Here is a 57,671-nt window from a genome sequence, read left to right as displayed (position 1 = left end):
TTTTTTGTTGCCGCTATTGACCATTTAATTCCCGCCTCATAATATCCCTAAAAAGAAACATTATCTCATATATGAAATGAACACCGAGAAACGTCTAGCCGCGCATTTACTTAAACTGCGTCAACAGCACAAGATGTCACTGGACACACTGGCAACAAGCAGTGGGATCAGCAAAGCCACCCTGTCACGCATGGAAAATGCCAGCACCAGCCCAACCGCTAGCCAGTTAAACAGCCTGTGCAATATCTATGGCATCACCTTGTCACAATTGATGTATGACGCTGAGTCCGGCGGTATTAGCTTGTTTCGGGCCGCGCAGATGCCGGAGTGGACCGACCCACAAAGCGGCTATCAGCGCCGTTTGCTGTCTCCGCCGGCCAGCGGCTTCAATATTGAACTGCTGGAGATCAAATTACCGGCTGGGGCCCTTGTGCAATTTGCTAAACCGCCGCTTCCAGGGCTGGAACAGCATCTGGTGATGCAGCAAGGTTGCCTGCAGCTGACACTAGATACGCAACATTTTGAATTGCACAGTGGCGATGCCATACGTTTTAAATTGTTCGGCACCAGTCAGTTCCATAATCCGGGTAAGCACACCGCCCAGTATTTGTTAGCCGTAGGAAATCCCTGATGAAAATAACTAACGCCGACCTTAGCCATCCCCAGGTTATCGGGCTGTTGCAAATACACCTGGCTGGCATGTATGAAAACTCACCGCCCGAACAGGTATTCGCCCTGGATTTATCCGCGTTTAAGCAGCCCGGGATCCAACTTTATTGCGCCTGGTTTGAGGATACCGCTTGCGGCATCGGTGCACTGAAAACCCTGAATACTGACGAAGGTGAAATTAAATCCATGCGTACCCACCCCGATTGCCTTAAACAAGGGGTAGCAAGCAGGTTGCTGGAACATATCATCCAGCAGGCCAAAATAAGAGGTATAGGTCGACTGATGCTGGAAACCGGTTCAGGCGAGGCATTTGTCCCCGCCATTCGCCTCTACCAACGCTACGGCTTTATAAGTGGCCCAGCCTTTGGTGATTACGAAAAAAGTCCGTTTAATCAGTTTTTCCATCTGAAACTGCAGTAACCAACCGCACATTATGAAAAACAGGCGGAACCTTTAGCCCTTCAGTATCTTCGGCAATTCATTGCCCGTTACTGTAGTCAAAGACTTATCAAAGACCGTATTGACTTGTTAGGTATTCGGCCTTCACTTGATGGCAACTGTATAAACTTTTGGCCCGGGAGCGCACGCTTGATGGATTAGTCGAAAGCTGAATCAAGCGCTGACGATGTTCCGTAGATGATGTGTATTTCATCACATCATCATATCCAATATCGAAGATCACATATGAGCTGTCCGGTTCAAGATAGCTGGCAAGATGGCGTTCATCTGCCTCACCGATAAGAATCAGGCGGTCATATTTTTTCTGGCCACCGGAGCCAAATATGTTTTTCCATGACCAACGTTTTGTGGTGCTGGTTTGCTTCCTATTGGCAAAATTAAGTTTTGAAATCTTTACTTCAATCAGTAAGCCGGATTTAGTTTCAATGTCGTGTGGCGCATTGAATTCCGTCACCGTGCCCGATATCAAACCCGACACCAGCGACTCCCCGCGAATACCGGAGGCGATATTGGGATGGCTTTCAAAAAATGCCAGTTTCTTTCTTAGCAGTGAATTCTCAGCTTCTAATCGATGAATTGTCTCTGTTAATTCTATGATTTGATTGTCCATCACTATAACCACCTAAGGCTGAAACCAGTCATCTAATGCTTCTACATGCTTCCTTGGGGAATAACTCGCACGCGGTTACAACTATGGCAACAGGTTTCTACCTTTGTAGCCATAAGGAGCAGTCCATAAAAGCTCATGCGCGAGAGTGCAAGGGTAGAACGCGCAGCGCTACGAAGGCGAACTAAGCTAAACCTTCTACACAGGAAAACCCGGCAACTTGCCCGCTTCAATGCCAGCCTTATGCCACTGGGTTTGTTCCGCACAGAAAATCTGCGCATCCACCACTTTAGATGGCTCTGCGTTTAAGCTGCCGGCAGGTACGATCAGGAACTTGCCACTTTTAGAAACGAAAGGCAAAGGCGACCCACAGTCAGTACAGAATACCTTCGCGAATGAGCGACTGGGGTGTTCATAACGTTTGGTTTTCTCTGCCCCTTTTAGCCACTGGATATTATTCGGCGCTGTAAACAGGTTTGATGCATGCGCTGAACCTGTCAACTTTCTGCACTGTTCACAATGACAAAAGAAAAACTTCTTAAAATTATCTTCCAGCTTGAAAGCAACACTGCCGCAGCAGCAACCGCCTGTGATTTCTCTAACCATTATCCACTTAGCTCCTTTGTCTGGCGCATCAAACTAATACCGCCTACCTCTGTACTAAAACCAAACTTTTCATAATAGCTTGCCATTTCTGGCAAACAGTAAAGCTCGAAATGCCTTACCTGTTTGAGGTCTTCGTGGGCCTGGATCGCCTGCATTAGTTTTGCACCTAATCCGCCAGCTCTTTTCGACGCACAAACAATGACATCGAAAATAATGGCTTTAAACACATAGTCACTTAGAACCCGGGCAAAGCCGACCAGATTATTGTCATGGTCAACTAAGCCTACGCACAATTGTGAGCCAACCACGCATTGGGTGGTTTGCTCTATAGTTCGTTCCTTTGCCCACCAGGCTTGCATGTACAAGCTATGCACCTGAGCGATTTGCTCCTGCGAGAACGCATAAATTAGTCTCATATCACTCCTGTCCTTGCTGCTCAATATGCCTGCGCAACGCAGGGAAAAACAGCCTAAAACACTCATCAAACTCCAAGTAATGGCGCTCAATATCTTCCAGGCTGCCAGCAAATTCATGACTAAAACGAATGCGCCCGGCAATACGATCCAGAGCGAAGCCTACCCCATCAAGCTGCGCATAGCTGGCAAACCAGTGCTGATTGATCATACTGCCCACCACCTTTTGCATCCGTTCTGGCATAAGGGGCATGCGCTTATCCAGGCGCTGATAGGCCAGTTCACAAAAGTGCGCAAAATCCAGTTCACTGTAATGGTGCCAGTGGCGAATCAGAAAGTGGTCAAACAATACGTCCAGGGCAATACCGGCAAAACGGCGGCGTTTGCTACTAAATAGGGCTTTGGCAGCACGAACTTGGGGATGGCTGTCGGTAAATCGGTCCACCCTTCGGTGGTTATCCAGCCCGGCCAATATGGGCGCTGAGAACTGGCGGATATCTACCCCTCGGCAAAAGTCCCCAAGCAGATTGCCCATATGCGAGTCGGCAGTTGGCTTGGCCAAAAATAAGTGTGCAAGATAGTTCATAGCCTTCAGTGTAAAGAGCAACCCACTTAGCGTCTAATACCAAGCAAAGGTGTTTTTTGCACAATCCAATCTAAGACACCGGCAATTCCCTGTCTGTCACCTTGACTTTCCACCTGTTGGCGTATTCCTGCCACACTTCCCCGCCGCCAGTATTGACAAGGGGCCCGGTGGCAAACACCATTGCCGCTCTTCGTCTTTTGATAACAACGAGAAAATAACCTCATGAGAATGTCCTTACTTGCTCTGGCTCTCGCCAGCAGCACCGTATTTGCCAATGAAGGCATGTGGATGCCTAAGCAGTTGCCAGAAATCGCCCCGCAATTAAAAGCCGCCGGCCTGGCCCTTGACCCAGCGACCCTGACCAAACTGACCGAGTTCCCTATGGCGGCAGTTGTCAGTCTGGGGGGGTGTTCTGCCTCTTTCGTCTCGCCCCAGGGATTGGTGGCCACTAATCACCATTGTGCTTATGGCAGCATTGCTCACAACGCCACACCTGAGAATGACATTCTGACTAACGGCTTTTTAGCCGACACCCTGGACGCTGAATTACCAGCGCGTCCAGGTAGCCGCATTTTTGTTACCAAAGCGGTAGAAGAAGTAACGGATAAAGTTATTGATGCCAAAACCGCCAAACTGAGCGGTAAAAAGCGTGTCGATGCCATCGAAGCTAACCAGAAAGCCTTAGTTGCCGAATGCGAGAAAGACGAGGGTCACCGTTGTACCGTGGCTGCTTTCTACGGCAGTCTTGAGTACTACATGATTAAGCAACTTGAGATCAAAGACGTACGCCTGGTACATGCGCCGCCGTCTGGCGTAGGTAAGTTTGGCGGTGACACTGACAACTGGATGTGGCCCCGTCATACCGGTGATTATAGCTTCTACCGTGCTTATGTAAGCCCGCAAGGTAAGTCTGCCGATTTTAGTAAAGACAACGTACCTTATACACCAGACTTCCACCTGACTATTGCCAAAGAAGGCGTGAAAGAAGGTGACTTCGTCATGGCCCTGGGTTACCCCGGCCGTACCAACCGCCACCGTTTGCCCAGTGAAGTGGCTGAAACTTTCGAGTGGAGCTACCCCACTGTTGTGCAAGACTACCGCGATGCGTTGGATATTATTGCCCGTGAAACCGCCGACAACAAAGATGCTGAGCTGAAATATGCCAGTCGCGTTGCTGGCTTGAACAACTATATGAAAAACCGCCAGGGCATGCTGGACAGCTTCGCCGACAGCGATTTTCTGGCACGCAAAAAAGCCGAACATGCTGAGCTGACCGCTTGGGTGAACAGCAGCCGTGACAATAAGAAAGCCTATGCAAAAGATTTAGCCGCCATCGAAAAGCTGCTGGGTCAACGTCAGGCTCAGGATCGCAAAGACCACCTGCTGGACGCTGCTGCACCTCGCCTGCTGGGCACGGCTCGCGCCTTGTACCGCTTAGCCGAGGAAAGCACTAAGCCTAATACCGAGCGTAAAGCCGGCTTCCAGGAACGCGACCTGCCGAAGTTCAAGTCTTTCGTATCCGCCATGGAGCGTAGCTTTGATGTAGGTGTAGAAAAGGCGCTGGATCTGCACGATCTGAAAAAATACGCCGCTCAGCCTAAAAAGCAGCGTAATGCGGCTTTTGATAAAGCCATGGGTATCAAAGACAAAATGAGCGATGCGGAGCTTGTCGCACTGATTGACAGTTGGTACAGCAACACCCAACTGACCTCACTGGAAACCCGTCAGGCGCTGCTAGAAAGCACCCCAGAGCAATTTGCCAAGTCAGACGACTTCTTTGTTAAAGCGGCGGTAGCACTATACAAAGGTGACCTGAAACGCGAAGCCGATGAAGAAGAACTGGGCGGCAAGATTCAGCAAGCTTATGCCAGCTACATGCGCGCCAAAATTGCCTTTATGCACGACCAGGGCAAGGCCGTGTACCCAGATGCCAACAGCACCCTGCGCGTGACATTTGGTAACGTAAAAGGCCGCGCTCACGGCACCGAAGACGGCAATGCCTGGGCACCCTTCACTACCTTACGTGGCATTACTCAAAAAGCCACCGGCGAAGGTGAGTTCAATGCCCCTCAGAAGCAGTTGGATGCCATCAAGGCCAAGCAGTACAGTGATTACAAAGTTGATAGTCTAAACTCTGTACCTGTGAACTTCCTGGCTACCCTGGATATTACCGGCGGTAACTCAGGCTCAGCGGTATTAAACAGTAAGGCCGAACTGGTTGGTCTGGCCTTTGACGGCACGCTGGACTCTATTATTTCTGACTGGGATTTCAACCCGGCCAATACCCGCTCAATCCAGGTAGACCACCGCTTTATGCTGTGGCAGATGGAACTGGACGGCGCCGATAACCTGTTAAAGGAAGTGGGCGTTAAATAACCTAAAAGGGGAGCATCGGCTCCCCTTTTTCATGCTTGTTACTGTCCGCTCAGGCGTTTACCGAAAGAGATTGCATAAGCGGGTGAGCGCATTTTCAGTACTGGGTCGTCACTTGGCGTAAAACCACGAGATAGCTGATTGGGATCAAAATTGATTGCCGTACAGCTATCGCCCCCGGCACTGTTTAAACGAACCTTGCCAAGCAACACCTGCGGCCTGTCAGTCGGCCAGGGGCTTGACGGGTCAATATCACTGTCTGTTGGCTCGCCGAGGCTTGCCACCAAAGAATAGCTCACCTCACCTGTGGCAATTTGCTCAGCCAGCTTGGCGGCCAGAAAATCCGCAGGCTTCGCCTTGGCCTCTTCAGCTTCCAGAGTTTTAACACCCGCCTCGGGTATTAACTGCCAGCGAAACTTGATCTGAGACTCGTCCTTAGGCTGAAAAAAGAAGGTGTGCAGTCCAAAAAATTCGGTATTGGCGTAAGAGGCCGGTGTTTTGGCACTCTTCAACCAGGCGTAGTGGCCCTGAACACTGGGATGCATGGCCACATAGTCCGCCATGCGCTTAGGATAGCGCTGGCCTTGTTCATCGGGTAGCAAGGTGGAGAGAAAGCCAAAGAAAGTCTGCGGATCTTTACCCGCGAATACCGGGAAGTTATTGCCAGTAAAGGTGTGTTTACTGCCATCCGCTAAGCTTATCTGCATGCCCATGCCGCGGGTTCCGGGCGCACGCTCATCGGCAGCCGGATTTCCGCCACCAACAGAAAACCGCAAGCTAACAGGTAAGCTGCCCTGACTTAGTAAAGGCGCCGATACAAAGAGGCCACTGTCTGCTGGCTCAAACACCCCTGCGGCACATACACCGCGGGCGTGCGCTTTGCGTAAACCGGGTTGTTTGCCGCTCATCTTTTCAAACAATTGAATAAAATCAATTGCTTGCACTTGCGCACCCGCCAGGCCTGAAAAGCTCAGCAGTATTAAGGAACCGGGTAATAAAAAATGCTTGGTCAATGTCATTGCTGCTTCCAGTATCATTCTGTCAGCTTGCATAGACCGTGCATGGGGGCAGGAACTTTCCGTACTTCAGTAAAATATAGGCAGTTGCCGGCGAATAATAGCTCCGGCAACATCTCTCACCAGAGAAATCAGGCGTTTTGCATCAGCCAAGCGTAAGCCGTGGTAAAGGCACTTTCCTGGAATTGCTTCAGGCCGGTTTCGGCAAAGTCCACCGATACCGGATTATGTTTGAGTGACTCTTTCATCTCGGTACTGCCGTACACAATAGTCTCTACACCTTCAATCAGCTCAATGGCCGCTTCCAGCTTAAAACCAATGGCGCCACCGGCAAACTTACCTTTCATGGGGCGCTGGCGAATAATCACCTTGTCCACCTTGTAGTCCTGCAACAGCTTGGCCAGGGTGCTCTGGAACTGGCGCAGGCCCTCGGCAGTGTTGTCACTTAAGGTCAAACGGCGGGCCCGGCAATCGGGAATATGGAACAGCCCGTTGGTTAATGACAACAGACATAAATTCGCCTCGTTGCTCTTTAATTCAATACCACAGACTTTCATTATCTATCCCCGTCAATTACAAAAGCGCAATTATAACGTTAAAAGCCTGCCTGCCGGGAATCGCTTTTCAAGTTTTATTGTCGGCGTACCATAGTGAGAAAATTTGTATCGCGAATTTTGGCGGTTTAACCGCGCCAGGCGCCAATTCGCACTCACCTGTGCTCGCACCAACCTTCGTAATTTGCCATAGTAGCCACACTCCTTTGCCACAAGTAAGCACAATGAAGTCATATTCCCTTATCGCCCTGACCCTCAGCGCACTGCTAAGCCAAGCCGCACAGGCAGATTTAACCACCAGCGAAAGCAAACTCGTCAGTCACATTGACCAAAGTAACCCGCAGGCACTGGCCTTGCTTGAGCAGGTGGTGAATATCAATAGCGGCACCATGAACTTTGCCGGGGTTAAGCAGGTGGCCGAGGTGCTGATCCCGGAATTTGAGAAGCTGGGCTTGCAGGCTCGCTTTGACAGTGGTGAAGCATTTAACCGTGCCGGGCATCTGATAGCAGAAATTCATGGTGGCAAAGGGCCTAAGCTTTTGTTGATTGGCCATCTGGATACGGTATTTGAACCGGACAGCCCATTTCAGCGCTTTGAGCGTATCGACGAGCAGACCGCCAAGGGCCCCGGCATTGCCGATATGAAAGGCGGCAATATCATTATTCTGCAAGCCCTTAAGGCATTGCACGAAGCCGGTGAACTGGCTGATATGAATGTGATGGTGATCATGACCGGCGATGAAGAGTTAAGCGGCAAGCCGCTGTCTTTATCCAAAAAAGCCTTGGTTGACGCCGCTGAATGGGCGGATATTTCCCTGGGGTTTGAAAACGGCGACGGTAACCCGAAAACTGCCAATGTTTCCAGACGCGGCTCGGTAGACTGGAGCCTTGAAGTCAAAGGTGTGCCGTCCCATTCCTCACAGATCTTTCAGGACAGAGTGGGCGCCGGTGCCATTTATGAGGCAGCCCGTATTCTGAACAGCTTTTATGAAGAGTTGCGTAGTGAAGACCTGCTAACCTTTAACCCCGGCCGCATTATGGGCGGCACCACAGTTAAACATGATCCCATCAGCAACAGCGGCAGCACCTTTGGTAAAAACAATGTGGTGGCAGAAAGCGCCATTGTTACCGGTGATATTCGAGCAGTGTCTTTGGAGCAGCTACAACGGGTACAGGAAAAAATGCGTGCCATCGTAGCCAGAAGCCTGCCGCAAACCAGCGGGAATATTGAGTTTGGCGACGGCTACCCACCAATGGGCCCCAGTGACGGCAACCGCAAATTACTCAGCCTGTACAGCCAGGCCAGTGAAGACCTCGGCCAGGGTAAGGTTGAGGCGGTTAACCCACTAAACGCCGGGGCAGCAGATGTATCCTTTACCGCGGCCTTTGTGGATATGGCCATTGACGGCCTGGGAATGAGCGGTACCGCCGGCCATACCGTCGAGGAGACCGGCCGACTAGACTCGTTGCCCAAGCAGGCAAAACGCGCCGCCCTGCTAATGTACCGGCTGAAACATCAAAACTAAGCTGATACCGAGTATTTACACAAACAGGTTCCTGCACTCACTCAGTCCCCCAAAAAGAACGGCTCTGTGTGCAACCTGTTTGTGTCCTACCCTAACCTTTGGGGCTTATGGTCCTCAGGCTCATAAAAAAATAAAACATGCCGCTAGCGGGGCTACCCGCTAAATTATTAACGGCTCAGTTCCACAATGTCCTGTTGCATATCAGTGATCTCTGCCACCAGCACGGACCGACCGTCATAGTCGTCGATATACAAGCTTGGAGTAGCCAGACTTTGCTGGCTCAACAGTTGTAGCTGTGCGGTGTCATAGTGAATAAGTCGATTCTGATTATCCACGGCCAGCAACTGACCACGGCGCCAGGCAAAACGCTTTTTAATATCGCTAAGCAGCAATATTGGCGACTCTTCATTCTGATGCAGCCAAAGTTTGCCGCCGTTATCCAGGCTTAACAACTGCCCCTGGCTATCCAGCGCAGCCCAGGAACTGGGTGCAACTTGCCATTGGCGCCACTGATTGTCTTCGGGGTGCCAGGCAATCATCTGTTGTTGCCACTCACGTTGGCTGGAAAACAGGATCTCGCCCTGCTCGGTCCACTGAAACAACTGGATAGCAGCGAAAGGCGCAATCAGTTCTTGCTGTTGCCCGTGCATATCTAGCAACAGCAAACGGTCAATATGATTCACCAGCAGTTGCTGACCAGATGGTGACCAGCTAAGTCCGGCTATTGGGCCATGGGTGAACTGGCTCAATTGCCAGGTACGCTGTCCATCCATCAACCAGACCTGTTCCTGACCTGAGCGATTGGATACATAGGCGATCAATTCTCCCTGGGGCTGAAAACGGGCTTCCTTATCGGCAAAGGTAGACTCCCATTTTTCCGGCAAAGAGCGTGGTGTTTGACCGTCGCTGTCGAAACTATGCAGATAAAAATGCCAGTCCTGCATACCATAAGCTGCCAACAGCTTGTCCTGATGTGGTGCGTATACCAGAGAATAGATTGCTTTGGCGGTCGCCAGGCTAATTGGGGTCACCCGGCCGCTGAAGTCCACTTCAAACTGATGGTGGGTGTTATATACCAGTAATTTGGGCTGGCTGGGGTGAAAGCTCAGCTCCAGCAAATCGAATTGAGAGAGTGCCATCGGCCATTGCAGCTCCGCGCTGGAGGTTACCTCGCCGTCACTACTTAACAAGGTAAGTTGGTCTTTACCATCTTGGGTTTTACCCAGCAGTGCCAGTTTATCCAGCCCTGCAGAGTATGCCAGGTTGTAAAGTCGCTGCCCGTCGGGAGCAAACAAAAGTTGCTCAAGGTTGTCTCGTACATGGTAGCTGATAAGCTGCCATTGCCCCTGATGCGGCTTCTTAAGCAGGGCGATATTGCCGTTATTCATCCATTGTGGCCCATATAATCTGCCGTCATCGCAGCTCATACGGGTTTGCGCGTCCTGGGCAGTCGTTAGGGCTGCTGCCACGTCCAAGATTTTCAGTTCCCAGCATTCCGGTACATCAGCTTTGCCACACAAGCTTTTGCCGACAAATGTCAGCCGATCGCCCCCTGGCGCAAAGCTATGCTGCTGAAAATAGCCCGCCTCTTTGGTCAAACGGGTTTCCTGCTGGCTGTGCAAGTCCTTACTCCAAAGATGGTTTTCGCACTGCCCTTCAAAACGATGAAACACCACAAAACGGCCATCCGGCGAATAGCTGGCAAAACTCTCCTTGCCTGTTGTCGTGGTCAGATAATGCATGTGGCCATAGCTATGCTGCCCCTCGGGCTTCAGATAAAACCCGGCCACCATCAAAGTAAGTAGCACCAACCCGGCAACCACCAGGTAAGGGATAGATAATCCACCGCGTTTAACTGCAAGGCTTGCGGGTGGCATGGGCGCAGCAAACTCCGCCGCCATTTCCAGGCTATAGCCCTGCTTGGCGTGGGTTCTAATGATATTTTGCTCGCGGCTGTCATCGCCGAGGGCCTTACGAAGCTGGGCAATACAGCGCTGCAAGGTATTGGGAGTAACAATAGTATCTGGCCACACCCCTTGCAGGAGCTCATCCATAGACACCACTCGCCCCTGCGCCCTAACCAATTCGGCCAATACCGCCATCGCTTTGGGCTGCATGGTTTGCACTACCCCGGCCAGGATAATCTGATTGCGGGTCAGATCAATTTGCGCCTGCCCCAGGCGGAATTGTTTACTCATATAGGGTTATTGTTGTTGTCCGGCACGCAAGAATAGTAACACAGACAGACCTTATCAGTGCCGCAGATTAATATCCGGAAACACAAATCGTGACAAACCTAACCTATTGAATAATAAGACCATCAGCGAAAAATCAGGGATAAATCAAGGCATGCACATGCCAGCTGTTCGGTCTTGTTTTAGCTTGGACAGGGTCAATTACCCCGATTAAGGATCACGAAAAATGTGTAAGTTCCCGCCTTTGTTCGCCCTGTTATGGGCGGCATTTTTTTCTTGTTGGAGCCACGCCGACGTCACACCTCAAGACGAAATCAGTCTGACTATCGAGTCCAGTCATCTGAAGCGCACGATGCGCGCCGATATTTACTTGCCCAAAGACTATCATCTGGATGCGGATTTTATCCGCTATCCGGTTATTTATACCCTGGACACCTGGACCCTGGCAGACATGGTCGTAGGTGTCACCCGCCATCTTGGCACCACCGCTTCCATGCCCAAATCCATTGTGGTCGCCGTGCATACTGATGACGGCGTAGCAATCTCGCCGCAGTTGTACAAAAGTCAAAGCGGCCTGCCTGGCGCGCCCGAGGACAAAACATTTTGGGGAGAGGATGCCGAGCAGTTCCACGGCTATCTGGAACAAGAGTTGCTGCCACAGGTAGACAAGAAGGTACGCAGCAATGATTTCCGTCTGCTGATTGGTATGTCACCCACGGCTGCCTTTGCTGCGGATAGCTTAGTCAAGAATCTGGATTTATTTGACGGCCACTTTCTGTTTGCTGCGGCCAGTGTAATTGGCATGGGCTATGACCCCAAAAGCAGTCTGATAGACAGCCTGATTGAGCAACTGGCCAAACGGCCGGAGCATAAAGGTTATTTGTATGTCGCTTCTGCCACCACAGACGCATCAGAAGCGCCAACCCAACCCGACACCTTAAAAACACTTACTGCCAGGCTAGCGCAATTTCCCCATTACCAGGTACGCGCCGAACAAATTGATAATTTCGGCCACTACCCTATGGCTTCACAAGCGTTGCTGTCTGCATTGGATCTGGTTTTTCCCCGCCAGGATTTTGATATCGGTCTTAACTTTAATGCGATGCGCGCTAATACCGAAGCAGGCCCCATGCTCGAGCAAATAGACAGTTATTACGCGTATTTGAGCAAACAGCTAGGTTTTAAAATATGGCCCAATGCCGATATTCCACGTAACAGCGATAGTCTGCGTGCCGCTGCCATGATGCTGCGCCAGGCTGAGCGATACGAAGAAGCCCTGGCACTGGGTCAGCGCTGGGTGCAATTGCAGCCTAAATCAGCCAAAGCACTGGCAGCATTGGCGACCACTTACCAGGCCGCCGGACAACTGGACCAGGCTAAGCGTCTGCTGACTAAAGCCATTCCCCTGGCGAAGGGCAACAACGATCCCTTACTAGCTCATTATCAGCAAATGGCCCAGCAACTGGGTATGGCCAGTGACGCGCCATAGTGGCGGTTAGTGCGCCCTGAACAACAAACGGAGAGCAGAATATGCAGAAATGCTTTAGCTGGATGTTACTGATTTTGACCTGCTGTGCTGTTAGCGCACAAGCAACACCAACCACAGAGCAAGTTCAGGCCTTGATATCAGCCTCAGAGAAGGCCAGGCAACGGCATGCCACACAGGAGGATATCGAGCATTTTTTAGGCTTTTTCGCCGAGGATCTTATAGATACTCATGTTTCTTTCAATCGGTCCTTTACCGGAAAGGTCCATTTAAGAAAGGGTATTCCCGAAAAAGCCAAAGCTATGGTGTCGCTCAGCGAAGAGCTGGAAAGTGCAGTGCTTGGCACCCATACCGCAGTAGCCGTCGTCAGGGAAGCGTCCAAATACTATAAGCATGAGCAGCTTAAACACTTTAAAGGCCGCACCATCTTAGTGCTGGAATTCAATAAGGACGGCTTGATCCAGCATATGCGTCGCTACCTGGACTAGAAACAGACGGCCCAAAACACTACAGCCCCATTGATAATAAAGGACAACCTATGCGTTATTTTCTGTTACTACTGACACTATGCTTAGGCCAAACGGCCCAAGCCGAACCGGCCAACCAGTCGGCCTTAAGCCTGGAACAGCAGCAGGTGCTCGACCTGACCCACAAGGTGCTAAATGCGCAGCGTATTGCCTACAGCAACTTGTCCTCCCTGGCAGCCATTGATGCCCTGTTTGCCTTATACACGGATGACTATGTATACCAGCACGAAGGCTATGGGGGGCGGTATTCCAGAGAACTCCTTTACAACAATTCGGTCAGCTTCTTTAAGCAAGGGCGCTATCAGGATGACGATCCGGACAGCTATCAATTGGTCAGTCTGCTACCGGGCAAGCAAGCCGCTGCCGTGCAGCGCTTGTACCAGGGCAAAAACGGCCAGGAATTGCGTCTTACACTGTTTGAATTTAAGGGAGATAAGGTAAGTCGCATAGTGGAGTACTGGTAAGGGGTATCTGCGTTAACACTAGCCTTAAACCTCAGTAAAAAGCCCCCATGCAGGGGGCTTTTCAGTGGCTAATCAGTTAAAAGTGAATCACCGAGCGAATGCTTTTGCCTTCGTGCATCAAATCGAATGCCTGATTAATGTCATCCAACCCCATGGTATGGGTGATAAAGTCATTTAATTTAAATTCCCCAGCCAGATAGCGTTCCACGTAGTCAGGCAGTTCGCTGCGTCCTTTTACCCCACCAAAGGCGGTGCCGCGCCAAACCCGGCCGGTTACCAGTTGGAAAGGTCGGGTGGAGATTTCCTGTCCGGCACCGGCTACGCCAATAATCACTGACTCACCCCAGCCCTTGTGACAACATTCCAAGGCTGACCGCATCACGTTCACATTGCCGATGCATTCAAAGGAATAATCCACACCGCCGTCTGTCAGCTCAACAATCACATCCTGAATCGGCTTGTCATAGTCCTTGGGGTTAATGCAGTCGGTGGCGCCAAGCTGTTTCGCCAGGGCAAACTTACTCTCATTAATATCTATGGCCAGAATACGACCGGCCTTGGCCATACTGGCGCCAATCACAGCGCTAAGTCCAATGCCACCTAAACCAAAAATTGCTACGGTGTCACCGGGCTGCACTTTGGCCGTGTTCATCACCGCGCCCATGCCGGTGGTGACACCACAACCCAGCAGACACACTTCTTCTAAAGGGGCTTTGGGGTTGATTTTGGCCAGGGCAATTTCAGGTAACACGGTATATTCAGAGAAAGTAGAACAGCCCATGTAGTGGAAAATCGGCTGGCCATTGATGGAAAAACGTGAGGTGCCATCCGGCATCAGCCCCTTACCCTGGGTGGCGCGGATTTTCTGGCACAAATTGGTTTTACCCGACAAACAGAATTTACATTCACCACACTCGGGCGTGTACAGCGGGATAACATGGTCGCCGACACTCAGGCCAGTTACTCCCTCTCCCACAGACTCAACAATGCCGCCGCCTTCATGACCTAAAATAGCCGGAAAAATCCCCTCGGGATCCTCACCCGACAGGGTAAAAGCATCGGTATGGCAGACGCCAGAGGCAATCACTTTAATCCGCACTTCACCGGCTTTAGGCGGAGCAACGTCCACTTGTTCAATTTTCAGGGGCTCACCCGAGGCCCAGGCAACCGCAGCGCGGCAACGTATGCTTTGTGCACTCATCGCTTATTCCTCATAACATGATATGAAGGCGATCCTACATTACCTACCATACAGTGATAATATCCACTCAATAAAATCACTATTACACACACGTAACAATGAGCTATATCCCTGCTTGGAATGGCATCGCCGAGTTTGTCTGCATAGTGGAAACCGGCAGCTTTACCGCTGCCGCCCAACGTTTGCAGGTGTCTACCGCCCAAATCAGCCGTCAGGTTAATCAGTTGGAACAGCGTCTGGGCGTACAATTGCTGCACCGCACAACGCGTAAGGTGCGGGTGTCTGAAACCGGCCAGCGCTACTATCAGCAGTGCCGTCAACTGATGGACGGTTTAGAGGACGCCGAGCAAACACTGCAAGAGTTGCAGACCACACCTAAAGGCAAGATCCGTCTCACCGCACCCATTACATACGGCGAACGGATTCTGATGCCACTGCTGATTGATTTTCAGGAGAGTTACCCGCAGCTCAGTCTGGAAGTGGAACTGACCAATGCCCGTTTGGATATTGTCGATAGCGGCCTGGATCTGGCTATCCGCCTGGGCCGGTTGGAAGACAGCCGCTTGCGTTTTCGTAAACTGGCCAGCCGCAACGTGTACACCTGTGCTTCACCCGCTTATATCCAGACTTATGGCCAGCCCAGCACATTAAACCAACTAAAACGCCATAATTGTTTGCTCGGCTCACTGGGCTACTGGCGTTTTAAGGACAACGGCCAGGAACGCAACATCACAGTGAATGGCAGCTTGCGCTGTAATAGCGGCGTTTCCCTGTTATATGCCGCCGAAAAGGCCCTCGGCATTGTTCAATTACCCGAAGAATATGTGCTGGCGAAGATTCAACAAGGGCAACTGGTGGAAGTGTTGGCACCATACAGGCCCGATAGTGAAGGCATATGGGGGCTTTATCCGGCGAGTCGCTGGACCGCCCCCGGCGTTAGTCTGCTGCTGGATTATTTGCAATTACACCTGCCGCAAAGCCTTGAACAGAATCAGAGTCAAGGCGATAGCTGATTAAGCACCGCCAATCAACACACTAAAGATGTAAATGCAGCCAGGCTCCTTCGGTTTCGCCGTGGTTGGTCTGGTTATCATAGTGTTTGTTGGCTTTCTTCAGCTCGGCCATCAGGGCATTTGCCTGCTTGTTGACGTCTTTTTCCAATGCCCGGCAGTTGTCCCGTGGGCCTATGGCATTGAGTTTTTGATCCATCAACGCAGCGGTATCTTTGGCCAGTTTGCCATGCCGTTCTTCATGCAGAGCAAGATTAGGATACCAGGCATCCCAGACTTGTTTTACCTCATCACTGGCGGACGCCAGCTTGGGCATGGTGTACGTCAGAGTTAAGGTAATCTCGACCTTGGTCAAAGCACAGTGCTTTTCGCGCTTATCCCACCAATACTGCCAACCGATATGGTATTTGGTATGGCCGTGGAATGTCTCGCCATCTTCTCGAATGGGCGATGCCTTGTTAAGCGCATCTAACAGGCGGCCCTTCTCCGTTGCCGACACATTATAGTAACGGTAATTCTCAATCACTTTGGCGTCGGCAGCGCAGAATAAAGGTAAAAACAGCAGGGCTGAACAGCACTTTTTCATAGTATCGTCCTTGTAACAGCGCAGACTACAGGCTCTGTGGAGGGTATTCCCTACATCCGTTATCTGCATCAAGGGGCACAAGCATAGTACTTAAGCCCTGCTTAAAGCAACTGCTCACACAGAGCTGGCACTTAACGGGTGGCACAGTGTCAGGGCTTGATCTGCATAGGCTCAAGTCCAACCAACTGCCCTTTGGCAAAGTCTTTGATAAACAGCTCCCAAATACCGTTGTTATCGGTATCCAGGGTGACAAACCAGTTAGGTTGGCCGTGTCCGGCTTTGGCCAGGGTTTTGCCCTTACCGGCCAGCCCTGTGCGCGAGTGACCGGCGCTGAATTTAAGCGTCTGGCTGTCGGCTAAGTAAAGCAGATCCTGCCGACTGGCTTGGATAAAAGAAGCGGCCATAAACCAGGTACCAAACTGCATGCCCTGCATATTCAACGCAAATTCCGTGGCCTGGGTGGCTTGGCTGGCATGCCGGAACTGCCCTTCCTCGTTTTGTATATAGATATGGATTTGCATGGTCAGCCCCGCCCCTGTCATCACAGATAAAAGGCTGCCCATTCCAAGCTCTGTACCCAAGGTGTAAACATCCGCTTTACCATCGCCGCTAAAATCGGTAAAGCCGATATCCAGCAGCTCACCTTTTATCTCAATAGTGCCAGAAGCCTGGCGCGAAAAGGCAAGTTGCCCTTCAGCTTGTTGCCGCCCCGGGTACACCCGCAAACGCTGCCCCTTATCCTTGCCAGCTTTACTTTGGAAAAGCACCAGATCAGGGATGCCATCACCACTAACATCCATAAGATCAACAAGCCGGGTTTGATTTTCGGGCCCCGACACATAATCAGACAGCTCTGCCAACAGGCTAAGGACAAAGCCTGCCTGGTTGTTTGCGCCCGTCACCGTTGCCGACAGGGCCCAGACTTTGTCGGCGTAAGCAAACAGCAGCTCAGCCAAGCCGTCGCCATTGATATCGATTTGCCTGAACAGATGAGGCAGCGACAATGTCACTGTTGGGCTTTCAAAACTCACTGCAGTAAAACCGCGATGCCGGGGTAATGCCAGACTTTGCAGAGTAAAACTACCGTCCGGCTGCTGAATAGCCAGCTTGATCCCTGCCGCGTCCGGCAGCAAAAGATCACTTAAACCGTCATGGTTCAGGTCAAACACAAAGTCGATATGCTGCATGGCCGCAAAGCCTGCTGGCCTTTGCAGCCCCTGATACAAATGCGCAATATTAACCAGCGGCTCTGGCTGTAAAGAGCCCGCTGCTTGCAGCCAATCCACACCCCGCTCGGAAACAAAAACCGGTACCAAACGCCCACCTATGTTTGCCATAGCCATGGCATGCAGCCCTTGTGCGTCCAGACTATTGCTAACAACATAGTCCTCAGCAGAAGGCGCCATCAGTACCAGCTTGTCCTGCTGCGGCAATAACAACAGCGAGCCGCCTTGCGGCTGCGGCCATAACTGCGGTTTAGCCTCACTCAGCAGATTCGCCTGGGCAACTGCCGTCAGCCACACACCACTTATGAAGATAATTCGAAGCAGCTTCATACTTTTCTCCTAAGGCTGTGTGAGTAATTGACGCACAGATTGCTGAAACTGACGCCTGGCCACAAGAATCCCCCCGGCGGCAATACCCAGCGCAATAGACAAAGCTTCAAGGGCCAACAGCCAAACATTGGCCCTATAAGGCAAGCCAAGCTCATGGGTATAAAAAGCCTGCATGCACAAATACACCGTTGCCATAGCCGCGCAGGCTGGCAGCAAGGTAATCACCGACCACTCATAGATCATCAGAACATTCTGCTCACGCTTACCCAAGCCAAAACTCAGTAGCAGGGCATTACGTACCTTATCCTGGCCAAGATGAACCTGAATGGCGGCAGCCATCAACAGGTTACTCAGCAGGGCAATAAACAGGCTGATGGTCAGCACCAGGCCCAGCAGAACATTCAGATAAAGACGGGTTTGGGCTAGCAGGGATTCAACAGGGATTAGGCGCATGCCAGGATGGCGTTGCCAAAGCTCGCCAAGCTTTGCCAGCCCCTGAGCATCCAGATCGACATCCCCCATATACCAGACCTGGCTGTCAGCAATTGGCGTTTGTGCATAACGCACAAACCAGAATGTCACCGGGCTGCTGCCACGCACAAAGCTATGGGTCGCCACCACCTGTAACTGCGCCTGCTGGTTACCCAGTTGCATACTCAGCGTATCGCCAAGACGCAGTTGCAGATCCTCAAAGACCTCGGCTTCCACTGAGACCGGCCAAGCCTCGCCCTGTGTTGATAACGCCGAGGGCCAAGCTCCTTGTTCAATTCGGTTATTAGCCGCCAACTCGGTGCGCCAATGCAGGCGAATAGGTCTGGCCATACTGCTCAGCGATTCGCTGGGTTGTAGCCCGGTATCGGCAAGTGTCAGGCCGTTAATTTCGGTAAGCTGGGCATACTGAAAGGCATAAAAGGGGTTGGAACTGCCGCCCTGCTCCTCAACAAAGGTTTGCAGCGCCTGCTTTTGCTGCTCATCCACCTGACTGACAACCAAGTTTCCCTGGTCGCGGTACGTGAGCTGTTCCAGTACCGCGGTCACATCCTGGCTGATACGCACGCACATCAGCAGTAGGGTTAAACTCAGGCCCAGAGCAACAATCTGCGCACCTTTGACCAAAATGCGCTTTTGCATCAGGTATAAGGCAAAGCCAAATAGCTGCGCACGACTATGCAGGCCCCATTTACCCAGACTCAGCACCAGCCAGGTCAATAGGATAAGTAAGCCCAGACAAAGGGCCAGGGTGCCCAGCAGTAACATCGTTAGCCGCCAGTTATCTGAATACCACCATATCAATCCTGCCACCGCGCATAAAGGCAGCCCCCAGCTTAGTGCGTTTAGGCGGTTAGGCCGTTGCTCTTGTCGTAGCAAGGTACTGATCGGGGTATGAACAACCTTAAACCAGGCCCCCAGACTCAGACAAACAAAGATCCCCGTCCCCAACAACGTCGCGTTTAGCAGCCCACTCACCTGCCAATCAAGACGAATGGCAATATCAAACTGCTGCAGCACAAGTTCTATCAGCTCAGCGCACAGCATGGCTGCAAGTAACGCCGGCAATAGGCTTAGGCATAGCATATACAGCCCGCCGCCGAGCGCCACCAGCCAGGTATGGCGCCGAGGCATACCGTTGGCCGCACACAAGGTGGTGAAATAGGTGATGGGCAACAAGGTGCTTTGATGACTAAGCGCCAGGGTAATAGCGGCAATCACCACCAGCAGTACGGTAACCAGCCCCATAAACTTCTCCACCCGTTGCCAGGCAGCGGCGAGCGGATGATTGCCTAAGGCTTTGCTGACGAGTGTGAGATCGCGGTGTGGACTGACAAGCTGTGAAATGGCAGCCAATTGCGTGGCATCGTGTGCCAGCAGATAGCGGTGATGTTTAACCTTAAGCGACTGCGCCTTAACCAGCTCAGTCAGGCTTTGCTCATGCAGCATAGCCCGCATATCGGTGGAGTGGCCTTCCATCAGTCGATCCGGCTCGCCTAAAAGTAGCGCCGAAAATTGCAGTCTTAAGCTGCCCAGTGCCAGATGATCGCCCAGACGAATAGACAAGGTTGCGGCCAAACGCGGCTCCAGCCAGATCTCACCCGGTTTTGGCCCATGTTGTACCGCTGTGGCGACTAACGAGGTGCTTTCACTTACCTTAATTTGTCCCTGCAATGGATACTGACTGTCTACGGCTTTAAGCTGCACAAACTGGCTGGCAACTGCAGATGCTTCGTTTGGCTGATGAGTCAGGGTTAGCTGATAAGTGCGGGTTTCGCTGAGTGCCGACACCTGGTTTTTCAACGCTTTTAAACTATCGTCCGGCAATGGTCGGTGGCCCTGCAGCACCGAATCGGCCCCTAACAACTGTTGCAGGTTACTGTGTAAAAACTGCTGAACCCCACTGCCAAGCAACGTGATAAAGCTTAAATAGAAAAACAGCAGGCCTAAAGTCAGCAGCTGAATCAGATTAGTTCGCTGCCTGGTTTGCAGCCACAGATAGCTGAATGTCAGCGCCAATACCGCGCGCTTCTCAGCCAATAGAGAAGACGTTACTGACATAAGCTCAACCTGCCCTGCTGAAGGTGATACACCACATCTAACTGCTGTGCCAGGGCCTTATTGTGGGTAATTAGCACTAAGCTGGCCCTGGACTCACGGCAACATGTCAGCATCAGGCGGCTTATTTCATCTGCGGTGTGCTCATCCAGATTGCCGGTCGGCTCGTCGGCAAAGACTATACCTGGCTGGCATACCATGGCCCGCGCAATCGCCACCCGCTGCTGCTCGCCGCCGCTGAGTTTATTTACGGCCAGATTGTAACGCTCATGTAGCCCCACCTTATCCAGCCAGTCAGCGGCTTTAGCTAACGCCTGGCGATCGCCGCGCAACTTAAGTGGCAACGCCACATTGTTGATGGCATCCAGCTCAGGCAATAAATGAAACTGCTGGAACACAAAGCCACTGTAACGCGGCAGTGCCTCTACAGGCAGGTGCTGATTATGCAAGTGAAGCGCTAGCTGCCCTTGCTGAATTGGCTCAAGCCCCGCCAGCACACTAAGCAAGGTAGTTTTACCACTGCCGGAAGCACCGACTATGGCCACCTGCTGACCGCCTTGCACCTGCAAGTCCAGTTTGTCCAATAACCGCACCTTGCGATCCTTGGCCACCGGAATCTGATGAGTTAAATCACGTAGCGATATTCCGACCGTCATATGGCATTCCATCTGTAAAAATGACGGCCAGATTAATCTTTACGATGTGAAACCACTGTGAAAGCGCGCGGCGTTAAATAGCTATAAATGGGCAATCTCTGTTGGCAGATATTCGAAATATCTTAATCTTGTCCAGCACGTAATCTGGCCGCCAGATAGGGAGATGCCAGCGTAACCAGCAACACAATGGGCCAGAGATTACCGTCTTTAAATGTGTAAGGTTCCAGCAACTGCTGCCAGCTATGTCCCTGAATGATATAGCCCAGCACAAACTCAAAGCACAAGGTTAAAACCAGCCAAAACATCCCCACTGCCCAATAGCGACGAGGGGAGCCTCGGCCCAACCAGGGTAAAGTCAGGTAAGTGACCACAAAGATACACAGGCATAGCAGTAAACCGCTCAGCATAAACGCCGCGCTTTTTATAAACAGGCTTAACAACACCGCTTCACGAAAAATGCCGTTGGCAATGGCCAGCAGCAATATTGCCACCCAAACCAGTAGCGCTTTTACAATGCATGAGATGGACATAAAGGGCTCCCGGCAGTCACTTGCCAAAAACAGTAAGAGATTAAACTGCCTTCAGAGTAACAGAAAGGAAAGGTATCGCAGATATCGTCTTGCAGTTTTAGCTATTCAGCGACGTGATGCCTTGTTAACTAGTTTGAACACAAACCTCTGCATCAATCAAAAGACCTTAAAGGGCTATCTGACGATGACCTGGGCCATACGTCAGATAAGCAACAACTAATAAATACCGGGGATAAAGGTGGCAATTTGCTGTTTGTACTTGCGGTAAGTATTACCAAACTGCTTTAGCAGATCCCGCTCTTCAAAGTGCAGGCCAATCACAATGTACAGCGTAAACAGTGTGGCTAATACAAGGCGGGTGACCGACATGGTTGGTACCGACCAAAGCAGTATCAGCATGCCCAGCATCATAGGATGGCGGCTGTAGCGGTACATGTATTTATTGGTAAAGGCCAGCGGCGTGTATGGACGCTGTTGAAAATACAAGTACACCTGACGCAATCCCATCAACTCAAAGTGATTGGTGATAAAAGTCGACAACAGCAGATAGCAAATACCAATCACATACAGGCTATAAATACTGCCCATTGCCACCTGATTCTGTACCTGCCAGATAACTCCGGGCAAGCTTTGCCAGAAGTACATGGCAATGGCGGTAACCAACCCAGACATCAGCATGTACGTAGCGCGCTCAGCCGCTTCTGGAATAAACTGAGTTAGCCAGCGTTTAAACTTGGCTCTGGCCATCAGCGAATGTTGCACGCCGAATAAGGTAATTAGACCGATGTCGACTAATAATGAGATCAATACTGAATCTGACTGCCATGGGCTCAGGCCAACAGGCGCAAATGCGCCTGCCCCAAGAATCAGCCAGAACAGTCCAAAGCAGCCCACAGCGTAACCAACAAAACCGTATACAAGTACCGCTAAACGCTTGCTCAGGTCGATAGCCTCATCAGCTATAGGTGCATTACTGGTGAGTTCATTGATGCTTTTCATGCGCTTTTCCTCTTTAATCGGCGCTCACTCAGCGCTTTTGCACCACAATTTCCAGGTATTCAGACGGCACCACCATGCCCTTGCCCTGACCGCGATCAAAACGGGCAATCAACTGATGGATATCCTGTTCAAGCTGCGCGGCCTTGGCTTCATCCAACGCGCCAAAGGCTTTATGCACAGGGCCGTAATAGGTGCGGAACAAATCGATCCAGTGCTGTGGCGAGCAAAAACGGAAGTTGAATTCACGGGTGCGATAGGTGATCTCACTGGCCTGCGGACCGAATTGCTCATCAATAAAGGCGCGGGTTCCCCAAAGCGCGGGCGACTTCACGCCAGCAGGCGGCGCCACGTAACTGCCAATCAATTTAAACAACTGTCCGACAAAGCCTTCTGGTGTCCAGTTGGCCAGGCCGATTTTGCCGCCGGGTTTACACACTCGCATCAACTCAGCGGCACTTTGGCATTGGTTTGGTGTAAACATGACACCGAAGGTCGATACCACATTGTCAAAGCAGTTGTTATCAAAAGGTAAGTCTTCGGCGTCAGCAAACTGGTAGCTAATATCCAGCCCTTCTGCCTCGGCGCGTTTCTTTGATTGCTCCAGCAAGGCTTCAACATAGTCGGTAGAAGTGACCAGACAGAAACGACGGGCTGCCGCGAGTGTCACATTGCCGTTGCCAGCGGCTACATCCAGTACAGTTTCACCGGATTTCACATCCATGGCTTCGCATAGTTGCTCGCCGCTGATTTGCAGGGTTACGCCAATACGCCCGTAGTCGCCAGAACCCCAGGTGGCGCGTTGCTTTTCTTTCACCGCTGAGTAGTTAATCTCATTGGTGGTTTGTGGTTGAGTGACAGATAACATAAATATTCTCCTGATGTTGGGTAAGACAGAATCGTCTCGACAGGAGCAATGATAGGGGCCGACCAAATGGGTCGCTTGAAGATACCCTGAATGTTTTATGAGGATTCTGTGGAGGTGACTATAGTCAGGCCTTGCATGCCATCGACACGTGTTTCCGAGTAAAAAGATGCGCCCTTTAGTGAAAGGGGGAGACATCATTCTGACAGCCGATTCGGCCAGTTCTTTGCAAGCCCCCGTGACCAGACCAGAAGAATGCCTCTGCAAGCATCTTAACCGTCTGCATTTGAAATCAACAAAACTTTAACATACAGTGACTTATCCTATGTGGTAGGACAAGTTACAACCATACATTCCGGTAGTGAATGTCATACTTTTGCCTGTTTAGGAACAAGCCCATTTATGAAGTTATCAATCCGCACTCAGTTAACTCTTGTAGCCATTTTACCTGCCTTGATTATCACCATCATCATAGTGGCGGCAGCGCTTACCGATATGGGCAAGATGATCCGTGAGCAAGCTAAACAATCTGCCAGCTATGTACAGTTGAATACTGTCTCTGAAACCTCAGAAGCCGTTCTGGAGGAAACCTTTACTAACTTTGGCCTGCAGGCAAAAGACAGTCTGTCATCAAAAGCCATACCGGTTATCTTAGTACTTATGACACTTTTGATTGCTTGCGGCTTCTTCCTGGTGCGCAAAATCATGAAGAATGTTGATGGTTTGATTAGTCAAATATCAACCATGGCAGATCCTAATACCGCGCTGAATTACCGGCTCAGCATGGATTTAAGTAATGAACTGGGTATTTTGGCTAAATCATTAAACAAGATGATGGCGGATATGGAAGGGGTGATGAATGAGATCCGCTCTTCCAGCGCTGAGGTTACCGGTAATGCAGATGAAGTGGCAGGCTGCACATCGTCAACGATGCAAAGCATAAATCATGTTAATGACAATATGAACAACGTGGCCGCAGCCATTAACCAACTGCAAGCCTCAGCCAAAGAGATAGCGCAAAACATTCAGGCGGCAAGTGCCGAAATTCAGGATGCCAGCGAACAAAGCAGCCAAATGAACAGCGACTACCAAATCATGATGAGCAACACCGAGAAACTCAATACGCGTATGGCTGAATCAGCAAAAGAAGTAGTAGAGCTAGGTTCTCAGGTTGAGAAAATCAATAGTATTTTGACCACAATACAGGGCATTGCTGAGCAAACCAATTTGCTGGCACTGAATGCGGCCATTGAAGCGGCCCGGGCCGGAGAGCAAGGGCGAGGATTTGCCGTCGTTGCAGATGAGGTTCGCAATTTGGCGGGCAGAACCCAACAAAGTACCCAAGAAATTGAGGCGATGATCTTGGCGCTCAAATCGGCGTCAGCCTCTGCGGTGCGGAATATGGAAGCATCGGAAACCGAAGTCGGTAATATGGTCGGTATGCTGAATACCAATACGCAGCAACTCGAAACCTTAACTGGCAAATTAAAACGCGTAACTGATTCAAACTTACAGATCGCGGCGGCAACGGAAGAACAGAGCGCGGTGATCAATGATATCAATCACAATATTCACCGGGTTACCGACTTATCCCTTGAAGCCCAGCGGCAAGCCAACACCAATAATGAGATTGTGAAAGGCTTACACGGTATCGCCAAGCACTTAGATAGCACAGTGAATAGCTTTAAAGTCAACAGATAGGCGCTCCTCAGCGAGGAGCGACCTTGAGCCAAACACGTTCCGGCGTCAATAACCTATTAGGGGACTCCAATGTGGATCCCCTAAGAACTCTCAGCGTGCTTACAGTACTTTTGGCGCAAGCAGAACCAGTATAAATCGGAACCACCGATTATAACGCACGGCAACCATAGCTTTTTGCTTTATTTTCAAGCATATTGAGCCTGACAAGACAGTACAGAGGTCATTGTCTATTGGCATTTATTGTGGTTTTTGCTTGGAAGTATTGGCAAATCCTTGACTCAGAAAATGTAATAACACGCTTCCCGCAGCATCCACTAACAACATGATTTAATTGTGTTATTTTTTAATATCACAGCAAAGTCTTGTGTATCCCAGTTAAGCTAAAATGATTTAACCAGTTACAGAACGGACGTGAAATTATTTAAAAATTGAGGTTGTTATGGAGCATCGAAAGCTCTACAGCATCACGTTAGTTTTGCTGTTAGTTATTACCTTTGTTGCAATATTTCTGCAGTTTTTCTTACTGGAAAGAACCTTAGTACTTCGCCCCGGCGATACAAACCACGTAAGCGCCATCTCTGACCAAAGTAACGGCGGAAGCTCCGTTGCCAGGGTAATCGAAAAAGACGGCAAGTGGCTATTAGCCTGCCATATCATTGCCTCCGACTACAGCTGGCCCTTTTGTGAACTCTCTGTTGGCTTTTATCAGGAGCGAGGCGTTGAGGGTGAAGGTGCTGATCTTTCCACTTTCTCTTCCGTTCATATAGAAGCTCGCTACCTCAATGGAGGACATGACAGCCTTCGTTTTCAACTGCGAAACTTTAACCCTGAGTATGGCAGCGTTGATGATGAGGCAACCTGGAAGTATGTGGGCATTGAGTATTGGCCAGAGCGTTCACCAGAAGCGAATGATATTCCTCTAAAAAGCCTGCAAGTTGCGACTTGGTGGATGGTGGAACAAAAGCTGCCGATAAAATACGCGGTGCCTGAATTTGATAATGTCATGATGTTAGAGCTGGCAACAGGCAACAACATTCAACCCGGTGAGTATCTGATTGAGGTGGAGTACATTCAGTTTAATGGTAAGTACTTTACCAACAGTCAGATTTTGTTCTTCCTCATATCGCTGTGGGTCAGCTCAGCTGCTTGCTTTTTGTTTTACAGTCTAAGATGGTCACACAAACAACTGAGTGAGACGGAAAGACGAGCCGAAGATTTACGGCAACTCAACCAACTGTTGAACGTCAAAACCAAAGAGCTCAAAAACCAGGCCGAGAGAGATCCCTTAACAGGCGCCCTGAATCGCGCTGGAATAGAAAAAATATTCACTAAAGAACTTGAGGTACTGTCGCTCATGTTCATTGATATCGACCACTTCAAGTCTATTAATGACAACTATGGCCACGCTGTAGGTGATGAGATTCTCAAGGAATTTTCAAAACTCATTAGTCAAAATTGCCGCTTCACTGACTTTTTGGCCCGATGGGGCGGAGAAGAGTTTTTGTTAGTTTGTCCCAATACTTCGTTATCAGACGCCTATGATCTGGCCCAGGCTCTGCGTCAGCTTATCAGCGAACACCGGTGGACCAACAATATTCGCTTAACGTCAAGCTTTGGCGTCGCCCAGTTAGGCGATGAAAGCCCAACGGCGTTTATAGAGCGAGCAGATAAGGCCTTGTACGATGCCAAAGTACGCGGCCGGGATCAGGTCGTAATCTCGGAAAGCTAACGAATGACTTGACCGCCTGATTAATAAAATCTGAGCAAATACGGTAGTGTCAGAGAAGATTCGCTGCAATCAGATTCCAGCATCAGGCTATTTTAGGCATTCAGTTCCGATATTCTTGCCCCCTGATACTTGTCCAGCGGGCAACCTTTTTGCAGCACCTGAAACCTCAATGGGGTTTCATCTTTCTAAGCTCTTTTCAGTTTATTACCCTCGTTGATCCAGCTTTCCTCTATTTAAAGCCTTCAAAAGCCTTGTATACCGAACCATAGCGTTCCCCCTCGACATTGCTGTGGGGCAAAAATCATCAACATAGTAATAATTTATTTTTCACAATGAATTTACACTGTGATAGATTATTCTGGATGCTCATTTCTAATTTTGCTTTGTCAGTCAGCACTTAGAGTCACAATTTGTCGAAAGTAGCTCTAAAGATGGCGATAGCAGCGAGTTAGAAACGAAGGCCTGAGCAGGTGAGAAACAACCGGAAGGCTTCATTTAAGTGCGTAGCAAAGAGCATCCCAATACCGCGTTTTGCAGTCCTGTGTGACTTCAACTGAAGTTCGTAGCGAATGGACATGAAAATAGTGGCTACATCTAACTTGAAGGAAAAGGTATGAAGGCTATCCAATTATCCAAAACCGCCATAGCAGTCAGCACAGCGTTAGTGATGACGGCGAGTATGCCAATGGCAGCATTCGCTGCTCAGGAAGCACAGAACACTTCTGCAGAAAGCGAAAAAGAAGGTGTTGAAATTATTCAAGTCACCGGCATTCGCTCATCGCTTCGCGAGAACCTAAATAATAAGCGCTTTTCTAACTCCATTGTTGACTCAATCAACACCGAAGATATCGCCAAAAACCCCGATAAAAACATGGCCGAGGCGCTGCAGCGCATACCCGGTGTACAGATTGAGCGTCAGTTTGGTGAAGGCTCTAAGATTTCCATTCGCGGTACGTCCCCCTCGTTAACTAACACCTTAGTTAACGGTCAGTCGGCAAAATCAGCGTCTTACCTGCCAGGTCAGGCCGAGAGTAATGCTTTTGATTTTTCTAATATTCCCGCAGAGCGTGTAGCAAAAATTGAAGTACATAAATCTGCCCGTGCTGACTTAGACGCAGGGGGCATTGGTGGTACGGTTATACTGCTTACTAAAAAGCCGCTGGAGCAGAAAGATGGTTATGGCTATTTGAATATTGAAGGGGAATACAATGACTCTTCAGAGAAGTCCTCTCCGCAGATTTCTACAGCCTATAACTTTGTCACTGAAGACCAAAAGTTTGGTGCCTCAATAGCGGTCAGCCTTCAGCAACGTAATGCTTTCCGTTCGGGGTTTGAATCTGGTGGCATGGGCGCGGGTACCGGATTCCAGCAAACCAACCCCATCGACTGCCCCACCGAAGCCTGCGATAGCAGTGACATTAAGCTAAGACATATGAATGGTCATAACTTGATCATCACCCGACATATGGCATTAAACGGCTATACCTATGGCGACCTTGAAGCGGTAGCCGGCAATGGCGACTCCTATTGGCCGACTTACGACCCGGCGAACTCCGGAGTGTGGAATAACCATACCAATAACTGGGGCCAATTGGATGAAGTGATGGACCCCACCTACATCGATCCAAACTGGGGTTTGTTCTGGGGCAGCCGTCGAACAGGCGGCCTGGGTCAGACTGCGCCAAGACACTTGGGTAATATGCTCTACTCTCCGGCCTTTTCTACCGATGAGAGCCGCCTGGATACCACAGTCAACTTCCAATGGGCACCGTCTGATTCGTTAAGCTTTAACCTGGAGTTAAACCGCAACAGCTCGGATCGCGACAACAAGAACGATAACTTGTATGCGCAAACCTTCCGCATCAGCCAGATGTTGTACAGTAACGGCGTGGCAGGCATCGATCCGCGCCTGGTGATGGATCCGGTCAGCGATATCGTGTTGTCGGCCACAGCCCCTATAGATGGCGTTAACTTAGTGGGCGAGGCCGGTATGGTATGGGACGGCAATAACTATACTAAAGGCGATACCCGCTGGGGCGAGATGCTGCGCCGAGATTCCAATGATCGCAGCGGCACCGAGACCGAACAGGACAGAATCCACCTGACCATGGATTACGCCAAAGATGATTTTATCGTCAAACTGCAAGCTGGCCGCACCACCGCAGACAGTACGGTGTTAGATCGCGCAACCACTCTGGCCACCCGCTATGGCGACTATGAAACCCCTTACTCGGGTGACAAAACCACCCTTAAGATCCCCACTTATGAAGGGGTAAACCTGGGCTATGGCTACAACCCCGAAACAGGCAAGGTTTACTGGGGTTTACATGCTGATCCCTCATTAACAGGAGCGGCCTTCGACGCGGCCCAGCTGCGCGCAGAAAACTTTCTGCTAGCGCCCACTAACGAGTTCTATTTGTTGACCGGTGGCCTGCGCAATACCGCCCGTTATCGTGAAAACACCGAGGACTTTTTCCAGGGCGATTTTACCTGGCAACTGGATAACGATTTCTACATCGACAGCGTAAAATTTGGTGCCAAGTACCGTAATATCCAACGTACGGAACACTTCTATACCGAGAACGCCACCTTCCATGGCTATGCCAACGAAGTCAGTAAATTCCCGTTAATCCTCGCAGACCAACTCGTCGGTGGCACAGTATCCGGCCTGGATACAGCTGGTCACGATGTGCCGGATGAATATTTTGATATTGACCAGGGTAAGCGCGATGCCCTGCTTAATGATCACTTCCTGTTACTGCACTCTGAAGGCGCACCGAACAAAGGTGCCTGTGAAGACGCAATCGAAGCATCTGGCTCCAGCAACTACTATGGTTGTCGTTCTGGCCTAACCGAATCGGCTGGTGACTTCTATGATGTTACCGAAGAACTGCTGGCGTACTACGCCATGGTGAACTTTAGCGGTGAAAAATTCCGCGGCAACGTTGGTGTACGGGTAGTGGATACGGAGCGTGAGTCTATTGGCAGAGAAGTGGCCAAAGATGAAAACGGTCAGTTGATGTCATACCCGAGCGATCCCAGCGATGCTGGTTATGTGGCTGAGCTGGCGGGTTTCAATAAATATGTGCCTTTGGTGCAAACAAGTAACACCAAAGACTACCTGCCGAGCTTTAACATTTCGTACAACTTAACAGACGATTTGATTTTACGCGCCGCAGCGTCGAAAAATATTTCTCACCCCAGCCTGACGCAATTAAGGAGTAACTTCTATCTGGTAACGGAAAGATACCGTTTATACACCGATGGACGCCAGCAGGATCTAACCCCGGAAGGTAATGCAGAACGTATTCCCATGGCTTCACAGCGTCGGGGCTCTGTGGGTAACCCCAATTTAGGATCGTACACCTCGGTGAATAGTGAAGTGGGCCTGGAATGGTACTTCGCTGAGTCATCCATCTTTGCCATTACTGCTTTCCAGAAAGACATCAAAAACATGGTTCGCTCAACATCCAAGGTGCAGAATCTGGACTATCTGGGTGAAGAAGGCCGCACCGACAACAATGGCTACTCTATTTTTGGCGACTATGTGGTCAGCTCCTACTTCAATACAGGCGAACAGAAAGTCGAAGGTGTGGAAGTTCAGCTTCAACATGACCTGGGTAACGGCTTTGGTGGTCTGATTAACTACACCTATACCGATGTACCAGACCAGAAGTTCTCTACCTCGACCTTTGCCTATGAAATCGCCGATATGACAGATATCGAAACTCATCAAAGCGATCCTTCGCAACGAGAGTATTTTGAAGTAACCGGCTTTAGTGCCAGAACCACGACCCAGACTGAGCCCATGTTTGGTCAGTCGAAAGACACCTTGAATGCGTCGATTTACTATGAAGATGACGATTTCTCGGCCCGTCTTTCCTACAACTACCGTAGCGAGTTTGCTAACCAGAGCAACAGTGAAGGTATTCGTTATACCGATGCCCGTGCTCAGTTAGACTTTAAAGCCACCTATAAGATCATGGACAACCTGGTAGCCAGCTTTGCGGTTACCAACATCACCGATGAAAACGTGGTTCATTATCTGGATAGCTCGCAGATCGTAAACGATCCAGTTATCAACAAAATGAAGTGGATTGATGAAGTGGATGAAAATGGTGCCGCCACCGGTAACCGCGTGGTTGCCACCGACGATGATGGCAACCCAATAGTCGAGTCATCCATAACAGGCGATGCCGCGTTTGAGATACTGTCGCAAGCCAGCGGTGTTTCAGTTGCCGAGCTGAAGCCCTATTACGAAAATCACCTGGATAAAATGGTGGTGAACGAATGGACCAACGGGCGCCGCTTCTATATGGGCATTAACTGGACCTTCTAATCAGGTCTCGTACAGGCTTATTGGCTTAGCCGATAAGCCCATTTAACGCGAAAAAGCACACTTCATAGCTCTGCTGTTTAGTGTGCTTTTTTTTGCGCTAAAACCTCACTGGCACAGCAAACTTCCTCTTCATTGCAAGGCACGGTAGAGTAAACAGAACCAAGTTAAGCGTGCCATAAGTGATCACATCTTAAGGGCTAGGCTTTAAGGCTAGCTAGGCCAACCCCCGAGAAACATAGATGTTTCACTAAGCTGACCCCTTTGGCTTGTCATTGACGGACAGTTTACCACTAGCATCCCCGCAAAACTGGCGAAGGTTCTGCTCTTCCAGTGCCAGACAGTCAGCAAAACGCCGTCCTCGTTCATCTTTGAATCGTCTTTCAGTGACAAGCACATGATGAATGCGATCCACACGCAAATGCCTAAAGTCTTCTGCACTTTCACACCAGATGGTCAGCAGCCAAGCAGAATCAAACACCGTCAATCCCAGCGGCCGCGCCAGTCTCGTAGACACCTTATCGGCAAGGCTGGTATAGCCTATTTCTATCACCCGGCGCTGACGGATAGCGTCTCGTAATACCCCAAAAAACGCCTGGTAAGGCATTGCGGTGGGACCCGCTTCCAGCGCTGAATCCAAGAACTCCAGACGAGCGGCTTCACCAACGGCTGAAGCAATTTTGGACGCAGCGCGGCGCGCCGCTTCCGACATGTCGGCGTCAGTGCGCACAGCAACCATACGAAGGCCCAATGCAAGTGCAGACAACTCGTCTTGATCCAAACGCAATGACGGCATAAACAAACCAGGTTCGAGAATGTACCCAACGCCACCTTCGCCGCGTATAGGCGCCCCTAATGCCTGCAAATCGGCGATATCCCGGTACAGCGTTCGAACTGACACCCCCATGTCTGCCGCCAGGGTGCGTGCAGACACCGCGGTCCGCCGCAGCCGTAATTCGTCAAGAAGCTGGAAAAGCCGGAACAACCGCATCACAACACTGCCATTTTCTGACACAGCAACGATGCAAACTCTGCATTCCGACCAACTTCGGAGACAACATGCATTTTCATAACGTACTGATAACGGCCTTCACATTCACATTGATGGCTAGTGTAACCCAAGCACAGGAGATTAAAATGACTGACCAAAAACAGCTGGTTCACGCCAGCATCGAACGCATGACCAAGGCATTTGCTCAAGGTGACCTTGACACAATTCTATCCAGTTACACGGCTGAAGCCGTTATTGCGGTAGATCCTAGTCAGCCAGTGACAGGCAGTGCAGCACTGCGAGCCATGTTTAGCGAATACATAAAGGCTGGGGTCGCCTTTACCTACGGTAATCATGAAGTGGTTGTTAGTGGCAACACCGCATTGCATTTGATGAAATGGACAGCGCCTCAACCTGACGGCAGTAGCGCCAGTGCCCTCTCCGTTGCAGTGCTACATCGTCAGCCAGATGGCCAATGGAAAATGGTTATCGACCATCCTTTTGGCGACAATGTTATGCAGTCTCAATAAGGCCTCATCGGGGCTGTATTTAGTTCAAATTCAGCCCCTCAATTGCCTTAGCCTGTTACGCCGCGGTTCAAGGCGAACCAGCAACATCAGGGAGGCAGTGTCTGCCCTGATTCGCCCCCTTGATTACATCACCACTTCCAACAACGACATCCCCTGGTATCTCACGGCCTGCTTAGCCACCACCTGCGCGTATATGCTGCTTAATGCCAAACGCCGTGTCCCCGACCCAAACAGCCCAGTGGCAGAGCTTTAGCGCCATTAGATCGAAGCACTAGCAACTCAAGGGGTTGCCCTGCCCCGTATCATGTTGCAATGCATCTCACCGGCCTTTGAGCCTCTCCCTCGGCCTATACTTGTCACCGTGCGGGCACTCCCAGAAACGCGGCTTTTGACGCAAGCAATAAGCGTCTTCAGTCGGCTTTTATGCATATTGAGGCTGACAAGCGCGACTTTTTTCGGCAGGATAAGGGACATTCATGGGGTTTCTGCTCTGAACGTTTTGCCGAATGAGCAGATCAGCAAATGCCATGATTGTTCTCATCAAATTAAACTACCCCACTGATTTATCTATTTTATTTGTGGGATAGGTCAGACACTGGCCCCAGTTATTTGAATGTGCAGCCACTAAGTGGCAACTCGCACAACACATCATTTTTACTTGGAATTTCTACGCAAGGAAGAGCATGAAGAACATAACTACATTGTTATTTTTATCACTATTTACAAGCAACGTAATTGCATCTGATGCCATGCTTAGCAGTCAAACGGAAAAAGACACAGATGATGATAAAGTGTTTGACGTGTTTGATAGTGCACCAGAGCAAAAAGTGAAAACAATGTCGATTGAAGACTTGCCGATAATTCAGCTATCGCGTGTTTCTGGCAACTTCAATAATAAACTTGAAAAAGGTCGCTACCGAATAAATGACACAATAACCATTACAGGTATGGGATTAAACCAGGTTAAAAACCCAGTCGTTGTTATTCACAACAAACAAGTTACTTACAATATTGAGAAAGTAGACTTAATTAAAGGCGGCATATCATTTAAGTTAAATATACCTGAATCAAAATATAAAATATTTGTTTACACTAATGGCCAAAGTACTAATGAAATCTTTTTAGAGCCCTTAAGTGAAAAAGCCCCTCTGATTTTCGGCGACACCTCGGTTATTTTAGTCAAGGGTGAAGAATATGGTTTAAGTGGAACAGGTTTTGACGCAGATACAACAGTTCAGTTTGGTGACGAAACCATTAAACCCATATCGATATCAAGCGATTCACTTTCATTCAAGGTGCCAAAATCAACCAAAGTGCGCGATTTTCAGGTACGTAACAAATTTGCATTAAGCAATAGCATCCGCGTATTCAAGTATAAATAAAGCGTTTATAACAACATGACCAAGGGGTCAGTGTCTGGCCCCTTGAGCCTAGTTTGATAGGCGCTATCTATGCCGCCAAGGTTGAGCTATTGGTGGCGATTTTCCTGTATCCCATAGCCTTCACCCTGGTATGTGAAAAGTTAGCGCAAAGCAAAATCGTATCGGCCACTGAATTAATGCTGCTCGCCTACATTGTCGGTTAGGTAATAGGGCCGCTGTTAGCCGCTTACATCACCACCTAAAACAACGCCATCCCTTGGTATCTCACAGCCTGCTTAGCCACCACCTGCGTGTATATGCTGCTTACTGCCAAAAGCCGCGTTCCCGACCAAGACAGCCCAGTGGCTGAGCTTTAGCGCCACTGGCCGGAAGCACTAGCAACTTAAGGGGCAGCCCTTGCCCCGTTTGAAAATTTTGGTTTAATTTGGAACTGACTTTTTGTCCGCTGAGGGCCATCCCCCTTAATCTATCCGTTAGTTATGCTGACATTATTTTGCTTCAGAGCTAAGGGATATAGGTCCCAGGCTCAGCAAGCTGGCTGAGTAGAGCTCGCTTGGCAAAGCGGTCTAGGCAAACTAACCAGTAGGTTAGTTAATTTACTGCTAAGCGTTTTCAGAATGACTCTTTTGAAAGCAGCTTAAAGAACAATTTAGGTATATCGGTGTTATCAATTTGCCCGAACAATTTTTCTGACTGAGGCCCAAATGCAAATACTTCGACATCAACTCCAGTATGCCCACCAGTCGTCCATCCGGTATTTGTGCGGTTATCCAATATCGACTTTATAACATTTTCGCGATGTTCTTCATTTTCATTTAGGACTTCATTGAGGTTTTGTATTTCGGAGGTAGTCAACACAAAGCCTAACTGTGAAGAGACATACTCAACCGGGTTAGGATGACTCAACATATTTTTTGAAATCAAATACGGGGATGACTTGACGCCTCTGAGATAGGCAGGCTCCCAGATATACTTTCCATTTGCTCCTATGCTCAATCCGCCAGTATCATGGTCGGCGGTCAATACAACAAGCGTATCACCTGCTTTGACTGCATATTCGAACAATGACTCTAATGCCCTAGCTAAGTCATCCATTTCTACCATTGCAGAAACAATGTCATTTTTATGGCCAGCCCAATCCACTTGGCTAGCTTCAATGAGTAAGAAATATCCATTCGGGTTTTCAAGATGTCTTATCGCTTCAAATGATAACATTCTCAATCGATGTGGGTCTGAGTCATCTAGCGCGTAAGGTAAACCTACTTTTGCAAACAACCCCAAAACTTTCTCAGAAACATCAAGGGCAACTAGTGACTGATAGGATTCGACATAGCTATAACCCTTTTCAACAAATTGCTTTGTAAGGTTGTTATCCTTTCGCTTGAAGTATTGCGTCCCTCCACCCAATATAACATCGGCAACAGGTTCAGAATTTGTGCCACCATTTATGTAGGTATCCGCAATAGCATCATAATTTGAACGATGTTCGTCATGTGTGAGGTAGGCAGCTGGTGTTGCATGATTAATTTGAGATGTAACCACCACACCTGTGCGCATTCCAACTTCTTTCGCTCGTTGTAATACTGACTTCACGCTATTTTTATCGACATCCACTCCAATTGCGCCGTTATAGGTTTTAACACCTGATGCAAGAGCTGTAGCCGCAGCTGCCGAGTCTGTTACATATCCTGAAATTGGCGCGGGGTAGGTCGAAGCATTTCCAACAAGAATTTTATCGAAAATGACTGGCTCAATAGCTGGCGTGCTGGGATCATCTGCATAGTTTCTATATGCACTCGTGTAGGCAGGGCCCATTCCGTCTGCAACAATCATAATGATATTTTTGGGATATCTATTATCTTTCACCAAGGCAATGGATGAAAAAGAAGATAAAGATAAAGCGATAACAGAAAATAAATAAAAAGATTTCATAAATCACCTACAAAAAATTAATCAATATAGCGAAGAATTGCTAAATATGGACGATGATCAGATACATATGGGTAATCAAGGACTGAAGCCTCTTCTACTTTCCAACTGTCTTTGGGAAACGCCATAATGTAATCAATTTTCCTATTAGGGCTCACTGCTGGAAAAGTTAGGTCTTTACCTTTTATATCAACAACTAAAAACCTTTCCCAAAATGCTCTAACTACATCACTAGTTGGAAGAGCATTTAAATCTCCAGCGAAAATTGCAGGCATGTCCGACGTTTCAATAATAGAAATAATCGTTTCTGAAGATTCAACCTGTGCAGCTTTAATCCATGCATCAAAGTGAGCGCTGTAGGTGGTTAATCTACCCGTCTTAATCCAAGCGGCATTCCTAGGCTCTCGCCCTTCTGGTAAGGTGATATCACCATGAGAGTCTACTTTGAATTTTGAAAGCACTGCATTCCCATAAGACCCATTATCATATTTCATTGCTTCAGAAAAGTGCACATTCATGTTGGTTGCATTGGCAATCTTTGAGGCAATATCAATGCCCCCACTTCGCAATGTATTCACATCAACTTCCTGTAACATCACATAGTCTGGATTCACTGCGGCAATAACTTTGATGATTGGAATAACATCTACATTACCATTATCTGTCCTGCCGGCACGGATATTAAAGGTCATTACCTTAATTGGTTGATGCAGAATTGAAGCAACGTCTTTATCACCATCTTTAAATTCGGGAGATATGCTTAGGCAACCTGAAGCAAACAGTATAATTAAAAATAAAAACTTAAAATTTTTCATAGTGTTTTTGTCACTTTTGACAACCCTACTGGAACATCGGGATTTAGTCCCATTGCGACCGAAGCCCGGGCAATATCAAGATAAAAATTTTGCAGTATTAATAAAGGAATCAATCGGCTATAAGGCTGCTTACCGTCTTCATACAGTCGAAAAATCTTGCCCCCCATGCTTACTACCTTTTGGAGATGTTCCTTATGGAAAATTGCCGTTTCATCTAACACCATGCAGTCCAATACCACTGTGTTTTGATTTACGATAGCAATGGGACCATGCAAAAACTCTGCGCTACTATAAGCCTCGGCCTGAATTCCACAGACCTCTTTGAGCTTTAGTGCGATTTCCTTTGCTATCGGAAAGCCCAAACCTCTGGAAAGAACTATTAATTTTTGAACACCTTTCAGATCTTGCGCTAATATCTTTTGCTCTGCATTTGCAACGTTGGCAAGCATCGCTGGTAAATCTCGAAGCGCAATGGTTAGCTTTTCGTCAGCCTGCCAAGAGGCAACCAGATGCATAAGCACTGAAAGTGTAGCTGTGAAACTTTTGGTAGCAGCTACCGACACCTCCTTTCCCGCATGCATAGGGATGACATCATCCGCATAATCACAAACCTGTCCATCCAGTTCATTAACAATGGCTATGCAATATGCACCGCTTGACTTAGCCATTTTTATTTGCTCAACCAAATCTGGGCTTTTGCCGGATTGAGATATAAGAATGACCAATGCATGCTCTAATTTGATATCTCTTTTATAGGCACTCACAATAGAAAGGGCTGATGAAAAAGTAGGAATTCCTGTTTCTATTTCAAATAGATACTTTGCAAATAATCCTGCATTGTCAGAAGAACCTCGCCCAATCAACATGATCATCTTTGGTTCAAATAAAGATATTTTTTTACCAATCTCTCTAATTAATATATTATTATTATTAATTTGATTTGATATAACTTCTGGTGAAGATAATGCCTCTTTCTCCATCATAGATTGATTCATAAATTACACCTCAACAGTAGGATTAAAGTTAATTCTGGAGTAATAAATCGCTCCCATTTCAGGACTGGAAAGAGGACTAGAAATTAACTTTGATACATTATCTGGAAGCCAGGATATAATGGAATGACTCAATCCTCCGATAATGGAAATACGAGGAGGATTTAGAGCGTTTAGTTTTGTTATTAACTCAGCAATATAATTAACGCCCTCCATGACTATTTTCAATGCAATTGGATCTCGTAGTTGAGCGCACTCAAAGACAGTATGTGCGAGCGCCGCGAAATAGGACGCATCCTTTCCTGCTACTTTTCCGACTAACTCATCACTTGAACTTACACCAAGTGTGTTGAAAAGAGATGCAGTCAATTTCGTCTGCTCTAAGAAGCTGTCATTTGATAATAAAGCGGTTTGAACTGCTTGCAGTCCAAACCAAGCACCACTCCCCACGTCCCCCTGAGGAAACCCATGAGCTCCAATAGTAAGTTGTTGCCTTTTGGTAAAGCAGAAGCCACAAGAGCCGGTACCGACTATTACTACCGCTCCATAACCCCCACCATGTGCACCTAAACATGCAGAAACTAAATCAGTGGTTAGGGAAATACTTTTGAATGGGTGCATCCAATCCATCATCTGGTTGTAAAGCTCAGGCAAATTTACACCTGCCAATCCCATTGAGATTGGGATATGTCTCAATGAAACCTCACTCAATCCAGAATCTTTAAGTGCACCAAGTGAAGCTTCAATTATAGATCTTTTAGCTTGTTCAACACCGTAGACTGGGTTTCCTGGACCAGACAACCCTGTACCGAGGACTTTGTCAGCCTGCACTAAAATCGCTTTACATTTTGTCCCGCCGCCGTCCAAACCAATACGTAAATTGTCATTAAAATTCATATTGAAATCTTTTCTTAAATAGAATTACTTACTTGAAATAATGATGGCTTCAGCGACATTCCTCTCGCCATTACTGTCTGACGGTATTCCTGTTAACTTCCCGTCTAAGTACATGGTGCTAGAACCACCACCATCAAGATTGATTGCCTTTTGTATTCCCAATGAATGAAAGAACTGAGCCAGTTCTGGTACGGATATACCATCGGAATAAAGGGGATTGCGGCCATAAACTACCGCGAAATAAGCATTGCCTTCGGAGTCAATTCCAACAGCTGTTCGGGGATGCCGAGTTAGCAACCAACCTTTATAAAAATTGGCCCGCTTCGTACTTTCTGGGGACAGCGTCAACCCATCCCGCTCGTCAACACTTGATTCAGCGCTAATAATATCAACAGTATTCCAACCTTCTTTCTTAAATCGTGAATATTGAATCACGCCATCTTGTATAAGTGTTGGACCACCGTTTATTAAATAAGTATTTTCGTCAATTGGAACTTTTTTTCCATGACTGTAGACATTCCAAGAATATTCAACTTTTCCGCGTAGATTATCTATTACTTCTACGTATCTTTTACCTATAGCTGCCAGCAAATAATAACCGGTAGGCAAAATTCCATCGATAGCATCATTCGACGACAGAACCATACCGTTTTCATCAATAATTGCATAAGCCGAGCTGGTACTGATGACAACATCCACTTCGCCAAAATCACGATCATAGATCACTAAGTCATTGTTAATAGAACATACAGAGTCATGAGATACAAAAGTGAATTCACCTTCATTTAGACCGCAATTAAAAATACTACCTAGCTGCCTGTTAATTCCAAGCAAATTAATTTTTTTTCCAGCATTAATAATAAAGGCTTCAGTCGTTACTTCCTCTAGTACATTGAAACTTATGCGACTGCCATTATGAATCAGAAGAGCAGGCCTACCTCTTACAGCCTCGCTAACCAAGCGGCCACCGATGACTGAGATTCCAGCCGGATCGCCCAAGTAACCCTGCTCATTATTGATGACAAAGTAACCTCCGTTGATTGCGGCAACTGGGGTTGTATTTTTAGAATCGAGACTTTTTACATGATTAGATATTTTATCTAATCCAAGAACATGACCTTTTGATAAGTTTGTTACCACACTTCCATCAAATTCTTTTGGGTCCAGCTTAAGTACACTAATATTCACTAAACCTGGGGCACACTGGCTTTGAGATTCGGATTTTAGGCCAAGTTCAACGCCTCGCTTTGACATTTCGTTCTGAAAAATAATGAGATCTTCTTGGGACTTGGAGTAGAACGTAAAGTAGGTACCAATTTCATTACCTAGCACATCCTCTTGCACATTCTCCGTTACATTTAATTTCTCATGTGGGAAAAAATTTTCGAATACTGCTCTTACGGCATTTAAATCACCACCTAAATACAATGGTGATAAAAGAATATCTCTTTTAGACTCTTCCCCTAATATATAGTTTGTAAAATCTAGACCATTCCCGACAGACTTCGTACTTTCTGCAGTGATAACAGCACGTCCGCACAATTCAATTTTATGTGAAATTTCAGTTGAACAGGACACATAGCTAAACATTGATAGCGATAGCAAAATTAAACTTGAAAATTTCATCAGGCGCTCATTTTTTGCATGAAGAGATAAAAGTGAGAGCTCTTGAAGAGCTCTCACCTGAAGTAATTAGAACTTGTAACGAACACCAAGCACTAATCTGCGATCTATCTGAGTTAGATCGTATGGGGTGTTACTGACAGAGCGATTTATTTCCTGCTCGGACAGAACATTTAAGGCTTGCATTTGAAGTTGTAATGACTCCGTCACTTCATAGTTAGCAGATAAATCTAATTGACCATACGCATCCTGCCATTGCGGAATACCAGCAGTCGAAGCAAACGAAACCAAATAGCTATCACGCCATGTGTACGACATTCTGGCATTGAAGCCAGGCACATCGTAGTAGAAAGCCAAGTTGTAACTTGACTCAGATAAACCTGGTAACCCAGAGTTCCTAACATCTCCCTCTTCGGAATACTGAGCATCACTACTAATAGCGGTGTAGTTCGCGAGTAAACCAAAATCATCCAAAGATTCAGATACAAACCCCAGTCTTGTTTGAAGAGCCAATTCTATACCTGTAATGGTTGCAGATACGCCATTTGTTGGCTGTGAGAAGATAATTGGTCCAGTAACAATTTGACCATCACTCTGACGCGGAAAATCACGCAATTCAGTCACTGAGGATGTATCAATGAACCCATCTAAATCCTTGTAGAATACATTTACAGCCGCAACGGATTCATTAGTAAAATACCACTCAAACCCGATATCATAGTTGTCTGCAGTAAAGGGTTTTAGGTCTGGGTTACCACGAGAACCTTTACCACCGCCCTCGTCAATACCGTTAAAGCTCTCGTAAGTGGCAAGTTCAGCCAGTGCTGGTCGCGTTAAGCTTTTGAAGTATGCGCTTCGAATGATCATGTCATCATTCAATTGATATCTAACGTTAATATTAGGCAAGGCTTCCTGATAATCACTCTTCAGCGTAACGGGCAAGTAAGCTGAAGGATCAGAAGCATTCGTAGTAGTCTGAGAGCCAATGCTTTGATCCGTTTTAACAAATCTTAGCCCTGAGCTAATCGTAATATCCTCACTCACTTCAATACTAGCTTGAACATAAGCCGCGACCGTTTTCTCTGTTAACTCATACGAATTAATAAGATTAAATGGAATATTTTCATACAAGGTAGTTCCAGCAATTCCAGAACCGTCTACATTGAAGAACGTCGATATAATGCGCTGGGGGTCGCCACCAATTAGCGTTGAGGGTGCGAAACTTACTCCATCTAACTCAAATCGAGTAAGGGGATAATACACATCAGCCAACGTCGGGATATCAGTGAGACGATTCAGAGGTGTAACACCATCAGCTAAGGTGTTATTTGCTCTTAAGTCAAATCTCCAGCGCTCCTGCTCAAGCTTGCGGTCCGTATACCGAAGACCATAATTCAGTCTTAAAATGTCGCCGTTGTTGTAGTCAAAATCGAGCTTTACGGTAGTGTTAGAGTCTGATTGTTCATAAGGTCTGCGAATAAAGACGTTCAATACAAATTCTTCAGGATTACTCGCAAAATCAGTACCAGGAGTTGACCACTCTAAATAGTCATCGTGCATCACATAACTGACATCGGCAGGGACGAACGTACCGTTTTCTTCCATTCTTCTGAAAGAAAAGAGATCATTGCTATCTGATTTATCGCGGCTGAAGTAGCCAACGTAAGGAGAGAAAGTCAGGCTATCTGACAGGTGCCATTTAGCGCTCAAGGTAAACTGTTTAACTTTTTCATCGATTAATGATTGGCGTGCGCCTACACGCTGTTGCACACCGGTAAGAGTTGCTTGAGTAGCAACGCCATTTTCGATAACAACATCTTTAACCGCTGTAATGTTACTTTCAGAGGGAGCATCAAGTACTGTCGTGCGGTTATCCGAATCAATAGTGCCAATTAGACTTCTAAAAATCACTTCTAGATTCTTATTCACGGCCCACTGCGCAGTTAACGTTGCACCAAGAGTTTCTCTCTCTTCAAACGTATGGTTAAAACTCTCAATCCGCGGATATAGGGCGCTATATTCTTCCGCAGTTGGCCCTCCGGGTTGGCCTACCGCAGGACCGCGCCAGACTGCTGACAAAGGTGTGTGACTGCTCCCTGTGACTGCATTAGATTGCATGTCGGTGTTTGCATAAACGACAGCTGCATTTATACCAAACTTATCGTCCCAGTTTTTATTGAATACCAGACTTGCTTTGGGGCTGTTTGTGCCTGTGTTATCACTGTAATTGTTAAACGCAGAAAGATTTAAAACAGTTTCTTCAATGGATAGTGGTGTAGGTGTGTAAAGAGAAACGCTACCCGCGATACCGCCTTCCACCTGATCGGCTGTGACTGATTTAGAAATTTCAATTTTGTTGAATAGTTCTGCTGGAAAAATTTCAAATGAAAAACCACGGGTGCCATCTGTACCACCCGCTAACATCCCATTCACTTCTGTTGAAGTAAACTCTGGACCTAGTCCACGTAAGTTAATCGCAGACCCTTCCCCAGTTGGGTTTCTATTGATTGTTACTCCAGGAACACGCTGTATTGCTTCAGAAAGATTGGCCTCTGGAAACTTACCAATATCCTCAGCCGTAATAACATCTACTACTTTGTTTGAAAAACGTTTTTCATTCAAAGACTTCGTTAAGCTCGCACGAACACCTGTCACCTGAATTTTTTCAACGTTACTTTCGTCAACTTGCACCTGAGCCATAGCAGTTGAACCAAACTGACTTATCAGGCCAAGTGCTATTGAACAATAAAGCCTGTTCATTTTCCTTTTTTTGCAAAATTTTCCAGCTTTCATTTCAGTCCCCTTTAAGGTGGTTTATGTCTTAATTAAGTACCATCGCAGAATTTAATCTAGGTTAATGACATAAATGTGTCAATTATTAATTACCGCAACGGAATTTAATGTGTACTAAATGGTTGAAGCTAAAAGAAATGTTTATTAACAAAAAAATTACAATACGTAGACTGTTACTTAGCTCTGCACGAAACAAATAGGGGGAAAGGTCAAGGTTATCAAGCAACCTTAAGGGCAACGTCGATGACATCTGCTGCGAGATGAACACATCTTTAGGATGATTCCAACAAGAGGCATAGCTAGAACCTGAGCTAGCAATCAATAAAGTCATGCATCATAGTGAACAGGTGGCGAGTAAACAGACCAGTCTTAGTAAAACCACATCTTACTGTTAGTCGCCTGTACAGGTGAGAAACTCTGATAACGCCTAAGGGCGAAGGTTTGGTCACAACAGTAAGCTTACCTATCGCCTTACGCAGAAGAAGTTTTATAAGCTCGGACAAAGAAGCTGACTCGTTCACGACTACCAACGGACAGTCGGCTATCCTTGACGGCAACTTAACCTTAACTTTTGAGTTTGGTTACAAATGGGAGGATTACCCAGAGTTTTCCTACAACACCATGTTCTTCTAGTGCAAAAGACCGCCGCCACTTTGGTCTTATCAAGTCAGGCAAATCAGTGCTAAACACATATAGAAAGCATGAATGACTAGCATAGAAATAAACGACTTAACCGGGATTGGTTCATGACACTACAAGAAGCATGAAAATCGAGTTGTGGGTCGATCATTACAATCAAGCTCGCCTACACAGCTCACCCAACTGCATGCTATCTGTTGAATTTGGAAAGCTGGCTGCATGGGCTTAAAAGATCATCGATAGATTGAGACTATCTAAGAGAAAGAGCATCAAGGAAAAAATTAACGTCAATGTACTAACGATTAAAGAAATAAAATGCAGGAGTCGCTGTTACCCCACGTTCCAATATTTCATCTTCATCTATTACTTTAATCCTAGGCGTGGGAGCATAAACATCGCCGTATGAGGGACCCGTTATTACAGCATTTTCCGCAAGATGTTGCTGAAGAGTTTTAGGTAGTCGTCCAGTGAAAATAATAGCTTCTGGATCCAATAGGGATTGTATTGCTTTAAGAGGAAATTTGAGTGATTCAATACACGCTGTAAGCCATGACTGTATATTAGTATCCCCCTCAATATATCTCGTTTCCACTTTTTCCATTTCTATGGATTCGTTCCAACGACTTTCTAAATATCGAGTGAGTGAGCCGATTGTAGGTCTAATGGCATTTGGCCCACTATTGACAATAGCCGCTATTTCGCCCGCATTACCAAACGCACCATCAACAATTTTGCCCTCGAAAACAAATCCTCCACCAATATCAAGCGTAAATAGAATCAGAAAAAAACTCTGTAAAGTTGCCCCCTCGGGTGACAGAGCAAAGCCAATAGACGCAGCGTTACCATCATTCTCAACATAACAAGGCAAATTGTAGTTGCGTGCAAACACCGACTGAAAGTCAATCTTTGCCCATCCCTGCGGATCTTGTTGAGAGCAAATCCTACCAGATACATTTGTAAAAAATCCTGATACGGATATACCAATTCCCATGACTTTGAAATTTTCATCTAGCTCATTGAACAGATTGTCGAGCATTTCTAGGGCCTTTGAAACAGCAAGTTCAGCCGATTGAAAATGGCCTTGCTCAACTTTTCTTTGTATAGAGCGACGATTTAGATCTTCGGCTACAACCACCACTCTATCATGCTCAAATACAACGCCTACAGTTGCAAGCACGCCCTCATTTATCCTTAGATAAGTTGCAGGTTGTCCTCTCATTCCCGATATTTTTGAATGCTCAGATATGAGGTTAAGTGAGATAAGTTGTTTGGTAAGTCTGGTAAGAGTCTGGTTTGATAACCCTGTGAATTTAGCTATCTCAGCACGGGTTGCGCGTTGATTTTTGTATATATGCTCAATGACCTTTTTGTGACTGCTGTTCAGCTGACTCTCTATACTGGAAATGTCCCTTGAAAAATCTTTATTGGCCATAATTTCCCTCATCCAAAAGAGCCAAGCAAGTTACGAGTGTATACATAATTATCCAACCCGAAGCAAATGTAACAATAATAGCTAGATATCGCATTAACATTGCCAATCCTTTGAACCAGCAATGAGCGCAAGGCCGATATTTTTGCATTTGTTAGGGCGACCACTCAATGTGTCGATATCTCAGTCTGAAAACTTCAAAAATCGACTGGCCGCATTAGAAGCCCAAATAGTGAGCGAAGGTATCATCCTGCCTACTCTGGCTCTCAAAATACCTTCAACGTTGTTTACATGAAAGGTACAGAACACAATATTAGCCGGACTCCGCTAAAACCTACAGAAAGTCGCCTTTGTCAACTTCTACTTCACCAATCGACTATTACCTCATTAGATACAATGACATACAGAGACCGTGAGTATTCGGCAAGGTGGAATTAAACAGGTTCTTTCAAAAAATGCTTTACTGCTCATTGTAAGAAAGTTCTTGATGACCGGCTTGATTATTACTACGAAGAAGGAAGCCATCAGAAAAAAGCCCTCTATAATTAAGAGGGCTTTTAATTCTCAACTTTTCCCTACTGGAGCCAAGTACTCTACGAGTACCCGACATTTTAAAAGAAAAACTTGAGCTTGGGTCATCACCGATAAGTATCAGTAGCAGGGCAAGAACACACCAGATTACGGTCACCGAATACGTCGTCGATACGGTTTACGCTTGGCCAGAACTTGTTACGGCGCACGGCGTCTACCGGGTAGGCCGCTTCGGTGCGGCTGTATGCACGGTTCCACTCGTCGTCACAAATATCCGCCAGGGTGTGCGGGGCATTGTGCAGCGGGTTGTCGGTGTCGTTCCACTCGCCGCTTTCTACCTTGGCTATTTCTTCACGGATGCTGATCATGGCATCACAGAAGCGATCCAGCTCGGCCTTGGCTTCGGATTCGGTGGGCTCGATCATCAGTGTACCGGCTACCGGGAAGCTCATGGTCGGGGCGTGGAAACCATAGTCGTTCAAACGCTTGGCGACGTCCATTTCGGTAACGCCTGAGGCTTCTTTCAGCGGGCGCATATCGATAATACATTCGTGCGCCACACGGTCGTTACGGCCTTTGTACAGCACCGGATAATGGCCAGACAAACGCTTGGCTACGTAGTTAGCATTCAGAATTGCCATAGCCGTGGCTTTCGCCAGCCCTTCGCCGCCCATCAGCTTAATATACATATAGCTGATTGGCAGGATAGAAGCGCTGCCCCAAGGCGCGGCAGATACAGCACCATTAGTGGGCTGCGTACCGCTGATTTCCATTACCGGGTGGCTAGGCAGGAAAGGCGCCAGGTGCGATTTCACACCGATTGGGCCCATACCGGGGCCGCCGCCGCCGTGTGGAATACAGAAGGTTTTGTGCAGGTTCAGGTGCGATACGTCAGAACCAATAAAGCCGGGGCTGGTCAGGCCAACCTGGGCGTTCATATTGGCACCGTCCAGGTATACCTGACCACCGTGCTGGTGCACGATATCGCAAATCTCGCGAATGGTTTCTTCGTATACACCGTGGGTAGAAGGGTACGTCACCATGATACAAGCCAGGTTGTCGGCCGTTTCAGCGGCTTTGGCTTTCAGGTCGGCCAGGTCAACGTTACCATTCTTGTCACAGTCAACCACCACCACCTTGTAACCAATCATCTGTGCAGACGCCGGGTTAGTACCGTGGGCAGAGCTTGGAATTAAACAGATATTGCGGTGACCTTCGTTACGGCTTTCGTGGTAACGACGAATGGCGATAAGGCCAGCATATTCACCCTGCGCACCTGAGTTAGGCTGCATGGAGATATTGTCGTAACCGGTAATTTCCACCAGCGCATCACCCAGCTCGTTGATCATTTGCTGGTAACCCTGGGCCTGATCCAGTGGTGCGAAGGGGTGCAGTTTACCAAACTCAGGCCAGGTGACCGGGATCATCTCGGCGGTGGCGTTCAGCTTCATGGTGCAGCTGCCCAGTGAAATCATTGAGTGGTTCAGGGCCAGATCTTTGTCTTCCAGCGACTTGATGTAACGCAGCATTTCGGTTTCGCTGTGATACTTGTTGAACACTTCGTGGGTCAAAATCTCGCTGGTACGCAGCAGGTTGGCCGGAATAGAAGCCGAGCCGCTGGCGGTGATTTGTGCATCCAGTACGTCGATATCCAAGCCGTGGCCGGTACCTAAGAAGGCGTCGAACAGGCTGGTGATATCGTCACGGGTGGTGGTTTCATCCAGGCTTACACCCAGCGCGCCATCTAAGTCTGTACGCAGGTTGCGCTCGGAGGCGATAGCACGGGCAACAATCTCGTCTTTATTGCTGACCTTAACCGTGATGGTGTCGAACCAGGTGTCGTTGACCAGTTCCAGGCCTTTGGCCTGCAAACCGGCGGCCAGTATATCAGCGAAACGGTGAATACGGCTGGCGATGGTTTTCAGGCCTTTTGGACCGTGATACACAGCGTAGAAAGAGGCCATATTGGCCAGCAGCACCTGCGCAGTACAGATGTTGGAGTTGGCTTTTTCACGGCGGATATGCTGTTCACGGGTTTGCAGCGCCATACGCAGAGCAGGTTTGCCACGGGTATCCTGCGACACACCGATAATACGGCCAGGCAGCGAACGCTTATGCTCGTCGCGCGTGGCGAAGAAGGCCGCGTGCGGGCCGCCATAGCCCATAGGTACACCAAAACGCTGGGCACTGCCCAATACGGCGTCGGCACCCATTTCGCCAGGGGATTTCAGCAGCACCAGGCTCATGATATCGGCCGCTACAGACACTATGGCCTTGTTGCCTTGCAAAGTGGCAATCAGAGCTTCCAGATCGCTGATGGCACCCGTGGTACCTGGGTATTGCAGCAGCGCACCAAATACATCGTGGTTAGGGGCGTCTGCCGCCGGGGCGACGATAATGTCAAAACCAAACATCTCGGCGCGGGTTTTTACTACGTCGATGGTTTGCGGATGCACGTCGTCGGCAATAAAGAACAGGTTGGCTTTTTTGTTCTTGGACACACGCTTAGCCAGGGCCATGGCTTCGGCGGCGGCAGTGCCTTCATCTAATAGTGAGGCAGAAGCCAGTTGCAAACCGGTCAGATCCAGGGTCATTTGCTGGAAGTTCAGCAGCGCCTGCAGGCGGCCTTGGGCAATCTCTGGCTGATAAGGGGTATACGCCGTGTACCAACCGGGGTTTTCCATCACGTTACGCAAAATCACATTGGGGGTCAGGGTGTCGTGATAGCCCATACCAATGTGGCTGCGGAAAATCTTGTTTTTACTTGCCACGGCTTTCAGTGCGGCCAGGGCTTCGGTTTCTGTCTGACTCTCACCCAGGTTCAATGGCTTAGGTAAGCGAATGGCCGCAGGTACCGTTTGCTCAATCAGGTCATCCAGACTGGTAGCGCCTACCACGTCCAGCATGGCAGCGGTTTCTGCCTGGCCTGGGCCGATATGGCGACGGACAAAATCCTGCTTCTGTTCAAGTTGCGACAGGGAGAGGTTGGTGTCAGACATAATGCTTGATATCTCGGTTAGGGAAAGTGCAAAAGCAAACCCTGGGAAAACCCAGGGTGCTTAACGAAAAAGGGCCGGCACCTGAAAGGCGCGGCCCCCTTAAAAATCTTACTCTTCGTCGATGCTGTTTTCGTAGCCTTCGGCGTCCAGCAGCTCAGCCAGTTCGCTCTCGTCGTCGGCTTTGATGCGGAACATCCAGCCGTCACCGTAGGGGTCAGAGTTAACCAGCTCAGGAGAGTCTTCCAGCTCTTCGTTTACTGCCAGGATCTCACCGCTGATTGGCGCATATACGTCAGAGGCGGCTTTTACCGACTCGGCCACGGCCACGTCGTCACCGGCGCTGACATTGCTGCCTACTTCAGGCAGTTCAACAAACACCATATCACCCAACAGTTCCTGGGCGTGTTCGCTAATACCTACGGTGTAAACACCGTCACCTTCGGGGCGCACCCACTCATGAGAAGCGGCATAACGCAGTTCGGCAGGGATGTTGCTCATTGTATTTCCTCTAATACTTTTGACGTTTTTAGTGTTCGACTTTTTTGCCGTTACGGACAAAGCTGGGTTTAACCACTCTTACTGTAACCCACTTTTTGCGCATTTCCACTTCGGCTGTATCCCTTACGGTAGAAGGCACGCGAGCCATGGCGATGCTGTAACCCAGAGTTGGCGAGAAGGTGCCGGAGGTAATCACCCCTTCTCCGCCTTCTACCTTAACAGTCAGACCGGCACGCAGTACGCCTTTCTCTTCCATCACCAGGCCAACCAGCTTGTCTTTACCGCTGCGGTTGTATTCTTCCAGTGCCTTACGGCCCATAAAATCGCGCTCTTCAGGCAACCAGCTGATGGTCCAGCCCATATTGGCCGCAAGTGGGGAAATGGTTTCGTCCATATCCTGGCCATACAAGTTCATGCCTGCTTCCAAACGCAAGGTGTCGCGCGCGCCCAAACCACAAGGCTGAATGCCCAGGTCCAGCAGTTTTTGCCAGAAATCACAGGCCTGCTCAGCCGGTACCATCACTTCGTAACCGGCTTCACCGGTATAGCCAGTGGTGGCAATAAACAGCTCACCGCTTTGCACGCCAAAGAATGGCTTCATACCTTCAACGGCGGCTTTTTGCTCGTCGCTGAACAGCTCGGCGGTTTTTGCTTTGGCATTGGGGCCTTGGATGGCGATCATCGCCAGACAGGGCTGCTCGATGATCTGGATGTCAAAGCCTTCGGCAACCTTGTTCAACCAGTTAATGTCTTTCTCACGGGTGGCCGAGTTCACTACCAGGCGGTAATCGTCGTCAGCAAAGAAGTACACGATCAGGTCGTCTACCACGCCGCCCGCTTCATTCAGCATGCCGCTGTACAGTGCTTTGCCTTTGTCTTTGAGCTTGTCTACATCGTTAGCCAGCAGGTAACGCAGGTAAGCTTTGGCCTGAGCGCCTTTGATATCAACAATGGTCATGTGCGATACGTCAAACATACCCGCATCGTTACGCACAGCATGGTGCTCTTCAATCTGCGAGCCGTAGTTGATGGGCATTTCCCAGCCGTGGAAATCCACCATTTTGGCACCGGCTTCAAGATGTTTGGGGTGCAGCACAGTCTTGTTGGTCATGGCTTTGGCACTCTTGTCAGGTTCAAAAAATGTGGCCTGATTATAGGAGCTTCGCCATAGGGCAACAAATTGGAAATCTAAATGGAATGATTAACTTTTGTTATGTATTATCCGCACATCATTAAGGATACTGATGCCAACGGAGTGAGGAGTGAGGAGTGAGGAGTGAGGAGTGAGGAGTGAGGAGTGAGGAGTGAGGAGTGAGGAAACCATAAGGGTCAATAATCAAAAGGCAACCCAAATACGCCTTTTACCTCATTTATCGCCGCCATCTCCGATTCACCCGCACTGGTGCAAGGCACTTTACACCTCTCGCCTGGCACCTAACACCTAACGCGACGACCATGAAACAACTGTCTCTGGATAATTTACGTGCTTTTGTCACTGTGGTGGAAATGGGCGGTTATGCCAAGGCCGGGGATTTTCTTGGCCGCTCGCAACCGGCCATCAGCCTGCAGATCAAACGCCTGGAAGAACAGCTCGGACGTAAACTGTTCAGCCGCCAGGGTCAGCGCCAGCAGGTCAATAGCGAAGGTATGCAGCTCTACCAGCAAGCGTTACAGATGCTGGCCATTAACGATGATATTTTCCGCCAGTTTGAACAAACCCAGTTAAGTGGTCAGTTACGCCTTGGCCTGCCCAGCGAATTTGCCACCAGCCTGTTGCCGAGCATTATCGGTGACTTTAATAAGGCTTATCCGGATGTGACATTAGAAGTCACCTGCGATTTGAGTAAGTCTTTGCTGGATAAAGAGCGCCGCCGCCAGTTTGATTTGATTCTGGCGCTGGATGATATGCCCCACCCTAACCAGCCGGAAACCGTTTTACAGGATGAGTTGGTATGGGTTGCCAACCCGCAATACCGCCCCAACGACGATAAGGTTGCCCTGGTAGTAGCCCCAAACGGTTGTATTTATCGGCGCCGTGCCCTGGAGCGATTACAAGCAGCTAACCAGCCCTGGCGCATCAGTTACACCAACGCCGATATCGGCGGCATTACCGCTGCCCTAAAAGAGGGCTTGGGGGTGACGGTGCTGGCCAAAAGTACCCTACCCGCCGACTTGACCCTAATCCGCCATCGCAGCCTACCGCCCCTTGGCAAAGTAGGTATTAGTCTGTTTATTCAGTCTAACAAACACCCACAGGCCAGCCTTAAACTGGCGGAGTTTATCCGCTCGCGCTTAAGTTACCTAGCTGCCTGATAAAACCCTTTGAGATTTTTTTATTGCCAAAATAGTACAGTTGAACTATTTTAAAAGTACAACTGTACTATTCAATCAAAACGCTCATGGCACTGAACTACTTTTCCGACAGAGCAAAGCATAACTTTGCGCAAGCTTTGCTCTACAAGACCACAGGTTTTCTAAGCGATAAAATGCCGGGGCTGGCACTGTGGCTGGGCAGGCAGATGCTGCTTAGGCCTTTTGGCAAAAGGGTCAGGCATTTTGAGCAGGTAACCCCACACAGCCATTGGTCATTCAACACCCGTCAGGGCCAGGTTAAGGTGCATCTGTTTGGCGAGAGCGGCCCCTGGGTAGTAACCAGCCATGGCTGGGCCGATAACAGCCGCTGCTTTGAAACTATGATCCCGTCTTTACTAGCGCAAGGCTTCCGGGTGGCCGCCATAGACCATGTGGCCCATGGCCAGTCAGAGGGCAAACACGCCCACTTGCTGGCATTTATTGAAGCGAAAGAAGCTTTACTGGCGCATTTTAAGCAGCAGGGTGAACAGGTGGCGGCCATTATCGGCCATTCCATGGGCGGGCTTGCCGCGCTAAACCTTAAAGCGGAATATCTGGATGGCCTCAAGGTCATTCTCATTGCCATGCCCATACGTTTGTTTGACCTGATGTTTGTGCAGGTTGAGCGCATGGGGATCTCGCACAAAATGCTGGCCTTGGTACTGGAACGGATTTCGGCCCAGTACCAGACCAAATGGCAGCAACTGCAATATCAGCATCATTTGCATAAGTGTGCCGACCGCTTGTACCTGATCCACGATACCGACGATAAATTTGCCCCTATTGAGCATATTCGCCATGTTAGTGAGCAACAGGGTACGCCCCTTTATCTGACACAAAACCTTGGTCATAACAAACTGTTGAGGGATACTGGGGTTATCAAGCAAATCTCGTCCATTCTGGTCGGTACATGAATAAAGGCGAACGCACCCGGCAGCACATTCTGGATGCCGGTTTTAAACACAGCAGCAAATACGGGCTGGCCGATATCACCATCGGCACCTTGTCCAAGTTATGCAACTTGTCGCGCACGGGGGTGATTTCGCACTTCCAGGACAAGGAAAGCATGCAGATGGCGATCCTGGAATATATTGAACAGCAGTTTATGCAACAGGTGCTGATCCCGACCCGCCAGGATAACCCCGTAGTCAGAATTGAAGCCCTGATGCTGGCCTGGACCGACTGGGCCGGACGGGTGATGGGCGAGAGCGGTATGGGATGCCCGCTGATTAAAGCGGCGGTGGAATACCAAAACCGCCCGGACAGCCCGGTGCGTCAGTTTGCCCTTGAGCAACAAGGCCGATTGCTCGGCTATCTGCAGCGCCAGGTGGCCAAAGCCGTTGAGCAACAAAAGCTGCCCACGGATATCAATCAGGTGGGTCTTGCCTACGAACTCTACAGTTTATATTTGGGGCATTTGTTGCTGCGCGACAGCTTAGGCAAGGAGCAAGCGGCTCTGCTTTACCGGCAGAGCCTTAAAAAGCTATTACGAATTTAGCGCTTGGCCGCCAGGTTCCAGACAATATAGCCGCAGGCCACAATAGCGAGCAGATAGCAGTAGAACACATAAGGAATAATTTCTACCGGCGAAATGGCAAAGCTGGCGCCCAATAACAGCGCCTGCGCACCGTATGGGATTAACCCCTGTACAATACAGGCAAAGATATCCAACAAACTGGCACTGCGCCTGGGGGCAATTTCGCCGTGCTCGGCCAGTTTTCGCGCCGCCTCACCTACCACAATAATAGACACCGAGTTATTAGCGATACACAGGTTGCTGATGGCAATAAGGGCAGCAATGGCAAAGCTATGACTGGCATGGGCATGACGGGAAAGTTTTTGTGATAAGGCATGCAGTTTAGCCACCAGGTAATCCAGCCCGCCCTGGGAGCGCATTAAACCTGACAGACCACCAATCAGAATGCTGAGCATAAAGATTTCCTGCATGGAGGTGAAACCCGCGTAGATATCTTTACCCAGTTGATTTAATGCGTAATCTGCCTGCCATACGCCCATCAGTGTGCTACAGATAATCCCCAGCACCAGCACAACAAAGACGTTCACACCGGATACCGCCAACACCAAAATCAGCAAGTACGGGATAGCCAGCCAGGGATTTCCATCATCCACTGTAACAGGCTCTGGCTGAGGGCTTACCCAGGCAAATAGGATCAGCGTCACCAGTGCCGCCGGAAGCGCCATCTTGAGGTTTTCGACAAACTTGTCACGCATCTGACAGCCTTGCGTACGGGTGGCCGCAATGGTGGTGTCGGAGATAATCGACAGGTTGTCGCCAAAAATCGCACCGCTCATCAGCACCCCGGCCATCAGTGCCGGATCTATACCTGTCACCTGCGACATGCCCATACCTATTGGCGCCATGGCCGCTAAGGTGCCCATAGACGTACCCATGGCGGTAGAAACAAAAGCCCCCAACAGGAACAGGCCCGGCAGCAGGAATTTGGCCGGGATTAAATTTACGCCCAGCGCGACAGTGGCATCTACGCCCCCTGTGGCTTTGGCCACCGCCGAAAAGCCGCCGGCCAGCAGGAAAATCATACACATGGTCATGATATCCTGATGCCCTGCTCCTTCAGTAAACTGGGCGATAGTGCGGTTTAAGGAGTCTTTGGATAGCCACACCGCCAGCAGTACCGCGGGTAAAATCGCCACAGGTGCAGGCAATTGATAAAAAGCAAATTCCACACCTTGCGCCTGGTAGTAAAAACCAGCGCCGAGGAATAGCAAAAGAAACAGGCCGAGGGGTAACAGCGCATATTTACCACGAGCCGAGTGTGCATGAAGGTCGGTCAAAAGTGATTACCATAAAGACGTTTAGACGTCTAAAAGTGTAAATAGTCACCATCGGTGAAACAAGCTTTATTTTCTGCCGCGGCTTTCTGCTAACCTTGCGTCTCCCGTTTTAGTGAGATCACCATGCAAAGTCTGTACACCGAAAGATTACTGCTGCGCCCGTTAACCCTGGAGGATGCCGCAGCACTGCACCGCCTAAACAGTGATGAGCGGGTGATGCGTTATATCGGCCCACTTCAACACAGCGTGGAAGATACCGCTTATTATCTGCAAACCAGTCCGCTGCGTGACTATCAGCGCTGCGGCTATGGTCGCCATGCCGTGATCCATAAAGGCAGCGGCGAGTTTATCGGTTTTTGCGGTTTGAAGTACCTAACAGATATGCAGGAAACAGATATAGGTTATCGCCTGCATCCCGACTATTGGGGGCAAGGCTTAGCATTGGAAGCCGCGCAGGCGGCTATGCAATTTGGTCAGCATCAGCTCGGATTGAAGCGGATTATTGGCTTGGCCATGCCGGATAACCAGTCGTCCATCCGCTTACTGCAAAAACTCGGCATGCGCTACGAAAAACAGGTTGCCCATTTGGGTACCGAGTGCGTCTGTTATAGCGTCCAGTATTAACCCGTAAGGGCCTCTCGCCTGGCAAGGGCTCTGGGACTGACTCGCACCCAGTAAAACAGATACATAATGATCAGCTTGGTTATGCCGCTGACACAAGCCAGTAACGAAAGTGGCCAACCATCCGCGACTCCCATGCTGCAAGCAAAAGTAATGGTGGAGATATCCATCATTAGGATGAACTGGCTCATACGAATATCCACAGCGCCGGTACTACCGCTTCGTATTATCAGCAGAATTTGATGAGCATATCCCTGCGCAAGTAACAAGGTAATGGCCACAATCAATATTGTCGACACCAACTTAGTGCGCGGCCCAATACTGTCCAGACCGATAAACCCGGCAATGCCCAGCACGAGGCTTATCATTGCCATGCCAAAGCAAAAACGCGCCAGTCGGCTTCTCCTATCGCGGAATATTTCATACAAAATCACGACCACTAATACCGCAGCAGCAAGACGCGGCCACAGTAGGTAGTGATTCACTGGTGTCAGACTGTATCCGTATACAAAGAAGGAAAAATACGCCAGAAAACTGATGGCGAATTGATTCAGCGACAATATTGCAGTGGCATCTCCTGCTTTCAGAGTGCGCTTACGGCCCCAAATCTTACGCAACTGGGAATACACCCCCAGCACACTAATAAAAATAAACAGGCTGTTAATCGCCCCTAGCAGATTATATGCCGACATAGGTAATCCCAAACAAACATTGTCGACAATAATAAGTGAAAAACGCATATAAACAAGACTTCATTAATTACAAAAGCCACAATTGTCGACAATTAATTTCTGAATGGACATAGACACCCATTTCCCGCCCTCTGTTGCGTTGCTTATCAGATTAATAAAAGAGAATTTTCTTTCTTGAAAAACATGCAGAGCTTTCTGGGCGATAGCGGTGAACGTTTATGAAATGAGCATTATTTTGAAAAATGATTATATGTTTTTATAAATTAATATTATGTAGTTATAAGAGGCTCTGCCAAAATGAAGGCTATATCCACTTTATGAATATGTCAGATGCAGTACTTCCCGCTCTTTGTCGATACCAATACACTCCAGGTTCTGGTGGTGGGCGCTGGCGAGGTCGCGGCCCGAAAAGTGGAATTGCTGATGCGTACTCATGCCCAGGTGGAAGTTGTGGCCCCTGAGGCATGCCAAGCTATCCAGGCATTGGCAGCACGTGGCAAGCTCAGCTTGCAACAACGTCCTTATCTGGAATCGGATTTGGATAAGGCACAACTGGTATTTGTTGCCACCAATGACACAGAGCTAAATGCGCAAATCAGCCATCAGGCCAAAGCGCGCAAACTGCTGGTGAATGTGGTGGATGCCCCCAAGCTCTGCGGCTTTATTACCCCCTCTATTATTGACCGTTCCCCGCTTTTGATTGCCATGAGCAGCGGTGGCAGTGCACCAGTTCTGCTGCGCTATTTGCGCCAGAAGCTGGAAGCTTTTTTGCCCAGACGAATCAGCAGCCTGGCCGAATTCGCCGATAGTTTCAGAGAGCAGGTCAAGCAACGCTTTGCCAATGTCACCCAGCGTCGTTATTTTTGGGAAGAAGTATTTGACGGTGAAGTAGCCGAGCAGGTTCTCAAAGGCAATAGCCCGCTAGCCAGGGAAATGATGGTAGCCAAGTTGCAGCAGGACGCCCCAAAAACTGAAGGTGAAGTGTATCTGGTAGGCGCTGGCCCCGGCGATCCTGAGCTGTTAACCTTCCGGGCCCTGCGCTTAATGCAAAAAGCCGATGTGGTGGTATATGACCGCCTGGTATCACAGGATATTCTGGATATGGTGCGTCGTGATGCCGAGAAGATCTATGTAGGCAAAGCGGCCAGTAACCATACCCTGCCGCAGGAAGATATCAATCAGTTGCTGGTACGAGAAGCCAAAGCTGGTAAGCGCGTGGTACGCCTGAAAGGCGGCGATCCTTTTATATTTGGTCGCGGCGGTGAAGAAATTGAAGAGCTGATTGCCCATGATATAGGTTTTGAAGTGGTACCAGGTATCACTGCAGCCAGCGGCGCGTCCAGCTATGCCGGTATTCCCTTAACCCATCGAGATCATGCCCAGTCAGTGGTCTTCGCCACCGGCCATTTGAAAGATGACAGTATTAACCTGGATTGGCCCGCCTTGGTGCAAAAGCGCCAGACGCTAGTGTTTTATATGGGGCTGACCGGCTTGCCTGTGATTTGCCGTGAACTGATTGCGCACGGTATGCCAAGCGATATGCCTATTGCTTTGGTAGAACAGGCCACCACGGATCAGCAGCAAGTGGTTGCCGGCACCCTGGCTGACATTGAGCACAAGGCCGCCCACATCAAACCACCCGCTTTAATCATTGTTGGCACTGTGGTGACATTAAGGGATAAACTCAACTGGTTTAATCCATAAGGTAAAAGAATGCAGACAAGGAACACGCTGGCCCTTGACCAGTTAAACCTGCAGTACACAGGGCGTCCCACCAAGCGCAAGGACAGCAAGGAAAGACGCGACAGCATTTTAAGTGCGGCATTGACCATCATGGTCAGAGACGGTATCCGTGAGGTAAGGCACAGGTCCGTCGCCAAAGAAGCACAGGTGCCGCTGTCGGCTACGACTTATTACTTCGACACCATAGAGTGTTTGATCCACGACGCG

General features: G+C 48.7%; 50 protein-coding genes (1 of these 50 running past the window's edge). 21 read left to right on the top strand and 29 right to left on the bottom strand.

Annotated features, from left to right (window positions below; all coding sequences use genetic code 11):
* Positions 1-76: 76 nt before the first annotated feature.
* Together KJY73_RS02150 and KJY73_RS02145 are read left to right on the top strand one after the other, a co-directional pair.
* Positions 77-631: a helix-turn-helix domain-containing protein gene (locus tag KJY73_RS02150; RefSeq protein WP_214339873.1), complete on the top strand. Its 555-nt coding sequence runs from the start codon at positions 77-79 to the stop codon at positions 629-631.
* The gene (locus KJY73_RS02145; RefSeq protein WP_214339872.1) at positions 631-1,089 is read left to right on the top strand and encodes a GNAT family N-acetyltransferase; all 459 of its coding nucleotides are present in this window, start codon (positions 631-633) and stop codon (positions 1,087-1,089) included. The genes KJY73_RS02150 and KJY73_RS02145 overlap by 1 nt, the downstream gene beginning before the upstream one ends.
* An 88-nt stretch (positions 1,090-1,177) precedes the next feature.
* Here KJY73_RS02145 and KJY73_RS02140 read toward each other — a convergent pair whose 3' ends face one another.
* From KJY73_RS02140 to KJY73_RS02125, 4 genes are all read right to left on the bottom strand, one after another.
* A complete protein-coding gene (locus tag KJY73_RS02140) occupies positions 1,178-1,741 on the bottom strand; it encodes a hypothetical protein (RefSeq protein WP_214339870.1) in 564 nt (187 codons plus the stop codon).
* Positions 1,742-1,933: 192 nt separating this feature from the next.
* Positions 1,934-2,341 carry a GFA family protein gene (locus KJY73_RS02135; RefSeq protein WP_214339869.1) on the bottom strand — a complete coding sequence of 136 codons (408 nt, stop codon included), beginning with the start codon at positions 2,339-2,341 and terminating at the stop codon, positions 1,934-1,936.
* Positions 2,341-2,757, bottom strand: coding sequence for a GNAT family N-acetyltransferase (locus KJY73_RS02130; protein ID WP_214339868.1), 417 nt, complete (start codon positions 2,755-2,757; stop codon positions 2,341-2,343). Before KJY73_RS02130 ends, KJY73_RS02135 begins: the two co-directional genes overlap by 1 nt.
* 1 nt (position 2,758) lies before the next feature.
* Complete coding sequence (locus KJY73_RS02125) at positions 2,759-3,340, bottom strand: acyl carrier protein phosphodiesterase (protein ID WP_214339866.1); 582 nt, start codon at positions 3,338-3,340, stop codon at positions 2,759-2,761.
* Positions 3,341-3,562: 222 nt separating this feature from the next.
* Here KJY73_RS02125 and KJY73_RS02120 point away from each other — a divergent pair, with 222 nt between their 5' ends.
* Positions 3,563-5,716: a S46 family peptidase gene (locus KJY73_RS02120; RefSeq protein ID WP_214339864.1), complete on the top strand. Its 2,154-nt coding sequence runs from the start codon at positions 3,563-3,565 to the stop codon at positions 5,714-5,716.
* Positions 5,717-5,754: 38 nt separating this feature from the next.
* Here the strand turns inward: KJY73_RS02120 and KJY73_RS02115 are convergent, their stop codons facing one another.
* On the bottom strand, positions 5,755-6,732 hold the full coding sequence (locus KJY73_RS02115; protein ID WP_232848373.1) for a catalase family peroxidase: 978 nt from the start codon (positions 6,730-6,732) through the stop codon (positions 5,755-5,757).
* A 128-nt stretch (positions 6,733-6,860) separates the two neighbouring features.
* A complete protein-coding gene (locus KJY73_RS02110; protein ID WP_214339862.1) occupies positions 6,861-7,286 on the bottom strand; it encodes a DUF3010 family protein in 426 nt (141 codons plus the stop codon).
* 221 nt (positions 7,287-7,507) lie between these two features.
* On the opposite strand from KJY73_RS02110, the gene KJY73_RS02105 reads away from it, so the two are divergent.
* Complete coding sequence (locus tag KJY73_RS02105) at positions 7,508-8,809, top strand: M20/M25/M40 family metallo-hydrolase (protein WP_214339860.1); 1,302 nt, start codon at positions 7,508-7,510, stop codon at positions 8,807-8,809.
* 167 nt (positions 8,810-8,976) lie between these two features.
* On the opposite strand, the gene KJY73_RS02100 is transcribed toward KJY73_RS02105, so the two are convergent.
* Complete coding sequence (locus KJY73_RS02100; protein WP_214339858.1) at positions 8,977-11,007, bottom strand: winged helix-turn-helix domain-containing protein; 2,031 nt, start codon at positions 11,005-11,007, stop codon at positions 8,977-8,979.
* A gap of 223 nt (positions 11,008-11,230) precedes the next feature.
* Between KJY73_RS02100 and KJY73_RS02095 the strand changes: the two genes are divergently transcribed.
* The 3 genes from KJY73_RS02095 to KJY73_RS02085 are packed head-to-tail and all read left to right on the top strand — an operon-like array spanning position 11,231 to position 13,481.
* Positions 11,231-12,493 carry an alpha/beta hydrolase-fold protein gene (locus KJY73_RS02095; RefSeq protein ID WP_214339855.1) on the top strand — a complete coding sequence of 421 codons (1,263 nt, stop codon included), beginning with the start codon at positions 11,231-11,233 and terminating at the stop codon, positions 12,491-12,493.
* Positions 12,494-12,534: 41 nt separating this feature from the next.
* On the top strand, positions 12,535-12,978 hold the full coding sequence (locus tag KJY73_RS02090) for a hypothetical protein (RefSeq protein ID WP_214339853.1): 444 nt from the start codon (positions 12,535-12,537) through the stop codon (positions 12,976-12,978).
* Positions 12,979-13,028: 50 nt separating this feature from the next.
* Positions 13,029-13,481: a nuclear transport factor 2-like protein gene (locus KJY73_RS02085; RefSeq protein WP_214339851.1), complete on the top strand. Its 453-nt coding sequence runs from the start codon at positions 13,029-13,031 to the stop codon at positions 13,479-13,481.
* A gap of 76 nt (positions 13,482-13,557) precedes the next feature.
* On the opposite strand, the gene KJY73_RS02080 is transcribed toward KJY73_RS02085, so the two are convergent.
* Positions 13,558-14,682: an S-(hydroxymethyl)glutathione dehydrogenase/class III alcohol dehydrogenase gene (locus KJY73_RS02080; protein WP_232848372.1), complete on the bottom strand. Its 1,125-nt coding sequence runs from the start codon at positions 14,680-14,682 to the stop codon at positions 13,558-13,560.
* 98 nt (positions 14,683-14,780) lie between these two features.
* On the opposite strand from KJY73_RS02080, the gene KJY73_RS02075 reads away from it, so the two are divergent.
* Positions 14,781-15,695 (top strand): LysR substrate-binding domain-containing protein, encoded by a 915-nt coding sequence (locus KJY73_RS02075; RefSeq protein ID WP_232848371.1) that lies wholly within the window; start codon positions 14,781-14,783, stop codon positions 15,693-15,695.
* Positions 15,696-15,717: 22 nt separating this feature from the next.
* Here the strand turns inward: KJY73_RS02075 and KJY73_RS02070 are convergent, their stop codons facing one another.
* The 7 genes from KJY73_RS02070 to KJY73_RS02040 form a co-directional block, all read right to left on the bottom strand.
* Complete coding sequence (locus KJY73_RS02070) at positions 15,718-16,278, bottom strand: DUF922 domain-containing Zn-dependent protease (protein WP_214339849.1); 561 nt, start codon at positions 16,276-16,278, stop codon at positions 15,718-15,720.
* Between the two features lie 149 nt (positions 16,279-16,427).
* On the bottom strand, positions 16,428-17,834 hold the full coding sequence (locus tag KJY73_RS02065) for an FG-GAP repeat domain-containing protein (RefSeq protein WP_214339847.1): 1,407 nt from the start codon (positions 17,832-17,834) through the stop codon (positions 16,428-16,430).
* Between the two features lie 9 nt (positions 17,835-17,843).
* A complete protein-coding gene (locus KJY73_RS02060; protein ID WP_214339845.1) occupies positions 17,844-20,384 on the bottom strand; it encodes an ABC transporter permease in 2,541 nt (846 codons plus the stop codon).
* Positions 20,375-21,037 (bottom strand): ABC transporter ATP-binding protein, encoded by a 663-nt coding sequence (locus tag KJY73_RS02055; RefSeq protein WP_214339843.1) that lies wholly within the window; start codon positions 21,035-21,037, stop codon positions 20,375-20,377. The genes KJY73_RS02060 and KJY73_RS02055 overlap by 10 nt, the downstream gene beginning before the upstream one ends.
* Before the next feature lie 122 nt (positions 21,038-21,159).
* Positions 21,160-21,567: a hypothetical protein gene (locus KJY73_RS02050; RefSeq protein ID WP_214339841.1), complete on the bottom strand. Its 408-nt coding sequence runs from the start codon at positions 21,565-21,567 to the stop codon at positions 21,160-21,162.
* A gap of 216 nt (positions 21,568-21,783) precedes the next feature.
* Positions 21,784-22,566, bottom strand: coding sequence for a methyltransferase family protein (locus tag KJY73_RS02045; protein ID WP_214339839.1), 783 nt, complete (start codon positions 22,564-22,566; stop codon positions 21,784-21,786).
* Positions 22,567-22,594: 28 nt separating this feature from the next.
* A complete protein-coding gene (locus KJY73_RS02040) occupies positions 22,595-23,431 on the bottom strand; it encodes a class I SAM-dependent methyltransferase (protein ID WP_214339838.1) in 837 nt (278 codons plus the stop codon).
* A 399-nt stretch (positions 23,432-23,830) separates the two neighbouring features.
* Here KJY73_RS02040 and KJY73_RS02035 point away from each other — a divergent pair, with 399 nt between their 5' ends.
* From KJY73_RS02035 to KJY73_RS02025, 3 genes are all read left to right on the top strand, one after another.
* Complete coding sequence (locus KJY73_RS02035) at positions 23,831-25,129, top strand: methyl-accepting chemotaxis protein (protein WP_214339836.1); 1,299 nt, start codon at positions 23,831-23,833, stop codon at positions 25,127-25,129.
* 439 nt (positions 25,130-25,568) lie between these two features.
* Positions 25,569-26,858, top strand: a complete 1,290-nt coding sequence (locus tag KJY73_RS02030; protein WP_214339834.1) for a GGDEF domain-containing protein — start codon at positions 25,569-25,571, stop codon at positions 26,856-26,858.
* 613 nt (positions 26,859-27,471) lie between these two features.
* Complete coding sequence (locus KJY73_RS02025) at positions 27,472-31,197, top strand: TonB-dependent receptor (protein ID WP_214339832.1); 3,726 nt, start codon at positions 27,472-27,474, stop codon at positions 31,195-31,197.
* A 247-nt stretch (positions 31,198-31,444) separates the two neighbouring features.
* Here KJY73_RS02025 and KJY73_RS02020 read toward each other — a convergent pair whose 3' ends face one another.
* On the bottom strand, positions 31,445-32,185 hold the full coding sequence (locus KJY73_RS02020; protein ID WP_232848468.1) for a helix-turn-helix transcriptional regulator: 741 nt from the start codon (positions 32,183-32,185) through the stop codon (positions 31,445-31,447).
* A gap of 146 nt (positions 32,186-32,331) precedes the next feature.
* Between KJY73_RS02020 and KJY73_RS02015 the strand changes: the two genes are divergently transcribed.
* The 4 genes from KJY73_RS02015 (at position 32,332) to KJY73_RS02000 (ending at position 34,300) form a co-directional block, all read left to right on the top strand.
* Positions 32,332-32,715 carry a YybH family protein gene (locus KJY73_RS02015; protein ID WP_214339828.1) on the top strand — a complete coding sequence of 128 codons (384 nt, stop codon included), beginning with the start codon at positions 32,332-32,334 and terminating at the stop codon, positions 32,713-32,715.
* Between the two features lie 97 nt (positions 32,716-32,812).
* Positions 32,813-32,968, top strand: a complete 156-nt coding sequence (locus KJY73_RS02010) for a hypothetical protein (RefSeq protein WP_214339827.1) — start codon at positions 32,813-32,815, stop codon at positions 32,966-32,968.
* A gap of 430 nt (positions 32,969-33,398) precedes the next feature.
* Positions 33,399-34,097, top strand: a complete 699-nt coding sequence (locus KJY73_RS02005; protein WP_214339825.1) for an IPT/TIG domain-containing protein — start codon at positions 33,399-33,401, stop codon at positions 34,095-34,097.
* Between the two features lie 53 nt (positions 34,098-34,150).
* On the top strand, positions 34,151-34,300 hold the full coding sequence (locus tag KJY73_RS02000; RefSeq protein ID WP_214339822.1) for a hypothetical protein: 150 nt from the start codon (positions 34,151-34,153) through the stop codon (positions 34,298-34,300).
* 409 nt (positions 34,301-34,709) lie between these two features.
* Here the strand turns inward: KJY73_RS02000 and KJY73_RS01995 are convergent, their stop codons facing one another.
* From KJY73_RS01995 to gcvT, 11 genes are all read right to left on the bottom strand, one after another.
* Complete coding sequence (locus tag KJY73_RS01995; RefSeq protein ID WP_214339820.1) at positions 34,710-36,029, bottom strand: alkaline phosphatase; 1,320 nt, start codon at positions 36,027-36,029, stop codon at positions 34,710-34,712.
* Between the two features lie 17 nt (positions 36,030-36,046).
* Entirely contained in the window at positions 36,047-36,841 is a 795-nt protein-coding gene (locus KJY73_RS01990) for an endonuclease/exonuclease/phosphatase family protein (protein WP_214339818.1), read from the bottom strand.
* Complete coding sequence (nagB-II, locus tag KJY73_RS01985) at positions 36,838-37,836, bottom strand: glucosamine-6-phosphate deaminase NagB-II (RefSeq protein WP_214339816.1); 999 nt, start codon at positions 37,834-37,836, stop codon at positions 36,838-36,840. Before nagB-II ends, KJY73_RS01990 begins: the two co-directional genes overlap by 4 nt.
* 3 nt (positions 37,837-37,839) lie before the next feature.
* Positions 37,840-38,730, bottom strand: a complete 891-nt coding sequence (locus KJY73_RS01980) for a BadF/BadG/BcrA/BcrD ATPase family protein (protein WP_214339814.1) — start codon at positions 38,728-38,730, stop codon at positions 37,840-37,842.
* 24 nt (positions 38,731-38,754) lie between these two features.
* Positions 38,755-40,356 (bottom strand): phosphodiester glycosidase family protein, encoded by a 1,602-nt coding sequence (locus KJY73_RS01975; protein ID WP_214339812.1) that lies wholly within the window; start codon positions 40,354-40,356, stop codon positions 38,755-38,757.
* A gap of 66 nt (positions 40,357-40,422) precedes the next feature.
* Positions 40,423-43,146 (bottom strand): TonB-dependent receptor, encoded by a 2,724-nt coding sequence (locus KJY73_RS01970; RefSeq protein ID WP_214339810.1) that lies wholly within the window; start codon positions 43,144-43,146, stop codon positions 40,423-40,425.
* Between the two features lie 311 nt (positions 43,147-43,457).
* On the bottom strand, positions 43,458-43,703 hold the full coding sequence (locus KJY73_RS22030) for a CBS domain-containing protein (RefSeq protein WP_408611317.1): 246 nt from the start codon (positions 43,701-43,703) through the stop codon (positions 43,458-43,460).
* A gap of 377 nt (positions 43,704-44,080) precedes the next feature.
* Entirely contained in the window at positions 44,081-45,217 is a 1,137-nt protein-coding gene (locus KJY73_RS01960; RefSeq protein WP_214339806.1) for an ROK family transcriptional regulator, read from the bottom strand.
* A 635-nt stretch (positions 45,218-45,852) separates the two neighbouring features.
* The gene (gene gcvP / locus KJY73_RS01955) at positions 45,853-48,744 is read right to left on the bottom strand and encodes an aminomethyl-transferring glycine dehydrogenase (RefSeq protein ID WP_214339804.1); all 2,892 of its coding nucleotides are present in this window, start codon (positions 48,742-48,744) and stop codon (positions 45,853-45,855) included.
* Between the two features lie 108 nt (positions 48,745-48,852).
* Positions 48,853-49,242: a glycine cleavage system protein GcvH gene (gcvH, locus tag KJY73_RS01950; protein WP_214339802.1), complete on the bottom strand. Its 390-nt coding sequence runs from the start codon at positions 49,240-49,242 to the stop codon at positions 48,853-48,855.
* A gap of 28 nt (positions 49,243-49,270) precedes the next feature.
* On the bottom strand, positions 49,271-50,353 hold the full coding sequence (gene gcvT / locus KJY73_RS01945; protein WP_214339800.1) for a glycine cleavage system aminomethyltransferase GcvT: 1,083 nt from the start codon (positions 50,351-50,353) through the stop codon (positions 49,271-49,273).
* A 344-nt stretch (positions 50,354-50,697) separates the two neighbouring features.
* Between gcvT and KJY73_RS01940 the strand changes: the two genes are divergently transcribed.
* The 3 genes from KJY73_RS01940 (at position 50,698) to KJY73_RS01930 (ending at position 53,092) form a co-directional block, all read left to right on the top strand.
* Positions 50,698-51,555, top strand: coding sequence for a LysR family transcriptional regulator (locus KJY73_RS01940; RefSeq protein ID WP_206592300.1), 858 nt, complete (start codon positions 50,698-50,700; stop codon positions 51,553-51,555).
* An 86-nt stretch (positions 51,556-51,641) separates the two neighbouring features.
* Positions 51,642-52,508 carry an alpha/beta hydrolase gene (locus KJY73_RS01935; protein WP_214339798.1) on the top strand — a complete coding sequence of 289 codons (867 nt, stop codon included), beginning with the start codon at positions 51,642-51,644 and terminating at the stop codon, positions 52,506-52,508.
* Positions 52,505-53,092 carry a TetR/AcrR family transcriptional regulator gene (locus KJY73_RS01930; RefSeq protein ID WP_214339796.1) on the top strand — a complete coding sequence of 196 codons (588 nt, stop codon included), beginning with the start codon at positions 52,505-52,507 and terminating at the stop codon, positions 53,090-53,092. Before KJY73_RS01935 ends, KJY73_RS01930 begins: the two co-directional genes overlap by 4 nt.
* On the opposite strand, the gene KJY73_RS01925 is transcribed toward KJY73_RS01930, so the two are convergent.
* On the bottom strand, positions 53,089-54,408 hold the full coding sequence (locus KJY73_RS01925; RefSeq protein WP_214339794.1) for a Na+/H+ antiporter NhaC family protein: 1,320 nt from the start codon (positions 54,406-54,408) through the stop codon (positions 53,089-53,091). The genes KJY73_RS01930 and KJY73_RS01925 overlap by 4 nt on opposite strands.
* Before the next feature lie 123 nt (positions 54,409-54,531).
* On the opposite strand from KJY73_RS01925, the gene KJY73_RS01920 reads away from it, so the two are divergent.
* On the top strand, positions 54,532-55,032 hold the full coding sequence (locus KJY73_RS01920; RefSeq protein ID WP_214339792.1) for a GNAT family N-acetyltransferase: 501 nt from the start codon (positions 54,532-54,534) through the stop codon (positions 55,030-55,032).
* On the opposite strand, the gene KJY73_RS01915 is transcribed toward KJY73_RS01920, so the two are convergent.
* Positions 55,029-55,721 (bottom strand): hypothetical protein, encoded by a 693-nt coding sequence (locus KJY73_RS01915; protein ID WP_214339790.1) that lies wholly within the window; start codon positions 55,719-55,721, stop codon positions 55,029-55,031. The two genes, KJY73_RS01920 and KJY73_RS01915, sit on opposite strands and share 4 nt — an antisense overlap.
* A 330-nt stretch (positions 55,722-56,051) precedes the next feature.
* Between KJY73_RS01915 and cysG the strand changes: the two genes are divergently transcribed.
* Both cysG and KJY73_RS01905 read left to right on the top strand, forming a co-directional pair.
* On the top strand, positions 56,052-57,425 hold the full coding sequence (cysG, locus tag KJY73_RS01910) for a siroheme synthase CysG (RefSeq protein WP_214339788.1): 1,374 nt from the start codon (positions 56,052-56,054) through the stop codon (positions 57,423-57,425).
* A gap of 9 nt (positions 57,426-57,434) precedes the next feature.
* On the top strand, positions 57,435-57,671 hold the 5' end (the start) of the coding sequence (locus tag KJY73_RS01905) for a TetR/AcrR family transcriptional regulator (protein WP_214339786.1). The gene runs 444 nt beyond the window's last position; only the first 237 of its 681 coding nucleotides appear in the window; its start codon is at positions 57,435-57,437; its stop codon lies off the right edge, out of view.

This window comes from Bowmanella yangjiangensis, from assembly GCF_018531185.1.
Lineage (GTDB): Bacteria > Pseudomonadota > Gammaproteobacteria > Enterobacterales > Alteromonadaceae > Bowmanella > Bowmanella yangjiangensis.
The sequence above is the reverse complement of the archived record's forward strand: the minus strand, read 5'-3'. Positions and strand labels throughout refer to the sequence as shown.

Coding starts and splice junctions, on each gene's coding strand:
- KJY73_RS02090 (WP_214339853.1), top strand. CDS start 12,535: ATGCAGAAATGCTTTAGCTGGATGTTACTGATTTTGACCTGCTGTGCT.
- KJY73_RS02015 (WP_214339828.1), top strand. CDS start 32,332: ATGACTGACCAAAAACAGCTGGTTCACGCCAGCATCGAACGCATGACC.
- KJY73_RS02060 (WP_214339845.1), bottom strand. CDS start 20,384: ATGTCAGTAACGTCTTCTCTATTGGCTGAGAAGCGCGCGGTATTGGCG.
- nagB-II (WP_214339816.1), bottom strand. CDS start 37,836: ATGAATCAATCTATGATGGAGAAAGAGGCATTATCTTCACCAGAAGTT.
- KJY73_RS02030 (WP_214339834.1), top strand. CDS start 25,569: ATGGAGCATCGAAAGCTCTACAGCATCACGTTAGTTTTGCTGTTAGTT.
- KJY73_RS01970 (WP_214339810.1), bottom strand. CDS start 43,146: ATGAAAGCTGGAAAATTTTGCAAAAAAAGGAAAATGAACAGGCTTTAT.
- KJY73_RS01935 (WP_214339798.1), top strand. CDS start 51,642: ATGGCACTGAACTACTTTTCCGACAGAGCAAAGCATAACTTTGCGCAA.
- gcvP (WP_214339804.1), bottom strand. CDS start 48,744: ATGTCTGACACCAACCTCTCCCTGTCGCAACTTGAACAGAAGCAGGAT.
- KJY73_RS01960 (WP_214339806.1), bottom strand. CDS start 45,217: ATGGCCAATAAAGATTTTTCAAGGGACATTTCCAGTATAGAGAGTCAG.
- KJY73_RS02130 (WP_214339868.1), bottom strand. CDS start 2,757: ATGAGACTAATTTATGCGTTCTCGCAGGAGCAAATCGCTCAGGTGCAT.
- KJY73_RS02110 (WP_214339862.1), bottom strand. CDS start 7,286: ATGAAAGTCTGTGGTATTGAATTAAAGAGCAACGAGGCGAATTTATGT.
- gcvT (WP_214339800.1), bottom strand. CDS start 50,353: ATGACCAACAAGACTGTGCTGCACCCCAAACATCTTGAAGCCGGTGCC.
- KJY73_RS01915 (WP_214339790.1), bottom strand. CDS start 55,721: ATGTCGGCATATAATCTGCTAGGGGCGATTAACAGCCTGTTTATTTTT.
- cysG (WP_214339788.1), top strand. CDS start 56,052: ATGCAGTACTTCCCGCTCTTTGTCGATACCAATACACTCCAGGTTCTG.
- KJY73_RS02065 (WP_214339847.1), bottom strand. CDS start 17,834: ATGAAGCTGCTTCGAATTATCTTCATAAGTGGTGTGTGGCTGACGGCA.
- KJY73_RS02080 (WP_232848372.1), bottom strand. CDS start 14,682: ATGAGTGCACAAAGCATACGTTGCCGCGCTGCGGTTGCCTGGGCCTCG.
- KJY73_RS01995 (WP_214339820.1), bottom strand. CDS start 36,029: ATGAAATCTTTTTATTTATTTTCTGTTATCGCTTTATCTTTATCTTCT.
- KJY73_RS02150 (WP_214339873.1), top strand. CDS start 77: ATGAACACCGAGAAACGTCTAGCCGCGCATTTACTTAAACTGCGTCAA.
- KJY73_RS01990 (WP_214339818.1), bottom strand. CDS start 36,841: ATGAAAAATTTTAAGTTTTTATTTTTAATTATACTGTTTGCTTCAGGT.
- KJY73_RS02095 (WP_214339855.1), top strand. CDS start 11,231: ATGTGTAAGTTCCCGCCTTTGTTCGCCCTGTTATGGGCGGCATTTTTT.
- KJY73_RS01920 (WP_214339792.1), top strand. CDS start 54,532: ATGCAAAGTCTGTACACCGAAAGATTACTGCTGCGCCCGTTAACCCTG.
- KJY73_RS02100 (WP_214339858.1), bottom strand. CDS start 11,007: ATGAGTAAACAATTCCGCCTGGGGCAGGCGCAAATTGATCTGACCCGC.
- KJY73_RS02020 (WP_232848468.1), bottom strand. CDS start 32,185: ATGCGGTTGTTCCGGCTTTTCCAGCTTCTTGACGAATTACGGCTGCGG.
- KJY73_RS01975 (WP_214339812.1), bottom strand. CDS start 40,356: ATGAAATTTTCAAGTTTAATTTTGCTATCGCTATCAATGTTTAGCTAT.
- KJY73_RS02040 (WP_214339838.1), bottom strand. CDS start 23,431: ATGTTATCTGTCACTCAACCACAAACCACCAATGAGATTAACTACTCA.
- KJY73_RS01980 (WP_214339814.1), bottom strand. CDS start 38,730: ATGAATTTTAATGACAATTTACGTATTGGTTTGGACGGCGGCGGGACA.
- KJY73_RS02070 (WP_214339849.1), bottom strand. CDS start 16,278: ATGAAAAAGTGCTGTTCAGCCCTGCTGTTTTTACCTTTATTCTGCGCT.
- KJY73_RS02115 (WP_232848373.1), bottom strand. CDS start 6,732: ATGACATTGACCAAGCATTTTTTATTACCCGGTTCCTTAATACTGCTG.
- KJY73_RS01940 (WP_206592300.1), top strand. CDS start 50,698: ATGAAACAACTGTCTCTGGATAATTTACGTGCTTTTGTCACTGTGGTG.
- KJY73_RS02050 (WP_214339841.1), bottom strand. CDS start 21,567: ATGTCCATCTCATGCATTGTAAAAGCGCTACTGGTTTGGGTGGCAATA.
- KJY73_RS02135 (WP_214339869.1), bottom strand. CDS start 2,341: ATGGTTAGAGAAATCACAGGCGGTTGCTGCTGCGGCAGTGTTGCTTTC.
- KJY73_RS02005 (WP_214339825.1), top strand. CDS start 33,399: ATGAAGAACATAACTACATTGTTATTTTTATCACTATTTACAAGCAAC.
- KJY73_RS02085 (WP_214339851.1), top strand. CDS start 13,029: ATGCGTTATTTTCTGTTACTACTGACACTATGCTTAGGCCAAACGGCC.
- KJY73_RS02125 (WP_214339866.1), bottom strand. CDS start 3,340: ATGAACTATCTTGCACACTTATTTTTGGCCAAGCCAACTGCCGACTCG.
- KJY73_RS02025 (WP_214339832.1), top strand. CDS start 27,472: ATGAAGGCTATCCAATTATCCAAAACCGCCATAGCAGTCAGCACAGCG.
- KJY73_RS02075 (WP_232848371.1), top strand. CDS start 14,781: ATGAGCTATATCCCTGCTTGGAATGGCATCGCCGAGTTTGTCTGCATA.
- KJY73_RS01930 (WP_214339796.1), top strand. CDS start 52,505: ATGAATAAAGGCGAACGCACCCGGCAGCACATTCTGGATGCCGGTTTT.
- KJY73_RS02035 (WP_214339836.1), top strand. CDS start 23,831: ATGAAGTTATCAATCCGCACTCAGTTAACTCTTGTAGCCATTTTACCT.
- KJY73_RS02145 (WP_214339872.1), top strand. CDS start 631: ATGAAAATAACTAACGCCGACCTTAGCCATCCCCAGGTTATCGGGCTG.
- KJY73_RS02105 (WP_214339860.1), top strand. CDS start 7,508: ATGAAGTCATATTCCCTTATCGCCCTGACCCTCAGCGCACTGCTAAGC.
- KJY73_RS02120 (WP_214339864.1), top strand. CDS start 3,563: ATGAGAATGTCCTTACTTGCTCTGGCTCTCGCCAGCAGCACCGTATTT.
- KJY73_RS02055 (WP_214339843.1), bottom strand. CDS start 21,037: ATGACGGTCGGAATATCGCTACGTGATTTAACTCATCAGATTCCGGTG.
- KJY73_RS02045 (WP_214339839.1), bottom strand. CDS start 22,566: ATGAAAAGCATCAATGAACTCACCAGTAATGCACCTATAGCTGATGAG.
- gcvH (WP_214339802.1), bottom strand. CDS start 49,242: ATGAGCAACATCCCTGCCGAACTGCGTTATGCCGCTTCTCATGAGTGG.